Origin of the sequence: Streptomyces sp. ITFR-21, from assembly GCF_031844685.1 — a bacterium.
Taxonomy (GTDB): domain Bacteria; phylum Actinomycetota; class Actinomycetes; order Streptomycetales; family Streptomycetaceae; genus Actinacidiphila.
The window spans coordinates 3,284,657-3,341,629 of sequence record NZ_CP134605.1; the positions used below are offsets into that span (position 1 = coordinate 3,284,657).

General features: G+C 71.1%; 46 protein-coding genes and 3 pseudogenes (1 of these 49 running past the window's edge). 23 read left to right on the forward strand and 26 right to left on the reverse strand.

Translation table 11 applies throughout. The annotated features are described in order from the left end of the window. Positions 1–192: the 3' portion of a TetR/AcrR family transcriptional regulator gene (locus tag RLT57_RS14270; RefSeq protein WP_311297763.1), read on the forward strand. It extends 426 nt beyond the left edge of the window; the window shows 192 of its 618 coding nt (coding positions 427–618); its start codon lies beyond the left edge, outside the window; the stop codon is at positions 190–192. Between the two features lie 371 nt (positions 193–563). On the opposite strand, the gene RLT57_RS14275 is transcribed toward RLT57_RS14270, so the two are convergent. Together RLT57_RS14275 and RLT57_RS14280 are read right to left on the reverse strand one after the other, a co-directional pair. After that, positions 564–1,127: an EF-hand domain-containing protein gene (locus RLT57_RS14275; protein ID WP_311297764.1), complete on the reverse strand. Its 564-nt coding sequence runs from the start codon at positions 1,125–1,127 to the stop codon at positions 564–566. Continuing rightward, positions 1,124–2,857 (reverse strand): aldehyde dehydrogenase family protein, encoded by a 1,734-nt coding sequence (locus tag RLT57_RS14280; protein ID WP_311297765.1) that lies wholly within the window; start codon positions 2,855–2,857, stop codon positions 1,124–1,126. The genes RLT57_RS14275 and RLT57_RS14280 overlap by 4 nt, the downstream gene beginning before the upstream one ends. An 861-nt stretch (positions 2,858–3,718) precedes the next feature. Between RLT57_RS14280 and RLT57_RS14285 the strand changes: the two genes are divergently transcribed. Both RLT57_RS14285 and RLT57_RS14290 read left to right on the forward strand, forming a co-directional pair. Then, the gene (locus tag RLT57_RS14285; RefSeq protein WP_311297766.1) at positions 3,719–4,048 is read left to right on the forward strand and encodes a hypothetical protein; all 330 of its coding nucleotides are present in this window, start codon (positions 3,719–3,721) and stop codon (positions 4,046–4,048) included. 230 nt (positions 4,049–4,278) lie between these two features. Further along, positions 4,279–6,483, forward strand: coding sequence for a tetratricopeptide repeat protein (locus RLT57_RS14290; RefSeq protein ID WP_311297767.1), 2,205 nt, complete (start codon positions 4,279–4,281; stop codon positions 6,481–6,483). A 97-nt stretch (positions 6,484–6,580) separates the two neighbouring features. Here the strand turns inward: RLT57_RS14290 and RLT57_RS14295 are convergent, their stop codons facing one another. From RLT57_RS14295 to RLT57_RS14305, 3 genes and pseudogenes are all read right to left on the reverse strand, one after another. Then, entirely contained in the window at positions 6,581–6,739 is a 159-nt protein-coding gene (locus tag RLT57_RS14295) for a hypothetical protein (RefSeq protein WP_311297768.1), read from the reverse strand. A gap of 247 nt (positions 6,740–6,986) precedes the next feature. After that, positions 6,987–7,241 carry a hypothetical protein gene (locus tag RLT57_RS14300; RefSeq protein WP_311297769.1) on the reverse strand — a complete coding sequence of 85 codons (255 nt, stop codon included), beginning with the start codon at positions 7,239–7,241 and terminating at the stop codon, positions 6,987–6,989. Positions 7,242–7,431: 190 nt separating this feature from the next. Beyond that, positions 7,432–8,197: pseudogene (locus RLT57_RS14305) on the reverse strand (DUF72 domain-containing protein). A 444-nt stretch (positions 8,198–8,641) separates the two neighbouring features. Here RLT57_RS14305 and mptB point away from each other — a divergent pair. Then, on the forward strand, positions 8,642–9,331 hold the full coding sequence (mptB, locus tag RLT57_RS14310) for a polyprenol phosphomannose-dependent alpha 1,6 mannosyltransferase MptB (protein WP_311300713.1): 690 nt from the start codon (positions 8,642–8,644) through the stop codon (positions 9,329–9,331). Between the two features lie 161 nt (positions 9,332–9,492). Here the strand turns inward: mptB and RLT57_RS14315 are convergent, their stop codons facing one another. Beyond that, entirely contained in the window at positions 9,493–9,981 is a 489-nt protein-coding gene (locus RLT57_RS14315; RefSeq protein WP_311297770.1) for a hypothetical protein, read from the reverse strand. A gap of 345 nt (positions 9,982–10,326) precedes the next feature. On the opposite strand from RLT57_RS14315, the gene RLT57_RS14320 reads away from it, so the two are divergent. Beyond that, positions 10,327–10,992, forward strand: coding sequence for a DUF6344 domain-containing protein (locus RLT57_RS14320; protein ID WP_311297771.1), 666 nt, complete (start codon positions 10,327–10,329; stop codon positions 10,990–10,992). A gap of 915 nt (positions 10,993–11,907) precedes the next feature. Continuing rightward, complete coding sequence (locus RLT57_RS14325; RefSeq protein WP_399128655.1) at positions 11,908–12,807, forward strand: HAD family hydrolase; 900 nt, start codon at positions 11,908–11,910, stop codon at positions 12,805–12,807. Between the two features lie 222 nt (positions 12,808–13,029). Here RLT57_RS14325 and cydD read toward each other — a convergent pair whose 3' ends face one another. The 4 genes from cydD to hisC all read right to left on the reverse strand — a co-directional run bounded on the left by cydD (position 13,030) and on the right by hisC (position 20,441). Further along, positions 13,030–16,515: a thiol reductant ABC exporter subunit CydD gene (gene cydD / locus RLT57_RS14330; protein WP_311297772.1), complete on the reverse strand. Its 3,486-nt coding sequence runs from the start codon at positions 16,513–16,515 to the stop codon at positions 13,030–13,032. A 166-nt stretch (positions 16,516–16,681) separates the two neighbouring features. After that, positions 16,682–17,686: a cytochrome d ubiquinol oxidase subunit II gene (gene cydB, locus RLT57_RS14335; RefSeq protein ID WP_311297773.1), complete on the reverse strand. Its 1,005-nt coding sequence runs from the start codon at positions 17,684–17,686 to the stop codon at positions 16,682–16,684. 28 nt (positions 17,687–17,714) lie between these two features. Beyond that, a complete protein-coding gene (locus RLT57_RS14340) occupies positions 17,715–19,232 on the reverse strand; it encodes a cytochrome ubiquinol oxidase subunit I (RefSeq protein ID WP_311297774.1) in 1,518 nt (505 codons plus the stop codon). A 132-nt stretch (positions 19,233–19,364) separates the two neighbouring features. After that, positions 19,365–20,441, reverse strand: a complete 1,077-nt coding sequence (gene hisC / locus RLT57_RS14345; protein WP_399128658.1) for a histidinol-phosphate transaminase — start codon at positions 20,439–20,441, stop codon at positions 19,365–19,367. A 323-nt stretch (positions 20,442–20,764) separates the two neighbouring features. Here hisC and RLT57_RS14350 point away from each other — a divergent pair, with 323 nt between their 5' ends. The 4 genes from RLT57_RS14350 to RLT57_RS14365 all read left to right on the forward strand — a co-directional run bounded on the left by RLT57_RS14350 (position 20,765) and on the right by RLT57_RS14365 (position 24,593). Beyond that, entirely contained in the window at positions 20,765–21,871 is a 1,107-nt protein-coding gene (locus tag RLT57_RS14350; protein ID WP_311297776.1) for a LacI family DNA-binding transcriptional regulator, read from the forward strand. Between the two features lie 163 nt (positions 21,872–22,034). Beyond that, positions 22,035–23,096: a metallophosphoesterase gene (locus RLT57_RS14355; RefSeq protein WP_311297777.1), complete on the forward strand. Its 1,062-nt coding sequence runs from the start codon at positions 22,035–22,037 to the stop codon at positions 23,094–23,096. Positions 23,097–23,284: 188 nt separating this feature from the next. Beyond that, positions 23,285–24,139, forward strand: coding sequence for a hypothetical protein (locus tag RLT57_RS14360; protein WP_311297778.1), 855 nt, complete (start codon positions 23,285–23,287; stop codon positions 24,137–24,139). A 91-nt stretch (positions 24,140–24,230) separates the two neighbouring features. Further along, the gene (locus RLT57_RS14365) at positions 24,231–24,593 is read left to right on the forward strand and encodes a hypothetical protein (protein WP_311297779.1); all 363 of its coding nucleotides are present in this window, start codon (positions 24,231–24,233) and stop codon (positions 24,591–24,593) included. A 79-nt stretch (positions 24,594–24,672) separates the two neighbouring features. On the opposite strand, the gene thiC is transcribed toward RLT57_RS14365, so the two are convergent. Next, positions 24,673–26,436, reverse strand: coding sequence for a phosphomethylpyrimidine synthase ThiC (gene thiC / locus RLT57_RS14370; protein ID WP_311297780.1), 1,764 nt, complete (start codon positions 26,434–26,436; stop codon positions 24,673–24,675). Positions 26,437–26,777: 341 nt separating this feature from the next. On the opposite strand from thiC, the pseudogene RLT57_RS14375 reads away from it, so the two are divergent. Further along, a pseudogene (locus RLT57_RS14375) lies at positions 26,778–27,562 on the forward strand (YibE/F family protein); the annotation flags it as partial. A gap of 48 nt (positions 27,563–27,610) precedes the next feature. Here the strand turns inward: RLT57_RS14375 and RLT57_RS14380 are convergent. Together RLT57_RS14380 and RLT57_RS14385 are read right to left on the reverse strand one after the other, a co-directional pair. Continuing rightward, complete coding sequence (locus tag RLT57_RS14380; RefSeq protein ID WP_311297781.1) at positions 27,611–27,832, reverse strand: DUF5326 family protein; 222 nt, start codon at positions 27,830–27,832, stop codon at positions 27,611–27,613. Positions 27,833–27,970: 138 nt separating this feature from the next. Beyond that, a complete protein-coding gene (locus tag RLT57_RS14385; RefSeq protein ID WP_311297782.1) occupies positions 27,971–28,288 on the reverse strand; it encodes a cupin domain-containing protein in 318 nt (105 codons plus the stop codon). Between the two features lie 111 nt (positions 28,289–28,399). On the opposite strand from RLT57_RS14385, the gene RLT57_RS14390 reads away from it, so the two are divergent. From RLT57_RS14390 to RLT57_RS14400, 3 genes are all read left to right on the forward strand, one after another. Then, positions 28,400–28,777 (forward strand): phage holin family protein, encoded by a 378-nt coding sequence (locus RLT57_RS14390; RefSeq protein WP_311300715.1) that lies wholly within the window; start codon positions 28,400–28,402, stop codon positions 28,775–28,777. Beyond that, positions 28,774–29,931, forward strand: coding sequence for a cystathionine gamma-lyase (locus RLT57_RS14395; protein ID WP_311297783.1), 1,158 nt, complete (start codon positions 28,774–28,776; stop codon positions 29,929–29,931). The genes RLT57_RS14390 and RLT57_RS14395 overlap by 4 nt, the downstream gene beginning before the upstream one ends. 183 nt (positions 29,932–30,114) lie before the next feature. Next, complete coding sequence (locus tag RLT57_RS14400; protein WP_311297784.1) at positions 30,115–30,618, forward strand: NUDIX hydrolase; 504 nt, start codon at positions 30,115–30,117, stop codon at positions 30,616–30,618. Positions 30,619–30,661: 43 nt separating this feature from the next. Here RLT57_RS14400 and RLT57_RS14405 read toward each other — a convergent pair whose 3' ends face one another. Next, the gene (locus tag RLT57_RS14405) at positions 30,662–31,903 is read right to left on the reverse strand and encodes a globin domain-containing protein (protein ID WP_399128663.1); all 1,242 of its coding nucleotides are present in this window, start codon (positions 31,901–31,903) and stop codon (positions 30,662–30,664) included. Between the two features lie 178 nt (positions 31,904–32,081). Then, the gene (locus tag RLT57_RS14410) at positions 32,082–33,464 is read right to left on the reverse strand and encodes a serine hydrolase domain-containing protein (protein WP_311297786.1); all 1,383 of its coding nucleotides are present in this window, start codon (positions 33,462–33,464) and stop codon (positions 32,082–32,084) included. 444 nt (positions 33,465–33,908) lie between these two features. Here RLT57_RS14410 and RLT57_RS14415 point away from each other — a divergent pair, with 444 nt between their 5' ends. Both RLT57_RS14415 and RLT57_RS14420 read left to right on the forward strand, forming a co-directional pair. Further along, positions 33,909–37,220 carry a discoidin domain-containing protein gene (locus tag RLT57_RS14415; RefSeq protein WP_311297787.1) on the forward strand — a complete coding sequence of 1,104 codons (3,312 nt, stop codon included), beginning with the start codon at positions 33,909–33,911 and terminating at the stop codon, positions 37,218–37,220. Positions 37,221–37,340: 120 nt separating this feature from the next. Further along, positions 37,341–37,748: pseudogene (locus RLT57_RS14420) on the forward strand (SDR family NAD(P)-dependent oxidoreductase); the annotation flags it as partial. A gap of 75 nt (positions 37,749–37,823) precedes the next feature. On the opposite strand, the gene dnaB reads toward RLT57_RS14420, so the two are convergent. Further along, positions 37,824–39,284 carry a replicative DNA helicase gene (gene dnaB / locus RLT57_RS14425; RefSeq protein WP_311297789.1) on the reverse strand — a complete coding sequence of 487 codons (1,461 nt, stop codon included), beginning with the start codon at positions 39,282–39,284 and terminating at the stop codon, positions 37,824–37,826. A gap of 447 nt (positions 39,285–39,731) precedes the next feature. On the opposite strand from dnaB, the gene RLT57_RS14430 reads away from it, so the two are divergent. Then, a complete protein-coding gene (locus tag RLT57_RS14430; RefSeq protein ID WP_399128666.1) occupies positions 39,732–41,144 on the forward strand; it encodes an MATE family efflux transporter in 1,413 nt (470 codons plus the stop codon). A 123-nt stretch (positions 41,145–41,267) separates the two neighbouring features. Here the strand turns inward: RLT57_RS14430 and rplI are convergent, their stop codons facing one another. The 4 genes from rplI to rpsF all read right to left on the reverse strand — a co-directional run bounded on the left by rplI (position 41,268) and on the right by rpsF (position 42,982). Next, positions 41,268–41,717 (reverse strand): 50S ribosomal protein L9, encoded by a 450-nt coding sequence (gene rplI / locus RLT57_RS14435; protein ID WP_311297790.1) that lies wholly within the window; start codon positions 41,715–41,717, stop codon positions 41,268–41,270. A 17-nt stretch (positions 41,718–41,734) separates the two neighbouring features. Then, positions 41,735–41,971, reverse strand: a complete 237-nt coding sequence (gene rpsR, locus RLT57_RS14440) for a 30S ribosomal protein S18 (protein ID WP_311297791.1) — start codon at positions 41,969–41,971, stop codon at positions 41,735–41,737. A 39-nt stretch (positions 41,972–42,010) separates the two neighbouring features. Then, positions 42,011–42,601 carry a single-stranded DNA-binding protein gene (locus RLT57_RS14445; RefSeq protein WP_311297792.1) on the reverse strand — a complete coding sequence of 197 codons (591 nt, stop codon included), beginning with the start codon at positions 42,599–42,601 and terminating at the stop codon, positions 42,011–42,013. Positions 42,602–42,691: 90 nt separating this feature from the next. Beyond that, positions 42,692–42,982, reverse strand: a complete 291-nt coding sequence (rpsF, locus tag RLT57_RS14450) for a 30S ribosomal protein S6 (protein WP_311297793.1) — start codon at positions 42,980–42,982, stop codon at positions 42,692–42,694. Between the two features lie 248 nt (positions 42,983–43,230). Here rpsF and RLT57_RS14455 point away from each other — a divergent pair, with 248 nt between their 5' ends. The 3 genes from RLT57_RS14455 to RLT57_RS14465 all read left to right on the forward strand — a co-directional run bounded on the left by RLT57_RS14455 (position 43,231) and on the right by RLT57_RS14465 (position 45,848). Further along, positions 43,231–43,530, forward strand: a complete 300-nt coding sequence (locus RLT57_RS14455) for a hypothetical protein (RefSeq protein WP_311297794.1) — start codon at positions 43,231–43,233, stop codon at positions 43,528–43,530. 119 nt (positions 43,531–43,649) lie between these two features. Beyond that, positions 43,650–44,771: a lipid II:glycine glycyltransferase FemX gene (locus RLT57_RS14460; RefSeq protein WP_311297795.1), complete on the forward strand. Its 1,122-nt coding sequence runs from the start codon at positions 43,650–43,652 to the stop codon at positions 44,769–44,771. 36 nt (positions 44,772–44,807) lie between these two features. Continuing rightward, a complete protein-coding gene (locus tag RLT57_RS14465) occupies positions 44,808–45,848 on the forward strand; it encodes an alanine racemase (RefSeq protein ID WP_311297796.1) in 1,041 nt (346 codons plus the stop codon). 65 nt (positions 45,849–45,913) lie between these two features. Here RLT57_RS14465 and RLT57_RS14470 read toward each other — a convergent pair whose 3' ends face one another. Together RLT57_RS14470 and RLT57_RS14475 are read right to left on the reverse strand one after the other, a co-directional pair. Then, positions 45,914–47,377 carry a glycosyltransferase family 87 protein gene (locus tag RLT57_RS14470; RefSeq protein ID WP_311297797.1) on the reverse strand — a complete coding sequence of 488 codons (1,464 nt, stop codon included), beginning with the start codon at positions 47,375–47,377 and terminating at the stop codon, positions 45,914–45,916. 57 nt (positions 47,378–47,434) lie between these two features. Continuing rightward, the gene (locus tag RLT57_RS14475) at positions 47,435–50,197 is read right to left on the reverse strand and encodes a transglycosylase domain-containing protein (protein WP_311297798.1); all 2,763 of its coding nucleotides are present in this window, start codon (positions 50,195–50,197) and stop codon (positions 47,435–47,437) included. 397 nt (positions 50,198–50,594) lie between these two features. On the opposite strand from RLT57_RS14475, the gene RLT57_RS14480 reads away from it, so the two are divergent. The 3 genes from RLT57_RS14480 to RLT57_RS14490 all read left to right on the forward strand — a co-directional run bounded on the left by RLT57_RS14480 (position 50,595) and on the right by RLT57_RS14490 (position 53,247). Further along, positions 50,595–51,242 carry a PadR family transcriptional regulator gene (locus tag RLT57_RS14480; RefSeq protein WP_311297799.1) on the forward strand — a complete coding sequence of 216 codons (648 nt, stop codon included), beginning with the start codon at positions 50,595–50,597 and terminating at the stop codon, positions 51,240–51,242. A gap of 23 nt (positions 51,243–51,265) precedes the next feature. Beyond that, positions 51,266–52,348: an inositol-3-phosphate synthase gene (locus RLT57_RS14485; protein WP_311297800.1), complete on the forward strand. Its 1,083-nt coding sequence runs from the start codon at positions 51,266–51,268 to the stop codon at positions 52,346–52,348. Positions 52,349–52,989: 641 nt separating this feature from the next. After that, a complete protein-coding gene (locus tag RLT57_RS14490; RefSeq protein WP_311297801.1) occupies positions 52,990–53,247 on the forward strand; it encodes a helix-turn-helix transcriptional regulator in 258 nt (85 codons plus the stop codon). A gap of 429 nt (positions 53,248–53,676) precedes the next feature. Here RLT57_RS14490 and RLT57_RS14495 read toward each other — a convergent pair whose 3' ends face one another. The 4 genes from RLT57_RS14495 to RLT57_RS14510 form a co-directional block, all read right to left on the reverse strand. Beyond that, a complete protein-coding gene (locus RLT57_RS14495) occupies positions 53,677–54,243 on the reverse strand; it encodes a hypothetical protein (RefSeq protein ID WP_311297802.1) in 567 nt (188 codons plus the stop codon). Continuing rightward, the gene (locus RLT57_RS14500; protein ID WP_311297803.1) at positions 54,240–54,917 is read right to left on the reverse strand and encodes a hypothetical protein; all 678 of its coding nucleotides are present in this window, start codon (positions 54,915–54,917) and stop codon (positions 54,240–54,242) included. Before RLT57_RS14500 ends, RLT57_RS14495 begins: the two co-directional genes overlap by 4 nt. A 91-nt stretch (positions 54,918–55,008) precedes the next feature. Next, positions 55,009–56,190, reverse strand: coding sequence for a helix-turn-helix domain-containing protein (locus RLT57_RS14505; protein ID WP_311300717.1), 1,182 nt, complete (start codon positions 56,188–56,190; stop codon positions 55,009–55,011). A 112-nt stretch (positions 56,191–56,302) separates the two neighbouring features. Continuing rightward, positions 56,303–56,944: an HAD family hydrolase gene (locus RLT57_RS14510; RefSeq protein ID WP_311297804.1), complete on the reverse strand. Its 642-nt coding sequence runs from the start codon at positions 56,942–56,944 to the stop codon at positions 56,303–56,305. Positions 56,945–56,973: the final 29 nt, after the last annotated feature.

Below are 56,973 nucleotides of genomic sequence, written 5' to 3' on the forward strand. Positions count from 1 at the left end.
CAGCCGGAACTGCGCGCCGAACTCATCTCCGCCGCCTTCATCGGCGTCGTCCTGGCCCGCGGTTCCGGTGCCTTCGACCACCTCTCCGACGCATCGGACGAGCGATTGGGCGCGCTGCTCCTGGAAATGCTGTCTCCTGGACCCCCACGGCCGAAGCGAGCGGGCGGCCGGAAGTCCGGTACCGCCGACTGAGTGGCCGCAGCGGTGGCCGTGGCTGCGGGGGATCGCCCCGAACCACGTCCGGTCCTGGAGATTCCGTCAGCACAGGTGGTCGTGTGTGCGCGCCGAGAGCCGGGTGGGGCCGCCGTCGGCGAGCAGCCGCAGGGCGAGGAGGGCGCCGCTCGCAACGGGTGTCCCGAGGTCCGCACGCCGGCTTCGCGGTTCCGCCGGTCAGGGCGCGTAACCCTGGTGGAGGCGACGGCGGTGCGCGTCCTGCCGCCGGAGCAGGCGCCGCGTCCGCGCTGGACCAGGCATCGCCTCCGCGCTGGACCAGCCATCGTGTGGAGGCGATGCGCGCGTCAACGCGTCCGGCGGCTGGCTCGGCCCGGCGTGCGGTCAGGCGTTCAGGCCACGGGTCCGTAGAGCCAGTTGCCCGCCGCCTCGGGCTCGGGGCTGATGTAGTACTGGCGGATGGCGACGAGGAGCTCGTCGACGCTCAACTTGCCGTCCCCGTCCGCGTCCAGTTTCCGGAACGCGGTGGCCCGACCGGCGGGCGCGGTGCCGAACACCTCCTGCCATGCCTGGAACTCGCTCTCGTCGACCTCCCCGTCGCCGTCGGTGTCGAGCAGCGCGCAGATCGCCTTGGCCAGGGGGAGCAGGGACTCGTCGAAGCCCCCGGAGGGAGTGACGAACGCGCCGGTCATACCGGTGCGGTACTCCTCGGGGGAGATCTTCTGGTCGCCGTCCAGGTCGGTGGCGACCACCAGGGCGTCCCAGAAGCGGGCCAACCCGTCCATCAGAGCGGTGCCTTTGGGGGAGGTGGCGGGCTCACCGAACTTCGCCAGGAGCTGGGAGCCGAGCGTGAGCAGGTCCTCGTGGTCGATCGAGCCGCTGCCGTCCGTGTCGAAATGCCCGAAGCAGACGTCGATCTTGCGGTGGAGCAGCGGGGTGCCGGAAAACGTGGTCACAGGGCAGGCCTACTTTCCTGTTCGGGTTTCGTGGTGCAGGGCTTGCGCGTTCCGGGTGGGGAGACGGCTTCTTCCGGGTGCGGGGAAGGCCGCTGGAGGCCGGCCGCGCCGAGGTGATCGAAGTGGTCCGCGGCGCCGGTGCCGATGCTGACGCCCTGGAGCCGGGTGGTGCGCAGCAGCGGGATGTTGGCCTCGCCGAACACTCCGCCGGACAGGCCGGTGCCGCCGATGATGGGAAGGACCGGCAGGGTGCCGATGTGGCTGTCGTTGACCTTCAGCACACCTCCGTTGGTCACCTCGTCGGTGAACCGGTGGATGACGTCCGGGTCCCGGGCCCACAAGGAGTTGCGCAGTCCGTACCGGTTGGCGTTGACGAACGCGAGGAACGTGTCCAGCAGTGCGGCGTCCTCCCGATCCCCGGGGCCGGCAGGACCTCCGCCTTCTGTTCCGTGCCCAAGATCCGCCGGCCGCGACGCGTCCGGAGCGCTCTCGGGCACGATGAGGCACATCAACGGGTAGAACGTCTCCTCGGCCACCGCCCGCATCGTCGCGGCCTTCCGCAGCCCGCGTACCCGCAACAGAACCGGTGTGATGAACGGTCCCCGAGGAGTCGGTCTGCCGTCCACGTCGACGAGTTCGCCCCCGCAGAGCAGTTCGGCGCCCTTGGACACGGCGTCGTCGAGCACGTCCCTGCACTCGGCACGCTTGACCACGGGGGTGAGGACGACGTCGGGGTCCTCCGGCGGGCCCACGCGCAGCGCGGTCACCCGGCTGCGCAGCAGCGCGGTGAACTCGTCGGCCACCGCCGGGTGGACCAGGGCGAACTTCGGGGCGAGGCACAGCTGCCCGGATCCCTGGTACCGCTCCAGCGCGGCCTCGGCAGCCGGCAGGAGATCGGCGTCCCGCCACACCGTCAGGGCGTCGTTGCCGGCGAGTTCCATGATGGGCTTCTTGTCGTGTTCCAGGCAGGACCGGGTCAGCTCGGCGCCCTGCCGGGAGCCGCCGAAGAAGAAGATGTCGTCGCAGTCGGGCGAGTCGAGCCACATGCGCAGCATGGGCCGGGCCGGCGCGCAGAGCACGCTGAGCGTGCCGGGCGGCGCTCCGTGCTCCGCCAGCAGCGGATCGACCAGCTCGTGGAAGAGGTAGGCGACGCTGAGCGGAACCGACGGCGGGGCGTTGACGATCAGTGCGTTGCCGCCCGCCAGGACGGGAATTCCGGCGAGGGCCGTGGCCACCGGGGCGTTGCGCGCCGGGTCGAGGCACACCACCCCGTCCGGCTTGCGCACCAGCCGTATCCGCCGGCCCGCCTGCGAGCCCTCCCACACCAGGGCGGACCGCGCGTGGTCCAGCGAGTCCGGATGTGTCAGGTTCAGAACCGCCGAGAGGGTCCAGTGGGCCACGCGAACGGGCTGTCCCTCGGACACCAGGACCGCGACGAACTCCTCGGCCCGCTCCCGGAGAAGTCGGTGGACCGCGTGGACGAATTCCAGCCGCCGACCCAGTGGGACCCGCGCCCAGACGGGCTGTGCCTGACGGGCCAGCGCGAGCGCCGCGAGCGCCTGCGTCCCGGTGGACCGCGCGACCCTCCCGACGATCCGCGGGTCCGCCTGGTCCTCCGGTGTGGCGCGGCCATGGTCGAGACGCGCCTTGAGCGCCAGCACGTCGTACGGCTCCCGCAGCATCGCGCTGCTCCTCGGCCAGTGCACCCAGCTCTCACCGAGCTCAGGCACACCGCCGAGCAGGACGGGGTAGGTGGACGGGAGCACACCGGCGGAACCGGCGGAACCGGCGGAACCTGAGGAACCTGAGGAAGGGGAAGGGGCCACGTCCCGAATTCTCGGCAGTCCTCCGCGGTGCCATCCCCCGTACGCCCTGCACTTCATCTGATCGAGTGATATTAGCCCTTAGTACGGTTGATAACCGTACTAGGTGATTCAGGCCCGTCGGCGCCCCCACGGAGCCAGGGGCCGTACCACCCGTTCGCCCACCTCACCACCGAGAACCGCGGTCTCCACCGCCAGGTGACGGGGGTCTTCATCCGGGCCGAGCACGAGTGCACGTTCGCCGTCCATCGGCGACCGGAGTACGCCGGCAAAGGAGAACGGGAAGGGCATGGTGATCGCTCCACCGCACAGCCCCGCCGGCGGTCGAGAGGCAGCGGTCCGTCCACCACGCGATCCGTGAGTTCCGGGTGCGGGTGCACCGCCGTGCTTCGTCCGAGGAGCCGCCCACTTCGCTGAGTTGCGCACGGGCGCCCTATCCGTAGCACATCGGGCAGGCCCGAGCCGGGTGGTAGAGAGGCGAGGCGCAGAGCCGTCACGCGCCCAGCCCCGCTCCTGCCGCAACCGGGGACAGCGGCGTAGCGTGTCTGGTGGAGTGGGACGGCGAGGGTACTTGTGCGGGTGCATACCCGGTCCCGGGCTAGATTCTCGTGGGAAGAGGCGATGATGCTTTCGGAGGCAGTGTCCGCACTGGCGGCAGCGGGAGGCACCGCGGTCGTACAGGCCGCGGGCACGGACACGTGGACAGGAGTGCGCCGACAGGTAGCCCGTTGGTTCGGCCGAGGGGATCCGCAACGCGAACACGCCGAGATGGAGCGCCTCGACCGGACTGCGGCCGAACTGGCAGCGGCTCGGCCGGAGACAGCGGCGCTGGTACGCACCCGCCAGGAGGCGGCCTGGCAGGCCCGCATCGAAATCGTGCTGGAGGGCCTGGCGGACACAGAGCGCGCACGAGCCGCGGATGAGCTGCGGGCGATGCTGGGACGGCGGGTCTCCCACCGCGGCGTCTCGGCGGGCGCGAGCGGACTGGCCGTCGGCAGGGATCTGCACCTCCAAGCCGACGGCGGGTCAGCGGTCGCCGTGACCATGGGGAATGTGACACTGGAACACCCTCGCCAGCCGGGTCCGCACCAGGACTGAGCGCACCCGGCATCGCCTCGGCCACGCCTCTTCACGGCATCAGCGGTATCCTCGCCGATCACGGCGGCATCGCTGTCGGTTACGCCGAGCAAGTCCATCACCACGCTCCACCCCGCACCCCGGCGGCCTGGCCACACCAGGTCGGTGTGCTCCCGTCCCGCGCTCTGTCCTTCCAACACCGCGCCGAAATCGACCGATTACGGTCCACGGTCGGCCATGGGGGGAACGCGGTGTTCGCCCATGTACTGACCGGGACGGGCGGGGTGGGCAAGACACAACTCGCCGCCGACCACGCCCGAGCCACCTGGCAAAACGGCAACCTGGACGTGCTGCTCTGGGTCACCGCGAACACTCGCTCGGCGGTGGTGGCCGGGTACGCGCAAGCAGGCGTCGAACTGTGCTCGGCCGACCCCACGGATCCCGAGCAGGCAGCGCGGACCTTTCTGGCCTGGCTGGTCCCGAAGGCAGGGGCGCGCCCCTGCCGGTGGCTGATCGCCCTGGACGACGTCGCGGACCCCGGCGACCTCAACGGCCTGTGGCCGCCCTCCAGCCCGAGCGGCCAGACCGTCGTCACCACCCGCCGCCGTGACGCAGCCCTGACCGGAGGGGGCCGCCGCCGCGTGGAAGTCGGCCTGTTCACGGAGGCCGAGGCCGTCACCTATCTCACCACGTCGCTGACCGCCCATGGCCGCCACGAGCATTCGGATCAACTCCTCGGCCTGGCCCGCGACCTCGGCCTTCTGCCCCTGGCCCTCTCCCAGGGCGCCGCCTATCTCGTCGACTCCGGTGAGGAGGTGGCCGCTTACCGGACTCTGCTGGCCGGCCGTGCGACCGCACTGACCGACACCGCCCCCGACCTGCTTCCCGACGAGCAGACCCTTCCCCTCGCCACCGCCTGGTCCCTGTCCGTCGACCGCGCTGACGCACTCCGACCCGCCGGCCTGGCCGGTCCCATGCTCCGTCTGGCCGCCGTGCTCGACCCCAACGGCATCCCCGAGGCCGTTTTGACCAGTCAGCCCGCCCTCGCCCACCTGACCCGGCACCGGGCCCACGCCCACGCCCGACACGCTCGACCTCCGGTCGGCGATCCAGGACCGGTCTCCCCCCGGGACGCGGCGCGTGCCCTGCGCGCCCTGCACCGGCTCAGCCTCGTCGATCACACGCCGGCCGTGCCCCACCGGGCGGTACGCGTCCACCAGCTCGTCCAACGAGCCACCCGCGGCACCCTCACCCCCGATCAGCACAGCCGGCTGATCCTCACCGCCGCCGAGGCACTCGCCTCCGTCTGGCCCGCCGTCGAACGCGACACCGCCCTGGCCCAGGCCCTGCGCGCCAACGCCGCCGCCCTGATGCGTGCCGCCGCGGATGACGAGATCCTGTACCGGCCCGTCCCCCACCCGATGCTGCTCCGCATGGGCATCAGCCTCGGCGAGAGCGGTCAGTTCGCCGCCGCACACGACCACTTCGAGCGGATGGCCACGACCGCCCGTCGCCAATTGGGCGCGGACCACCCCGCGACCCTCACCACACGCAACCACCTTGCGCAATGGGCCGGGGTGTCGGGGGCCGTGGCCAGTGCGATCGCCGCGCTCGAGCAGCTACTGGCCGACCGTCAGCGGGTACAGGGCCCAAACCACGCCGACACCCTCACTACCCGCAGCCACCTCGCCTACTGGCGGTGGGAGGCCGGCGACGCGGCCGGCGCGGTGACGGCGATCGCCGAACTGATCGCCGACTGCGAACGGGTATTGGGCCCCGACCACCCCGACACTCTGACCGCCCGCAGCCACCTCGTGCTGTGGGGCGGGCTGATGGGGGATGCGGCTGGCGCGGCAACGGCGTTCGCCGAACTGCTCGGCGACTGCGTACGGGTACTGGGACCGGACCACCCCTATACCCTGGCCGCCCGCCAGTACCTCGCTCAGTGGCGGGGGGCGGCGGGAGATCCGGTCGGCGCGGCCGACGCGAGTGAGCAGGTCCTGGCCGACTGCGAGCGCGTACTGGGACCGGAGCACTTCTATACCCTGACCGCCCGCAGCCACCTCGCCTACTGGCAGGGAGAGGCCGGCGATGCCGACCGCTCGGCAACGGCGTTCGCCGAACTGATCGCCGACGTCGAGCGCGTACTGGGCCCGGAATACCTCTACGCCCTGGGCACCCGCGGCTATCTCGCCTACTGGCGGCGCGGAACCTCCCATATCAGCGGAGCGCTCGAACGGGTATGCGCCAATCATCAACGGGCATTGGGCCCGAGCCACCCCGACACCCTGACCGCCCGTAAGAACCGCGCCGCATTGCGCGGGCTGGTCGGCGACGCGGCCGGCGCGGCAACGGCATTCGCCGAACTGGCCGCCGACTGCGAACGGGTACTGGGCCCCGACCACCCCGACACTCTGACCGTCCGAAGCCACCTCGCCTGCCTGGCACGATCGTGAAAGCCTGTTCACCGGCGTAGTACACCGCCTCCCGCAGCCTCGGCCGGACTCGTTCCACCCGCGGGGACGTGGGCGGATGGTCGGCGCGGGAGGGCGGTCAGGCGAAGATCTTGACGACCTCACCGGGGGCGGAGCCGGTTCTGCGCCAGCTGCGCAGCAGGTGGGCGGCGGCCGCGGTGAAGTTCTCGGCTTCCCGCCCATTCTCGACGCAGTTCTCCAGATCACCGCTGCCGGCCCGCAGCACCATGTCGCCCACGGGATTGCCGTTCTCGTCGCCGACCCGAGCCTCTGCCGCCGATTCGTCGAGGAGGATGCAGGGCGGTCCCTCCTCACCGAAAATCGGTGTGGTAGACGTGGATATTCCCCGAGCTTTTGACGAGAAGCAGCCGCAATGAGTAGGGCATACGTCATTCCTCCGAGCTGGGACGTCGTCCGAAGCCGTCATGCGCGGCCACCGCCCCGACGTCATCGGCCGTGCGGATGGCGTCGTAGCCGTCCTCGGGTCACTCGGTGAAGAAGTCGACGTCACCGCGCACACGCCGCAGTTCCCCGCCGGTCTGCAGGACCCGGCCGATCTCCACCAGGCCGTTGCGACCTCCGCGCAGAGCCGACGGCAGCCCGCCGAGCGCCCGCAGCGTTTCCGCGGTGGTCCTGAGGCCGGCGACCGCGCCTTTAACGCCTTCGGCGCCGATCTTGAGGAGGCCGCCGGCTTTGTAGAGTTCGCCCAGCCGGCCGAGGGAGGTCAGGCCCTTGGTCATCGGGATGCAGTCGAGGGCGGCGAAGAGGACATCCCAGAGGGTGGCCTTACCCTGGATGTACTTCTATCACCGTGTCGGCCAGGACGATCATCGCCGCCGCGACGACGAGCCAGGCCAGCGGGCCGCCGACAATCATCACGATGATGCCGAGGACCGCCACGATCCACGTGCAGACCGTGACGATCTCGTTTCAGTGGTCGGCGACCCAGTGGACCGCCTTCTCCCACCAGTGCCGGTTCCTGATGCCGGCGTCGGACGCCTGGTGGAGCCTGGTCACCGTGCGGCGGGCCGCGTCCTCCCGCATGCCCCGGGCCTGCTCGGCCAGGCGCTTGGCCACGTCCAGCTCCGTCAGCAGCGCGGTGGTCGCGGCGGCGTGGTCCTCGCGCCACCAGCCGGGATGAAGGAACTCCACGGACACCGGCCACCCCGCGGCACGTTCGCGGCACCGGCGCGGGAACGCCGCGGCCGGCCTCCCCGGAGCGAGCCGCCGCGGGTACTGGAACAGCAGGCCGCCCAGCCAGCCGGCCCCGCGCAGCGGTTCGGGGGCGCCGCTGAAACGGTCCCACACTTCATCGAGCAGACCGGGATCGGTGCCGGCCGGGCCCGGCTGCCGGGCGAGGGCCGGGCTCAGTTCGGCCGGCAGCGCGCTCGGCGGCGTCGGATGCCCGGTCAGCAGGGAGAACGCCTTCACGTCGAAACGGAAGCCCGCGGGGGGTGCGTTCGGCCCACAGGAGGCTGTTGCGCGCGCTGGGCGGGCCGTAGTAGGTGGCGTCCGTCTCCACCACCGGGAACCGCGCGGCGTAGTACCGCAGCCGGCCCTCCGCGTCGCGGTGGCCCGCCGGGTATCAACCGCTCGACACCAGCGCCTTGTCCGTCCACGAACACGTACCAACCCGGATCTCTCCCCCTCCGCCCGCCTTCCCGGCGGCGCGGCCGACGCCCCCGCGCGGGCCCACAAGGACGAGTTCCCCGGCCTGCCACGGGATCTTCGGCTGGTGTTCCCGTGGTGGACCGGTCGTACCAGTGTGCTCAAGGGACCCTAAGACGCGACACGGCGAAGGAGCGCGGCTCCGGCGCGCACCGGAGCCGAGAACCAGTCGAGGACGTACTCCGCCGTTCGGTCGCAAGGACATCGATGGGTGATACGCCGGAGATACGCGGCGCCGAGGCACTCCGGGCGGCGTCCCGCGAGGCGCTCCGACACCGGTGGCCCGGCACCGCCGGTTCCGCGGCGCTGAGCGTCGCCAGCGGGTGGGCGGGGGCGCTGCCGGTGTTCCACCCGCTGGCGCGCCGGTTCCGGCCGCGGTCGGCGGCGACCCTCGCGGCGGCGGCGGTCGGCTACGCCGGCCTGATCGTCCTGGTGACCTCCTGGTGGCAGCTCGGGCGGCTGGCCGCCTCGGATTCGGCCGTCAGCCCACGCGACATGGTGGTCACCCTGTGGTGGTGGGCGGCGCCCCTGGCGCTCGGCACGCCCATGTTCAGCCGGGACCGTCTACGGCTACGTCGCCCAGGGCGCGATGGCCGCCCGCGGCTGGGACGTCTACGCCGACGGGCCCTCGCGGCTGCCCGGACCGCTCACGGCGGGGGTGGACCGGCTGTGGCGGGACACCCCGGCGCCGTACGGCCCGGTGTTCGTGTGGCTGGCCGCGCACGTGGTCCGGGTGACCGGGGAGCACGTGCTCCCCGGGGTGATGGGCATGCGGATGCTGGCGGTCGGCGGCTTCGCCCTGGTGGCGTGGGCGGTACGGCGGCTGGCGGTGATGGCCGAGGTGTGCAAGAGCAACGCCCTGTGGCTGGCCGTGCTCAACCCGCTGACGCCGGTGCACCTGGTGGGCGGCGCGCACAACGACGCGGTGATGCTCGGGCTGATGGCGTCCGGCCTGGTGATCGCGCGCCGGGGGTGGCTGGCCCTGTGGGGCCGTCGTGATCACGCTGGCCCTGCTCGTCAAAGTGCCGGCCGGCCGCGCGCTGCTCTTCCTGATCTTCGAGCGGAACGCCGGCCGCACCGTGCTGCTCCGCCGGGCGGCCGTCGGCGGTACGCAACTCCACGGTGTGACGCGCCCACGTCATGGGCGCTCACCGGGACCTAACGGATTGCGCCCCGACGGCGACCCGTCCGGGCGCTGCCGGTTCTTCTTCCGGCTCGTCCGGCTCTTCTCACCCGGTGCTGTGCCCACGGCCCCCCCGATCGGCAGTGAGACCGGGCCCCGGACGGCCATGGAGCAGGGATCATACCCGGCATTCCGCCGCTCTACCCCGATCCGCCCGTTCTTCGGTGCCACACCGGCGTTCGTCGGCGCCGTAGCCGGCCCGGCCCGTCCGCGTGGACGTCCGACCGCACGACACGGGTGAACTCCTGCTCCACCGCCCGCGCCTCGTCGTCGCGCCGGACCACCTCGGGCCACAGCGGATCGGTCGGCGCGGGCCGCGGACCGCGGCCCAGAGCGGCCTGCTCCTGCCAGGCGGAGAAGGCGGCGGCCCAGGTCTGCATGGCCCGCGCGGTCTTCACGTGGGCGGCGATCAGTTCCGCCGGCCCGTAGATCTCCAGCTGGGCCAGCACCACGTCCGCCTCCACCTCGCGGCTGCGCCGCTCGCGCGCCTCGGGGAGCCGGCCGGTGACCAGGGCCTCCGCGCGGAAGCACTGGCCGCGCTTGACCGAGGTGAGGGCCTCCTCATAGACCGCCGCGCGGCGCTCCCACAGCCGGCTTTCCCGCTCCCGTGCCCAGGTGGCGCGCTGCACAAGCCAGGCGCTGGCCAGGGAGGCGGTGGTACCGACCGCGGTGCCGATGATCGTGGCTGCGACGGTGGTCAGGTGTACGCCCTCATCATGGCGAACGGGTCGCCGCCGGGCACAGCCCCCGGCCGACGGGCACCTTCTCCGGGTTCTGCGGGCGGCGCGCGGGGGACCCGTGTACGCCGCCGAGGTGCCGCTGAAGTGCCGCCGGGGCCCCGATTAGTATGAATGGGTGGCGTTGATGTGTATATCGGCGAACTCGGGGTGCGGCTCCGTGAAATCTGTGCTCGCTTCCGCATGATCGGACTTGTCGGTTCACCGCATCATGGGAAAGCGAGAGGTCGTCAGGTCATGAACGCTGCTGTAGAGGCCAGGACGTTCTGGAGCGCGCTGCTCGGCGTGCTCCTCAAGTGCATCGCCGCGCTGGGGTTCACCACTCCGGCCGCCCGCAGGACCGCGCGGGGGCCCGTCGCCCTCCCGGCCGCCACCACCGCGACGGACGTGCGGCTGCCGAGGATTCCGGCGCCGCGCGGATGCGAGCCGGTCCGCCGGAGGAGGGAGCGCACGCTCCCGCCCACCATGAAGCAGCGGATCCGCGCCGAGGCCCACGGCTCGTCACCGAGCGCCCGCAGCGTGCGGCACGGGGACCCGGCGGAGCAGACCGGCACGGCGCTCGCGCTGGCCGACGCCGCCGCGCACCCGGGCGCCGCGTCGAGTGGGGGCCGGGCCGCCGCGGTGGGCGCCGGGCCGGGCGACAAGCGCCCCTTCGTGTCGATCCCGCGGCCGAACACCCCCCGGCCGGACGGGTTCGACGCCGGCACGGCCGCCGGTCCTGCTCGCGGCGCCGGGAACCGGGTCGTCGGACCGCGCACCGGCGCCGCCACCGCCCCGGCCGCTCCTTCCGCTCGGCGCCCGCGCACCGTCCCGGCCGCTCCTTCCGCTCGGCGCCCGCGCACCGCCCCGACCCCGCGCCCGCGCACCGCGTCGCCCGCGCACTCCGCCCTTGCAGGCCGCTGACCGGCGCCTCGGCATCCCCGCGGCACCCGCCCGACGGACGCACCGCCCGGACGGCCGGGATGCACCCGACGACATCCGAGGCGACTGCCGGCACCACCACAACGGACATCCGTGGCGCACCGGTCAACCGGTCGACCGCCGCACCGTCGCCGAATCCCGGCGAGCGGCGGCTCAAGGGCCACGCCGAACCGGCTCGACCCACCAGCGGCACCTTCCGTACCAGGACACCGACGGGGCGGAAGAAGCGGGAACGGCAGAAGAAGCAGAGGAAGCAGAAGAAGCAGGGGAACGGCCAGGACGGACCGGTCGGCCGCAGCGCCGGCGCCGCCCCGCCGGGCACACCGCGACCCGCGGCACCGTACCGGCCGTGCCGCCCGGCACCCACCGACACCAGTACCGGCAGCCGCCGTGGCGCCGCGCCCGGTAGGACGCGCAGCGCCCGCCGCACACCGGATTCCGGGCTGCGCCGCACAGCGCGGCACGGCCCAGCCGCACCGCGTACCCCGGCACGGGACCGCCGTCAGGAGCAGGACCAGCCCCGCGCGCCGCGCGGTGGCCGACGCGTGAACATTCCGCGTCCGCTCCCTGAGGCCGCGGGCTGCCGGCCATGTCCGGGCGGCCCGCCCGGCCGCCCGGCGGCGCGCGTGTCCGGCGCCCGGCACCGGGAGACCGGAGGCCGCGAAGTGCCCGCGCCGCGGCGCCGCGTGGTGCGTCGACCCAGGTCGGCGCCGCAGTGCGCCCGGCCGCACCTCCGTACCGGTCCCCGCGCCCGCCCCCGCTCCCGCGTCGGCGCGCACGGGCCGCTTCCGCACGGCCGGGAGCCGTACCGCGGGCCGGGGGAGACATCCGGCGGGCGGGACTCCGACGCCCGCACCTTTGTACGGTCCGCGGGCGCCGTGCGGGAGGATAGGGGTCGTGACCTCAGCCAAGGAACGCGACACACAGCCCGCCGGACCGTACGGGGAGGGCTCCGAGAGCAGCCCCGGCAAGACCTTCGCGGAGCCCGCGACGCGGCTGATCGCCACCGACCTGGACGGGACCCTGCTGGGCGCCGACCGCGACCTGTCACCGCGTACGGTCGCCGCCCTGCGGGCGGCGGAGGCCGCCGGCATCGAGGTCTTCTTCGTCACCGGGCGCCCGGCACGCTGGATGGACGTGGTCGTGGGGCACCTCGCCCGGCACGGGACGGCCATCGTGGCCAACGGCGCCGCCGTGTACGACCTGCGGGCCGACCGGCTGGTCGAGGCGTTCCCGCTGGCCGAGCAGGAGGCGCTCGCCGCGGCGGTCGCGCTGCGCGAGGCGGTGCCAGGGACGGTCTTCGCGGTCGAGCGCGCCCACGGGTTCCGGCGCGAGCCGGGGTACCCGTGGTTCGAACCGGACGACCACGGCAGCCGGCAGCCGGTCGAGGTCCTGCTCGCCGAGGACCTGGCCCAGCCGGTGCTGAAGCTGCTGGCCAAGCACCCTTCCATGGACCCGGACGAGTTCCTGGCCGTCGCGCTCGCGGTCGCCGGCCACCACGGCGAGATCACCCGCTCCAGCATGTCCGCGCTGCTGGAGATCAGCGGGGTGGGTGTCAGCAAGGCCACCACCCTCGCCAAGTGCTGCGCCGAGCGCGGGGTGACCGCCGCCGAGGTGGTGGCCTTCGGGGACATGCCCAACGACCTGGCGATGCTGGAATGGGCGGGCACGTCGTACGCGGTCGCCAACGCGCACCCCCAGGTGCTCGCCGCCACCACCCGGCACACCGCCAGCAACGAGGACGACGGGGTGGCCCAGGTTATCGAGCAGATCGTCGCCGCCCGCCGGACGGGCTGAGCCGGCCGGCTCCGGCGGCTTCCCCGCCCCCGTGCCCGCCTTCTGCCGCCCGCACCGGTCAGCACCCGCACGCCGTCCCCCGGCTGCCCCCGTACCTGCGGGGTCCGGGGGTCCGGGGGGCGCCACCCCGCCGACGGCCCCCGCACCGCGTCGGCGCGGGCGGCCACGCCGGTGGGCTTCTGGAAGCGGCTGCCCCGGGCCCGGTAGGCACGGGCGCTCCTCTCAGGCGGCCAGTTCCGGCACCGCCGGATACCGGTCCGCCGCCTGTTCCCGTTCCAGCGTGCGGCGGAACGGGCCGTCGACGGCGGCCAGCTCGCCGTAGGTGCCGCGCTGGACGACCCGACCGGCCGCGAGCACCACGATCTCGTCCACCGCGCCGCCGGCCAGTCCGGCCAGGCGATGCGTGACGATCAGCGTGGTACGGCCCCGGGTGGCGGTCAGCAGATCGGCGGTCAGCGCGTCGGCGGTCGCGAGGTCCAGGTGCTCGGCGGGCTCGTCCAGCACCAGCACCGGGAAGCGGGCGAGCAGCGCGCGGGCCAGCGCCAGGCGCTGCCGCATACCGCCGGACAGCCGGGCACCGTGCTCACCGACCGCGAGGTCCAGGTCGGCGTCGAGCCGGGCGGCGGCGAGCGCGGCCCGCAGTTCGCCGTCGTCGGCGCCGGGCCGGGCGAGCCGCAGGTTCTCCCGGACGGTGCTGTCGAAGACGTGCGCGTCCTGCGCGCACAGGCCCACCAGGCGGCGTACGTCGTCGCCGTCGAGTGCCGCCGCGTCCTGTCCGGCCAGCGTGTACGAGCCCGCGGCAGCGTCCAGGAACCGCAGCATGACCTGCGCCAGCGTGGTCTTGCCCGCGCCGGACGGGCCGACCACGGCGACCCGGCGCCCAGGCGTCAGCGTCAGGTCAACGCCGTCCAGCGCCAGCCGTTCCTGACCCGGGTAGCGGGCTGTCAGCCCCTTGATCACCAGGGGATACGGTGTCGCGGGCGGCTCCCGCGGCGCGTCCGGCTCGGTCACGGGCACGGGCGCGTCCAGCACCTCCTGTACGCGGGCGGCGGCCTGCCGGCTGCGCTGGCGCTGTTGCGCGGCGAGCGGCACACCGGTGACCGACTCGAAGGCGGCCAACGGCAGCAGCACCAGTACCGCCAGCAGCACGCCCCGCACATCGTGTCCCGCCACCGCCCGCACTCCCGCCCAGGCGCAGGCCGTCACGGTGAGACCGCTGATGAGCGCGGTGAGCCCGGCGCCCAGCGCGGTGACCGCGGCCGAACGGGCGGCGATCGCCTTGAGCGTACGGTCGGCGCGCGCGGCTTCGTCGCGGCGGCCGGTCAGCGCGCCCGCCACGATCAGTTCCGCGGTGCCGGTGAACAGGCCGAGCACCCGGGTGGACAGCTCGCCCCTGGCCGGGGCGACCCGGCTCTCGGTGCGGCGGGCCGCCGCCACGGCCAGCGCGGGCACGCCGGCGCCCGCGGCCAGCAGCCCGGCGCCGAGGATCAGTCCGGCGGCGGGCAGCAGCCACCCGGTGAGGACCGCCGCCGCCACGGCGGTGACACCCGCGGTCAGCGCGGGCAGCAGCCAGCGCAGGAAGTGGTCCTGTACACCGTCCACGTCGGCGACCAGCCGCGACAGCAGATCCCCGCGGCGTACCGTCCGCAGCCCGGCCGGGGCCAGCCGCTCCAGCCGCCGGAACACCCCGACGCGGATCTCGGCGAGCGCCCGCAGCACCGCGTCGTGGCCCACCAGCCGCTCCCCGTACCGGAACACGGCCCGTCCGATGCCGAAGGTCCTGGTCGCGGTGACGGCCACCAGCAGATACAGCACCGGCGGCTGCTGCGCGGCCCGGCTGATCAGCCACCCGGAGGTGCCCATCAGTCCGACCGCGCAGCACAGCGCCAGCACGCCCAGCGCTACCGCCAGGGCGAACCGCCGCCGGAATCCGGCGCCCGGGACCAGTCCGAGCACGCCCCGACGGGTCCGTACCGCGGCGGCGGGCCGCTCCGGGCGGAGCGGCGGCCCGTCGGCGGCGTCCGGCGCGCCGGCACCGTCCGGCCCCACCGCGTCCCCGGGGAGGGTCCGGACCGGCCGGGGCGCCGCCACGGGAGCGGGGGAAAGGGGCAGCACCCGGTCGGCGAGGGGCAGCAGGGCCGGGCGGTGGGCGGTCACGACGACCGTGCGGGTCGCGGCGAGGCTGCTCAGCGCGGCGATGACCGCTGCCTCGGTCTCCCCGTCGAGGTTGGCGGTCGGCTCGTCCAGCAGCAGAAGGGGGCGGTCGGCGAGGAAGGCACGGGCCAGCACGAGGCGCTGCCGCTGGCCCGCCGACAGACCGGTGCCGTCCTCGCCGATCAGGTCGCCGGGGGCGGTGAAGGAGGCGGCCCCCGCGGCGGCGAGCGCGGCGGCGACCTCGGCGTCGGTCGCCGCGGGCCGGGCGAGGCGCACGTTGTCCGCGACCGTGCCCGCGAAGAGGTGCGGACGCTGCGGCACCCAGGCGATCTGGCGGTGCCAGGAGGCCGGGTCGAGGTCGGCGAGATCGGTCCCGTCGACCAGGATCCGTCCGGCGGACGGCGTCGCGAAGCCCAGCAGCGCGCTCAGCAGCGTGGACTTGCCGATGCCGCTGGGGCCGGTGACGGCGACCGTCTCGCCGGGCGCCAGCGTGAAGGTGGTCGCGCCCAGCAGGCCGTCCCGCCGTATCTCCAGACCTTCGACGCGGATGGTGGCCGTCCGCAGGTCGGGCGCGGGCAGGCCGCCGACCGCCGACCGCGGCGCCGTCTCCAGTACCTCGAAGACCTGCTCGGCGGCAGCCAGCCCCTCCGCCGCCGCGTGGTACTGCGCTCCGACCTGGCGCAGCGGCAGATACGCCTCGGGCGCCAGGATGAGCACCATCAGCCCGGTCCGCAGGTCCAGTTCGCCGTGCACCAGCCGCATGCCGATTCCGACCGCCACCAGGGCCACCGAGAGGGTCGCCAGCAACTCCAGCACGAAGGAGGACAGGAACGCGATCCGCAGCGTGCGCAGGGTGGCCCGCCGGTAGTCGCCGGTGATCTCCCGGATCTTCTCCGCCTGGACTTTCGCCCGGCCGAACACCTTCAACGTGGGCAGTCCGGCGACCACGTCCAGGAAGTGTCCGGACAGCCGGCCGAGCAGCCGCCACTGGCGGTCCATCCGGTCCCGGGCGGCCCAGCCGACCAGCGCCATGAACAGCGGGATCAGCGGGAGGGTCACGATGATGATCGCCGCCGACACCCAGTCCGCGGTGCCTATCCGGGCCAGTACCACCGCGGGCACCACGACGGCGAGCCCCAACTGCGGCAGATAGCGGGCGAAGTAGTCGTCCAGCGCGTCCACCCCGCGGGTCGCCAGCGTGGTAAGTTCGCCGCTGCGCCGGCCGGTCAGCCAGCCGGGCCCCAGCGTGGTGGCATGCGCCAGCAGCCGCTGCCTGAGCTGGGACTTCACCGCCGCTCCGGCCCGATACGCGCACAGCTCGGTCAGCCAGCCGACCAGCGCGCGGCCCACCGCGACCCCGGCCAGTGCGAACAGATCGCCGCACAACGGACCGGATCCGTAGCCGTGCTGAAAGCCGCCCACCACGACATCGGCCATCAGCACCGCCTGGGCGACGATCAGACCGGCGCCGACCAGCCCCAGCAGGACGGAGCCGGCGAGGAAGACTCGGGTGGTGCGGGCGTAGCGCAGCAACCGCGGGTCGACAGGTTTCACGTGAAACATCCCCTTTCGCGGTGAACGCGTTCCACGTGGAACATCGACTGCCGGAAGGCCGGCGGAGCAGGGGCGGGCCGGAGCGCCACGGTCGGCACGGCCAGCGCGGATGACGCGGATGACGCGGACAGCACGGACAGCACGGACAGCACGGACGGTCGCAGCATCAGTGGGCGGCTTCCGCGATGTGCTGCGTGCCGATCCGCTTGCGGAACACCCAGTAGGTCCAGCCCTGGTAGAGCAGCACCAGCGGAGTGGCGATGCCCGCGCACCAGGTCATGATCCGCAGCGTGTACGGGGTCGCCGAGGCGTTGCCGACCGTCAGGCTCCAGGCCGGGTTGAGCGAGGACGGCATCACGTCGGGGAACAGGGCGAGGAAGAACATCGCCACGGTGGCCGCGATCGTCACCCCGGAGAAGGCGAACGACCAGCCCTCGCGCCCGGCCAGGTTGGCACCGAGTGCGACCAGCAGGGCGAGCACCGCCACCACCAGCGCGGGCAGGCTGCGTCCGTTGCCCGTGTGGATCTGGGTCCAGACCAGGAAGACCACCGCGAGCACGGCGGCGGCCAGCCCCACCCGGGTGGCCATGGCGCGGGCCCGCTCCCGGATCGGGCCGAGCGTCTTGAGCGAGGCGAACACCGCGCCGTGGAAGGTGAACAGCGCGAGGGTGACCGCGCCGCCGAGCAGGGCGTAGCCGTTCAGCAGGTCGAAGAACCCGCCGGCGTACTCCTTGTCCGCGCCGATCTTCACGCCCCGGACGATGTCGGCGAACGCCACCCCCCACAGCACGGCGGGCAGCAGCGAGGCCCAGAAGATGGCGTGCTCCCAGTTGCGCTGCCAGCGCTCGTCGTCCCGCTTGGCGCGGTACTCGAAGGCGACCCCGCGCACGATCAGGCAGGTCAGGATGATCAGCAGCGGCAGGTAGAAGCCGGAGAAGAGGGTGGCGTACCACTCGGGGAAGGCGGCGAAGGTGGCACCGCCCGCGGTGAGCAGCCACACCTCGTTGCCGTCCCACACCGGGCCGATGGTGTTGATCAGCACCCGCCGCTCGGTGCGGTCGCGGGCCAGCAGCTTGGTCAGCACACCGACCCCGAAGTCGAACCCTTCGAGGAAGAAGTACCCCGTCCACAGGACGGCGATCAGGACGAACCAGACGTCGTGCAGATGCATCTCGCGCTCCTCGCGATCTCAGCGGCGATCAGTAGGAGAAGGCCATCGGCCGGTCGGCGTCGGTGTCGTCGTCCCGGTCGCCGCCGATCCGGGTGGGAGACCGGCGGTCGTCGTCGGTCAGCTCCGGCGGCCCGGCCTTGGCGTACTTCGCCAGCAGCCGCACCTCGATCACGGCGAGCAGACCGTAGAGCAGGGTGAAGACGGTCAGCGAGGCGATGACGTCGCCGGTGGAGACCCCGGGGGAGACCGCGTCCCTGGTCCGCAGCACCCCGTAGACCACCCACGGCTGGCGGCCGGTCTCGGTGAAGATCCAGCCCCAGGAGTTGGCGAGCAGCGGGAAGACCATGGTCAGCAGGGCGATTCGCCAGTACCAGCGGGCCAGCCCGTCGCCGATCCGGATGCCTCGGGTGAGCATCAGGTGCGGTACCTCGTCGTCGCCCGTACGGTGCTCGGGCGCGATCCAGAACCTGCGGCGGGTGAGCCACAGTCCGGCCGCGCCGACCCCGACGGAGACCATGCCGAAGCCGATCATCCAGCGGAAGCCCCAGTAGGCGACCGGGATGTCGGGCCGGTAGTCGCCGGGGCCGTACTTCGCCTGCTCGGCCTTGTTGACGTCGTTGATACCGCCCACGTAGCTGGTGAAGGAGTCGTCGGCGAGGAAGGACAGCAGGTCGGGGATGTCGATCGCGACCTCGTTGTGGCCCTTGTTGACGTCGCCGACCGCGAAGATCGAGAAGGGCGCGCCCTTCTGACCGTCCCACAGCGCCTCGGCGGCGGCCATCTTCATCGGCTGCTGCTTGAACATGACCTTGCCGAGGGTGTCGCCGCTGATCGCGGTGAGCGCGCCGGCCACCACCGCGACCACCAGCGCCAGCCGCAGCGAGGACCGCATCACGTGGATGTGCTGCTTGCGGGCCAGGTGGTACGCCGCGATGCCGATCATGAACGCCGCGCCGGTCAGGAAGGACGCGGACAGGGTGTGGAAGAACTGGGTTAGCGCGGTGTTCTGCGTCAGCACGTGCCAGAAGTCGGTGAGTTCGGCCCGCTTGGTCTTCGGGTTGTAGCGGTAGCCGACCGGGTGCTGCATCCAGGAGTTGGCGGCCAGGATGAAGTACGCGGACAGCACGGTGCCGACCGAGACCATCCAGATGCAGGCGAGGTGGATGCGCCGGGGCAGCCTGTCCCAGCCGAAGATCCACAGGCCGATGAAGGTCGACTCGAAGAAGAAGGCGATCAGTGCCTCGAAGGCGAGTGGCGCGCCGAAGACGTCGCCGACGAAGCGCGAGTAGTCGGACCAGTTCATGCCGAACTGGAACTCCTGGACGATGCCGGTGACCACGCCCATGGCGATGTTGATCAGGAACAGTTTGCCCCAGAATTTGGTGGCCCTGAGGTAGGTGTCCTTGCCGGTGCGCACCCAGGCGGTCTGCATCCCTGCGGTCAGCGCCGACAGCGAGATCGTCAGCGGGATGAAGAGGAAGTGATAGACGGTCGTCACGCCGAACTGCCACCTGGCGACGTTCAGCGGCTCCAACGCGAGCTGCACGGTACGTCTCCTTTACGGTGTTACGGGGTCCGCTTGTGAACGTGAATACATTCACAAGGTAGTATCGCGCACACGACTGTGCCCCCTCGCACCGGGGGTGGGCCAGGGGGCACATGGGCAGGTCAGAGGGGCTTACAGCGCCTTGCGGAAACTCTCCGCCGCCGCTAGCAGCAGATCGTTCGCCGGGGTCTCGCCGATGGTGATCCGAACCCCCTCGCCGGCGAACGGGCGGACCGTCGTACCGGCCCGCTCGCACGCCACGGCGAAGTCCGCGGTGCGCTCCCCCAGCCGCAGCCAGACGAAGTTGGCCTGGGTCTCCGGCACCGTCCAGCCCTGGCCGGCCAGTGCCTCCACCACCCGGGTGCGCTCGGCCACCAGCGCCGCCACCCGCTCCAGCAGGGCCGGTTCCGCCCGCAGGCTGGCCACGGCCGCGTCCTGGCCGAGCTGGCTCACCCCGAAAGGCACCGCCGTCTTGCGCAGCGCCGCGGCCACCGGCTCGTGCGCCACCGCGAAGCCGACCCGCAGCCCGGCCAGGCCGTACGCCTTGGAGAAGGTCCGCAGCACGGCGACGTTGGGTCGCTCCCGGTACAGGTCGATGCCGTCGGGGACCTCCGGATCGGTGCCGAACTCCCGGTACGCCTCGTCCAGCACCACCAGCACATCGGCCGGTACCCGGTCCAGGAACCGCTCCAGCGCGGCCCGCCGGACCACCGTGCCGGTCGGGTTGTTGGGGTTGCAGACGAAGATCAGCCGGGTCCGGCCGGTGATCGCGTCCGCCATCGCGTCCAGGTCGTGCCTCTCGTCCGCGTCCAGCGGCACCTGGACCGCCCTCGCGCCGCTGATCCGCGTGATGATGGGGTACGCCTCGAAGGAGCGCCAGGCGTAGACCACCTCGTCGCCGGGCCCCGAGGTGGACTGCACCAGCTGCTGGGCCACGCCGACCGAGCCGGTGCCGGTCGCGACATGGGCGGTGGGCACCTCGAAGCGCTTCGCCAGCTCCTCGGTCAGCGCCGAGCAGGCCAGGTCCGGGTAGCGGTTGAACTCAGCCGCGGCGGCGACGGCCGCCTCCAGCACACCGGGCAGCGGGGGGTACGGGTTCTCGTTGGACGACAGCTTGAAAGCGGGCCCGTCCGCATCGGCCGCCGGGGGTCGTCCGGGCTTGTAGGTCGGGATGCCGTCCAGTTCCGCGCGCAGCTTCGGGGTGCTCATGGCCACACCCTACGAGCGGCGGCACAGGGAGGGGAGAGGCGGTACGTCACCCCCGCGCGTGACCACCGGCGACGCCGCTCCTGCGTGCCCGGGTGGCGCGCGCGGTGGCGCGCGTCCCCCGTAGGGGTGAGTTGGCGACACCCACCGCACGGAACCAATGGCCGGGTGATCCCGGCAGCCGGGCGCGTATCGTCCGACCGCTGGGGTCTGCCGCCTGCATATTCCACTTTGCATAGCAGTTTCGATCTTGCAGAAACCGTTCTGCACAGGGGTTGCGTCGGCGGAGGCTGGATGGACCAGCACCGCCCTACTATCGGCACGCCATGACTGCAGCAGGGAAACACCAGGCGAGCCGGCCCGTCGGACGCCGGCTGGAGCGGGCGGGGATCAGGGACGTCGCCGCTGCCGCCGGAGTCTCGATCACGACTGTCTCCGACGCGCTCAACGGCAAGGGCCGACTGCCCGATGCCACCCGTCGCCATGTCCGGGAGGTCGCCGACCGGCTCGGCTACCGGCCGTCCGCCGCGGCCCGCACACTACGCACGGGCAGATCCGGCCTGATCGGACTGACGGTGACCACCTACGGCGAAGAACCGTTCACGTTCACCGAGTTCGCCTACTTCGCCGAGATGGCCAGAGCCGCCACCTCCGCCGCGCTCGCCCGCGGCTACGCCCTGGTCATCCTGCCCGCCTCCTCTCGGCACGACGTGTGGGGGAACGTGGCACTGGACGGCACCGTCGTCATCGACCCCTCCGACCAGGACCCGGTGGTCACCGAACTGGTCCGGCAGGGTGTGCCGGTGGTCAGCGACGGCCGCCCGGCCGGCAGCCTGCCGGTGCACGCCTGGGTCGACAACGACCACGAGGAGGCCGTCCTCGGCATCCTCGACCACCTCGCCGCGGCCGGCGCCCGCCGGATCGGCCTGCTCACCGGTACCAGTACGGACACCTACACCCGGCTGTCCACCACGGCGTACCTGGAGTGGTGCGAACGCGTCGGTCAGGAGCCGGTCTACGAGGCGTATCCCGCCCACGACCCCTGCGCGGGCGCGGTCGCCGCCGACCGCCTGCTCGCCCGCCCGGACCGGCCGGACGCGGTGTACGGCCTGTTCGACCCCAACGGCACCGATCTGCTCGCCGCCGCCCGGCGCTACGGCCTGCGGGTTCCCGACGACCTGCTGCTGGTCTGCTGCAGCGAGAGCGGCGGCTACGCGGGCACCGACCCGCCCATCACCACGCTCTCCCTGCAACCGCGCCGGATCGGCACCGCGGTGGTGCAGTTGCTCATCGACGCCATCGAGGGCATCGGACCGGCGCACCCCGTCCAGCAGGTGATGCCCACCGAGCTGATCGTCCGGGCGTCCTCGCAGCGCCGGGCGCACCGCACGATGGTCAGCCCGCCGCGCGGCCCCACCCGCGGGGCGGGATGACACCGTCCCGCGACACCGCGATCGGCGGGGCCCGCGGTGTCGACACGCGGGGGCTAAAGGATGGTTTGTCTGAACCTTCTGAAAACCAGGTGCCTGGGTATGTCACAACGCGCCAGCGTCATTCCTATGATGGGCGGATGGCGGCGCGATCGTGGAGGGGTCGATGACTCAGGGGGCAGATCAGGGGTTCGACCCCGGATCCGGGTACGAGCCCGGTTACGAGCCCGCGCCCGGCTACGGGGCGGCGCCGGAGTTCGACCGGGTGCCCGGCGACTACCGGCCGCCGGCCGCCGAGTACGAGCCGACCAGACTGGACATCCCGGTGATGTCGGAGGACTACACGCCGACCGAGCACGATCTGCCGGTGCTCACCCTGCCGGCCGAGAGCGGCGACCGTCCCGGTCCGCTCTACGTGGTCGGCGATGTGCACGGCTATCTGGCGGAGTTGCTGGGAGCGCTGCACAAGACCGGACTGGTCGACGAGGAAGGCCACTGGTCGGCGGGCAGCGCCCGGCTGTGGTTCCTGGGCGATTTCACCGACCGCGGCCCTGACGGCATCGGCGTCATCGAACTGGTGATGCAACTGTCCGCCGAGGCCGCCGCGGCGGGCGGCTACTGCCGGGCGCTGATGGGCAATCACGAACTCCTGCTGCTCGGCGCCCACCGGTTCGGCGACGCCCCCGTCAACTCCACCGGCGGCACCGCTTCCTTCCTGGCCGCCTGGCGGCTCAACGGCGGCCAGCCCTCCGACATGGAGCGGTTGGAGGACCGCCATCTGACCTGGATCTCCCGGCTGGACGCGGCCCACCTCACCGACGGCCACCTCCTGCTGCACTCGGACACCACCGCGTATCTGGAGTACGGCGGCAGCATCGAGGAGATGAACGACGCGGTCACCGGCGTGCTCCAGCGCGGTGACGCCGACGAATGCTGGGATCTGTTCCGCAAGTTCACCAGGCGGTTCGCCTTCCGCGGCGACGACGGGCCCAAGGCCGCCCGGGAACTGCTGGGCGCCTACGGAGGTGTCCGGGTCGTGCACGGCCACAGCCCGATCCCGTACCTGCTCGGCGAGGTCGGCGGCGAATACGTGGCGGTGGACGGCGAAGAGCCCGCGCACGGCGTACGGGGGCCAATGGTCTACGCGGATAACCTGGCGGTCGCCATGGACGGCGGCGTCACCATGGACGGCCGGCTGCTGGTGGCCCAACTCCCGCTCGTCGGTTAGCGGCCGTCCCGGAAGCAGCGGCCTCCACCGCGCCGTCTTTACTGATCGCACCCTGTCACGGCCTCCCGTACCGCCTTACCATCGGCAGTATCCGTAGGCCCACCGCTCTTCGGGCATCCGGCCGGCCGAGCCGGTTCCACGTGGAACATCCGGCCGAGCCCGGCGAGTCGGAGCATCGGGGGACGCACATGACCAGCGCTTCACACCTACTCAACGAAGACCGCCAGGACTTCGAGCATGTCCTCGATGAGGCGCTGCGCGTCATCCTCGAGGGGCTGGAACCGGACGGCAACGGTTCCGGGCCGGCTTCCGGCGATGTCGGCCTGCCGCTCAACGCCGAGCAGCTGCGTACTCTGGCGCTCGCCGCCACCGAGCAGATCAACGCCCCCGCGGCGGCCGAGTACGCGGCGTATCTCGCGCTCCGGGGCGAGACCCGCGAAGCGGTACGGGAGGCGGCGCGGGCCCGCGACAACCGCGCGTTCGGCTACGCGGCCATGGGGGTCGCGGACCGGAGGGGATCCGGCGCGGGCATCATCCCGGTACTGGCCGTGCTCACGCCGCTGCTCGCCGGCGCCGCGGCGGTCATCTTCCTGCTGATCGGCTACGCGATGAGCGCCGTCGCGCCGGAACCGGCCATCGCGTCACCGCTGCGGACGGCGGGCTGGTTCTTCGCGGCCGTCACCGCGGCGTCCATCCTGGCTGGCGCGATCGGGCTGCTGCTGACCGCGCTGCGCGACGGCTCCCGGGCGATCCACGACGGCCCCGACTCGCTGTCGCCCGAGGTCACCCGGGCCCGGACGGCCTGGCGGGAGGCGCTGCTGTCGCTGGGGATGCTGCCGTTCCTGGAGGACGCGCTCAACGGCACCGCGGCGCCCGGTCCGCAAGCCCCCGCGCCCACTGCCCCGGCGCCGAAAATGCCGCACCTCGGCTACTCGCGGCCGGCCTTCTCCTCCCCGCAGGAGCCCCGGCCGACCACACCGCACTTCAGCTCTCCCGACTACAGCAGCCCCGACTGGGGAGGTCCGGAGCACGCCCCGGAGTAGTCCGGATGGCCGCGCCGGGTCGCCCCGGACGCGGGGCCTTGCTTGACTGCTTCCGTATCCGGTCGGAACGGGGTCAGAAAGGGAGAGGCCCATGCGCCTGAGCCGCCCGCTCGCCGCCCTGTGCGCGATCGCCCCGCTCCTCCTCACCACCACGGCCTGCTCCGACTCCTCCGCCGGGCTGGTGACGGGCATCAACGACGACGCGGCCGTCAGCCAGTCGATCGCCGACCCGGTCCAGGGCAAGTGCAGCCGCTTCGCGAGCCGCGGAGTCACCTCGGTCATCAACAACACCGGCGTCGACATCGTGCTGCACCGCTCCCGCGACTGCTCCGACCCGGCGCACCAGCACGGCACGTACCTGGGCACCATGCTCTCGATCGTCGCCACCTCCGGGCAGGGGCCGTGGCGCAGCTTCACCACCGTCGGCTGGCCCCCGCCGGTCCCGCCGAACTGAACCGCGGACGGCGCCGTCCCGGGGGATGCCGGTCCCCTGGGACGGCGCTGCGGCGCCGTACGGTCAGTCGGTCAGTCGGTCAGTCGGTCAGCGGCAGATAGACCCGGTTGCCCGCGGCGGCGAACTCACGGGACTTCTCGGCCATGCCGGCCTCGATGTCGACGTCGGTCCCGGTTCCGGCGGCCTCCCCGCCGTGGTCGCGGCGGATGTCGTGGGAGATCTTCATGCTGCAGAACCTGGGCCCGCACATGGAGCAGAAGTGCGCGGTCTTGGCGGGCTCGGCGGGAAGCGTCTCGTCGTGGAAGGCCCGGGCGGTGTCCGGGTCGAGGGCCAGGTTGAACTGGTCCTCCCAGCGGAACTCGAAGCGGGCGTCCGAGAGCGCGTCGTCCCGGTCCTGCGCGCCGGGGTGGCCCTTGGCGAGGTCGGCGGCATGCGCGGCGATCTTGTAGGTGATCACCCCGGTCTTGACGTCGTCCCGGTCGGGCAGCCCCAGGTGCTCCTTGGGGGTGACGTAGCAGAGCATCGCGGTGCCCCACCAGGCGATCATCGCGGCGCCGATGCCCGAGGTGATGTGGTCGTAGCCGGGCGCGATATCGGTGGTGAGGGGGCCGAGCGTGTAGAAGGGGGCCTCCTCGCAGATCTCCTGCTGGAGGTCGATGTTCTCCTTGATCTTGTGCAGGGGCACATGGCCCGGCCCCTCGATCATGGTCTGCACCTGGTGCCGCTTGGCGACGGTGTTGAGCTCCCCGAGGGTGCGCAGCTCGGCGAACTGGGCCTCGTCGTTGGCGTCCGCGACGGAGCCGGGGCGCAGGCCGTCGCCGAGCGAGTAGGTGACGTCGTAGGCGGCGAGGATGTCGCAGAGTTCCTCGAAGTTCTCGTAGAGGAAGTTCTCCCGGTGATGGGCCAGGCACCAGGCCGCCATGATGGAGCCGCCGCGCGAGACGATGCCGGTCTTGCGGCGGGCGGTCAGCGGGACGTACCGCAGCAGCACCCCGGCGTGCACGGTCATGTAGTCGACGCCCTGCTCGGCCTGCTCGACGACGGTGTCCTTGTAGACCTCCCAGCTCAGCTCCTCGGCGCGGCCGTCCACCTTCTCCAGGGCCTGGTAGAGCGGGACGGTGCCGATCGGGACGGGTGAGTTGCGCAGCACCCACTCCCGGGTGGTGTGGATGTTCCGCCCGGTGGACAGGTCCATCACCGTGTCGGCACCCCAGCGGGTCGCCCAGGTCATCTTGTCCACCTCCTCCTCGATCGAGGAGGTGACCGCGGAGTTGCCGATGTTCGCGTTGACCTTGACCAGGAACCGCTTGCCGATGATCATCGGCTCGGTCTCGGGGTGGTTGACGTTCGCCGGGAGCACGGCGCGGCCCGCGGCGATCTCGTCGCGGACGACCTCCGGCGGCACGTCCTCCCGCAGCGCGACGTACTCCATCTCCGGGGTGATCTCGCCGCGCCGCGCGTACGCCAGCTGGGTGACCGGCGCTCCGGCCCGGCCGCGGCGGGGGCGCCGCGGCCGACCGGGGAAGACCGCGTCGAGATTGCGGAGGCCGCCCCGGGGCGAGGTGTGCCGGACACCGTCGTCCTCGGGACGGACCGGGCGGCCGGGATACTCCTCAGTGTCGCCGCGGCCGATGATCCAGTCCGCCCGGACCGGGGCGAGGCCCCGCCGGACGTCGGTGCGCACCGACGGATCGGTGTACGGACCCGACGTGTCGTACAGCGTCACGTCGCGCCCGTCGGTGAGATGTACCCGGCGGACCGGCACCCGAAGGTCCGGTCGTGAGCCGGTGAGATACGACTTGTGCCAGCCGATGTCACGCGTGCGGGCATCCTGCACGGTCATGAGACCCACTCCCTACGCCGGCATTACCCGGTAACAGGTTCAGCGGTCGGCGCAGCGTGCGCGGTGCGGCCGTGTCAGCCGCTCCGACGGTTCAGCGCCCTCTCAGCCCGGTGCTCCGAGCTCCCGCGTTTGCAAAGGTGAGCCCACGGTACCGGCTGGGTGCGGACACACACCAGGGCGGCTTGCGGTGATCGGACGGTGGACTCACCCCAGGCGGACCCGCGCGGCCACACCCACGGCCACGCCCACGGACCAGTACCCCCGGTCTCCCGGTCTCCCGGCGGCTGCGGACGGTCATCGCCGCGATGCTGCTGCCCTTCGCCGCCGCTGTGGTGGCCGGACTGCGCTACTCGGTCACCGACGTGGACCGGGGCCTGCCGCTGGCGCTGCTCGCCGGCGTCTTCGCGCTCGCCGTCGTCGTGGTCGGGAGGCCACGCGGGCTGATGGCGCTGATCGCGCTGGCGATCTCCTTCGGAGATCCTGACGCTGTTCATCCTCCCGGCGATCCTGCACGGCGACAGTCCGCTGCTGGTCGCGGTGGTGGGCGGCAGCGCCGTCATGCTCATCGCGCTCTACCTCTGACACAGGCTCAACGCGCACACCTCGGTGGCGGGCCTGGGCACCCTGTGCTCGCTGTTCCTGATCGGGGCGCCGGGCTCGGTCGTCATCGCCCGGGCCCATCTGACCGGCACCACCTCGGACGAGACCGGGCTCATCCACATTCTCCACCCGGACATCCAGATCAAGGGCGTCCTGCTCGCCGGCGTGATCATCGGTTCACTGGGTGTACTGGACGACGTGACGGTCACCCAGACCGCCGCCGTGTGGGAGCTGAAGGACGCCGACCCGGGCGCGAACTGGCGCACGCGCTACGGGGCCGGTACGCGGATCTCGCCGCGACCACATCGCCTCGGTGGTCAACACCCTGGTGATGGCGTACGCGGGTGCAGCGTTCCCGCTGCTGCTGCTCTTCTCGATCGCGCGCGGCGGGGTGCCGAGGGTGGCGGACAGCGGACTCGTCGCCGAGGAGATCGTCCGCACCCTGGTGGGGAGCATCGGGCTGGTGGCGTCGGTACCGCTGACCACCGTGCCGACGGCGCTGGTGGTCAGCGCCGACCGGCGCCCGCACGTATACCGGCGGCGCGGGACACCGGTTCCACCGGTCCGGTCGGCCCTACCAGTCCCGTCCCGACCCGGACGAGCCACCGCCGCCGGTGAACCGCTTGACCACCAGGACCAGCGCGCCCACCAGGATGAGGAACACGATCACCTTGAAGAGCAGGCCGACCACGACGCTGATCACGCTGGCGATCAGCGAGCCGAAGACGACGAGCGCGATGACCGGGACGGCCACCCACTTCACCCACCACGGCAGGCTCTTGAACAGCTTCTCCATGACCGTCTCAACACTCCTAGGTCACCGGGCGTTCCCGGACGGCCTTCCGCCGCTTCTCCGACTGTAGGGCCGCCCACTGCCTCGCCGGAGCGCTCCGGGACCGGATACGACCCTGAGCCGCCCCCTAGTACTACAGGGCTAGGGCTCCGGGGGCGAGAAGACCACCAGGACCCGGAGGTCCTCGCTGATGTGGTGGAAGCGGTGGGGGGTGCCGGCCGGCACGTACACCACGCTGCCGCGGGCGACGCCCGTGGTCTCCTCCCCCACGGTGATCGCCGCCCGGCCGCTGACCACCAAATAGATCTCGTCCTGGGCGTGCGGCCCCTGCGGATCGCTCTCGCCCGCCTTGAGCGCGTACAGCCCGGCGGACATGTTCCGTTCCTTGAGGAATTGCAGGTAGGCGCCGTCGTTGGCCGCCCGCTCCGCGTCCAGGTCGTCCAGCCGGAACACCTTCATCGCCACTCCTCAAGCTGCCGCGGTCCCGACCGGGGCCGCTCCCGATCCCGATCCCGCTACGGTTCTGTCCGGTCTCTTGTCCCGGTGGTCGCTTCTGCGACGATCACACCCATGATGAATTTCCTCGTCAAGACCCTGGCCAACGCCGGGGCCCTGGGTGTCGCGATCTGGCTGATCCCGGACATCACCCTGACCGGAGGCTCGTTCTGGGGCGAGTTTCTCGCGCTGATACTCGTCGCCCTGGTCTTCGGCCTGGTGAACTGGCTGGTGAAGCCGGTGGTCAAGCTGCTGTCCTTCCCGCTGTTCATCCTCACCCTGGGGCTGATCACCCTGGTGGTGAACGCCCTGATGCTGCTGCTGACGTCGTGGGTGGCGGGCAAAATCAGCCTGGACTTCCACGTGCACGGCTTGTGGACCGCGGTGCTCGGCGGCCTGATCGTGAGCATCGTCTCGTGGGCGCTGCACGTGGTACTCCCGGACGACGAGTGAGCGCTGCGGCCGGGGGCGCACAGCACGGGGGGCCGGCGGGCGACAGCACACGCAGCGTGCACGCGGGACGGCCGCCGGCGACCGCGTACCAGCCGTCGTTGCCGGGGCCGGTCTTTGTCTCGCACTACCACCTGCCGGGCGAGGCCGCCGGCCCGTACACGTACGGCCGCGACGAGAACCCGACCTGGGAGCGGCTGGAGCAGGCGATTTCCGAGCTGGAGGCGCCCGGCGACCCAGCGGCCCGCACGCTGGCGTTCGCCTCCGGGATGGGCGCGATCGCCGCGGTCCTCCTGTCGCAGGTACGGGCCGGGCAGGTCGTCGTCCTGCCCTCGGACAGCTACCAGGCGACCCGTTCGCTCCAGGAGCGGCTGGAGTCGTACGGCGTCCGGGTACGGCTCGCGCCGACCGCCGGGGACGCGCAGCTCGCGGCGCTGCAAGGGGCCCGGCTGCTGTGGCTGGAGACCCCGTCCAACCCCCGACTGGAGGTGTGCGACATCCGCCGACTGGCCGACGCCGCCCACGCGGCGGGCGCCCTGGTCGCCGTCGACAACACCCTCGCCACCCCGCTCGGGCAGCGCCCGCTCGGCCTCGGCGCCGACTTCTCGGTGGCCAGCGGCACCAAGGCGCTCACCGGCCACGGCGACCTGCTGATCGGATACGTCACCGCCCGCGACGGCGAGCTCACCGCGGGAGTGCGGAAGTGGCGCAAGACGGTGGGCGCGATCCCGGGACCGATGGAGGCGTGGCTGGCGCACCGCTCGCTGGCGACCCTCGCACTGCGGGTGGACCGGCAGGCGGCCAACGCGCTGGCACTCGCGGGCGCGCTGCTGGCCCGGCCGGAGGTGACGGGCGTACGGCATCCGGGGCTGCCGACCGACCCCGCCTATCCGGTGGCGGCGACCCAGATGTGGCGATTCGGGAGCGTGGTGTCGTTCGTGCTGCCGGACCGGTCGCACGCCGAACGCTTCCTGGCGGCGTTGCGGCTGACCGGTGAGGCCACCAGCTTCGGCAGCGTCCAGTCCACGGCCGAACGCCGGGCCCGCTGGGGCGGCGACGCGGTGGCGCCGGGCTTCATCCGCTTCTCGGTCGGCGTCGAGGACGCCGCCGACATCCTGGCCGACGTCCTGCGGGCGCTCGACGAGGCCCTTTCCTGAGCGGCGCGCGGAGCACCGCCCCGCGGGCGCGTGCCGAACGGTCCTGGTCCTGCCTCGGCCGATGCGCGCCGGTCGCGCCGCGCCGAGCTGAGCCCTGACCGGTGCCGGCCGAGCGCAGGCGCCTGCTCCGATTCGCCGCCACGGGCATGTTTGCCCCCGGCTTCGCCGCGGCAGATCTCCGGCATGCACACGGATCCACTCTCCCGGGCCACCACTCGCCCGGTGGTCAAGCGCACCGCCCGCGCCATCATCATCGACGGTGACCGGCTCGTCCTGATCAAACGCACCAAGCCCGGCATCGCCCCGTACTGGGTCACCCCCGGCGGCGGCGTCGAGGACGACGACCCGGGAATCCTGGCCGCGCTCCACCGGGAGATCGACGAGGAGCTCGGCGGCAAGATCACCGACCCGGTCCCGGCCTTCGTCGACACCACCGAGCACGTCGCTGGGGACGGTTCGCACGGGGTGAAGGTGCAGTTCTTCTTCGTGTGCCGGCTGGCGTCGATGGACCTCTCGCGGCGGCACGGTCCGGAGGTCGACCAGCCTCGCGGCGACTACGAAGTGGTGCGGGTGCCATTCAGCCGGATGGGCCTGGCCTCGGTGGACATCGTCCCGCTGACGCTGCGCCACTATCTGGACGCGAACATCGAGGGCGTGCTCGGACTGCTCGGCCCCGACCTGACCTGATTCCGGGATTCCGGGCCGGCCGTCGCCCGCGCTGCGGCCGTCCTCACAGCCCGGCCGCCACCAGCGGCCCCGGCTCCACGTCGTCGTGCCGTATCCGGTGCGCCGGCATCCCGATCCCGACCAGGGTGTCCACGCCGCTGCGGACCATCCCGGGCGGTCCGGACACATACGCGTCGTACTTCTCCCAGGGCCCGTACTCCCGTACGGCGTCCGGCAGCGGCCCGGTCAGCGCGTCCGGCGGGGTGTCGGAGACCACGGTCCGGACCGACAGCCAGGAGTGCTCGCGCTGCAGGGCGAGCATGGTGTCCAGGTCGTAGAAGTCGTACCGGTGCCGGGCGCCGTAGAAGACCTCGACATCGCGGCTGCGGCCGTGCCGGACCACGTCCTCGACCAGGGCCTTGATCGGGGCGATCCCGGTACCGCCGCCCAGGCAGAGCAGACCGTCGTCGCTGTCGTGGTCCACCGTCATCGAGCCGGCCGGCGGCCCGAGCCTGATCACGTCGCCGGGTACCGCCCGGTTGACCAGCGCGCTGCTGACCCAGCCGGCGGGTATCGCCCTGATGTGGAAGGTGAGCAGGCCGTCGTCGCGCGGCGCGGAGGCGAACGAGTACTGCCGCCACACCCGGGGCCACCAGGGCGTCTCGACGCTGGTGTACTGCCCGGCGAGGAACGGGTACGCCTGATCCGGCCGTACGGTGATCACCGCCACGTCCGCGGTACGGCGCTCGTGGCCGACCACCTCCGCGAGCCACCAGGGCGGGGCGGTCCGCTCGTCGGCCGCCGCCGCGTCGGTCATGATCCGCGAGATCGCGGTGTACGTACGCGCCCATGCGGCCGCGGTCTGCGGGGTCCACACCGGCGCGGCATAGCGGGCCAGCGCGCCGAGCAGCGCTTCGCCGACGGCCGGATAGTGCTCGGCCCGGGTGCCGTACCTGCGGTGACCGCGGCCCAGCCCCGACAGGTACTCGGTGAGGGTCCGCGGGTCGTCCAGATGCTCGGCCGCTGTGAGCAGCGCCCTCAGCAGGCGGTCCCGTTGGGCGTCCATCGCGACGGGGAACATGTCGCGCAGTTCCGGGTGCCGCACGAAGAGCAGCGCGTAGAAGTATGACGTCGCCTTGTCCGCGACCGGCTCGATCTCCTGCAAGGTGCGCCGGATCAGAAAGGCGTCCGGCGACGGGGGCGTGTCGTCCATAGTGGGGCCGAGCGTGGCACGTCCGGCAGCCGCATCGGACGAATAGCCGGAAGGACCCTTTTCGGGGCGGGTCGGTCGCGTACCATCCGCCATCACTACATGATGTTCCACGTGGAACACTCAGCGTAATGATTCGGAAGGCAGGGTGTCGGCTGGCCACCGGGCGTCTCTCTCGCCAGTCCGGCGGACGCCCCCGACGGCCGTCAGGGTGGTCGGGCGCCCCGGCCGGCCGGCGGGCAGACCGCCGACCGGCCCGAACCGTGGCGCGGGGTCAGTGGTCCGGCCAGCCCCGGAAGCCGCCCGGCACCGGATCCGACGGATCGTAGGGACGGCGGGTGAACACGAAGGAGCCGAGGTCGAGATGGCTGACCGAGCCGTCCCGATCGCGGACCACCCGCAGTGTCTCGCCCGCGTAGTACCCCTCACGACCGGTCCACGTACCGTCGTGTTCCACGTGGAACCGTGATCCACGGCCCTGGCCGGTCAGCGGCGCGAGTTCCAGTTCGCCGCCGGCGCGTACCCGTAGCGCGAAGGCGGCGGTCCCCCAGTACCAGGGTCCGGCGAGATCCAGCAGCCCGGGATCGACGGTGTCGGCGGGCCGCCAGGGCTGCGGGAAGCCGGGTTCGGCGTCGGCGGTGATGGCCAGCAGGTCGGCGGCGACCGTACTGACCGCGGGCCCGGAGGTGCAGTTGGCCAACGCCACGGCGCTCACGCCGTCCTGGACGCTGACCCACAGCGCGGCGAGGAAGCCCGGCATCGAGCCGGTGTGCCCGGCCAGGGCTCGGCCCTCCCGGCGCAGCAGTTGCACACCAAGGCCGTAGCCGCCGTCCGGTTCGCCGGACTCGGGTGGCGCGGCCGGCAGCCGCATCCGCTCCACGGTCGCCGGGGCCAGCACCCGCTCGTCCCCCGCCGCCAGGAATGCGGCCCACCGCGCCAGGTCGGCGGCGGTGGACCACAACTGACCGGCCGGCGCCATCCGCCCGGTCTCCTGTACGGTCTCGGGTCGCATCACATCGGCCCACGGATGGACGGCGAAGCCGTCGGCGGCCGGAGCCTGCGGCAACGGCGTCGTCCGGTCCATGCCGAGCGGGGCGAGCACCTCCGCTCGGAGCGCCTCCCCCCAGGGCTCCCCGCGGCGCCGTTCCACCAGGGCGCCGAGCAGGGCGAATCCGGGGTTCGAGTAGTGGTAGCGGCTGCCAGCCGGATGCTTGACCGGCGCCGGGCCCAGCACGTCGGTGAGTTCGGGCCGCAGTCCGCCCGGCGTCCGCTCCCACCAGGGGCCCGGGGTCTCGGAGGCCAGGCCCGAGGTGTGCGCGAGCAGTTGACCGACTGTCAGCGCGCCTACCTCGGCCTCCAGTGCGGGCAGATGCGCGCTCAGCGGGTCGGTGAGTTCCAGCACCCCCTCGTCGCGCAGCCGCATCACCAGTACGGCGACGAAGGTCTTGGTCAGGGAGCCGATCCGGTACTGCGTGTCGACGTCCGGTTCACGGCCCCCGATCACGCCGCGCGCACCGGCCCACACCAGCCTGCCGCCACGTACCACCGCCCCGACGAGCGAGGGCGCACGCCCCTGCGACTGCCCGACCGCCACCCGGTGCGACAGCGCGCGCCGGGTGCTCGGCAGCAACTGCTCCTTCTCCTGCTCAACCGTCACTCGTCGTATGCCTCTCTGTTCCGTCGGCGGGCGCTGTACCGATTCCCATGCCGGATCCGCTGTCCCGATCAGCTGCGCGGTGGCGTACCGACCGCGCGTACCGCGGAAGCAGACCGTGTCCCCGGCGACAGGGCAAGGGGCGGCAATGTTCGGCGCGGTAAGGACCGGTGCCGGACGCGGTGTCACCCATGCTTTCAGGCTTTCATCAGGGCGGCGTGGCACGCCCGTTGTGCGACGGACCGTGCCGGGTACCGGGCCCGTCGAACCCTGCCGGTCCAAACGGTTGACACCCCTCTGGGGCGGGCGTAGACATCCCCTCGGCCAGAGAGCGCTCTCAATCAGGGCTCCTCACTGGCTGCCGCCTTGCCGCACGGGCCGCGACGCCATCTGTCGCGGTGTCGGTCCCCCCACCTCTACGAGCCGTCCCGACCTGTAGGAGCACACATGAGGGTCACCCCACTTGGGCTCTCCATTGTCCGTAAACGTTTCCGATCCCCTCAGGGCATCGTGCTGCTCGCCCTGATCCTGATCGCCTCGGCCTACCTCTCCTTGGTGCCGACCTCGTCCCATGCGGCCACGCCCGTGCTGCTCTCGCAGGGCAAGCCGGCCACCGCGTCCTCCGTTCAGGACGCGTTCGTCGCCGGCGCGGCGGTGGACGGCGACACCGGTACCCGCTGGTCCAGCGCCGCGTCCGACCCGCAATGGATCCAGGTCGACCTCGGGTCGAGCCAGCCGATCACCCAGGTGGTGCTCAACTGGGAGACCGCTTACGGCAAAGCGTTCAAGATCCAGACCTCGGCCGACGGTTCCACGTGGAACGACATCTACTCCACGACGACCGGCACCGGCGGCACCCAGACGCTGAACGTCACCGGCACCGGCCGCTACGTGCGGATGTACGGCACGGTCCGGGGCACCCAATGGGGCTACTCGCTCTGGGAGTTCCAGGTCTACGGCGGCTCCGGAGATACCACCCCGCCGGCCACGTGCGGTACCACCACGGCCGCACTCGGCAAGCCCGCCACCGCGTCCTCCACCGAAAACGCCGCCTTCCCCGCCTCGGCCGCCTTCGACGGCAACGCGGGCACCCGCTGGTCCAGCGCCGCGTCCGACCCCCAGTGGCTCCAGGTCGACCTCGGGACCTCGCAGGCCGTCTGCGGTGCACAGCTGACGTGGGAGACCGCGTACGCGAAGTCGTACCAGATCCAGACCTCGGACAACGGTTCCACGTGGAACACGGTCTACTCGACGACCACCGGTGCGGGCGGGGTGGAGAACCTCTCCTTCACCGGCACCGGTCGCTACATCCGGCTCTACGGCACCGTCCGGGCCACGCCGTACGGCTACTCGCTCTGGGAGTTCACCGTCCTGACGGCGGGCAGCACCAGCACCACCAGCCCGCCGCCCAGCGGCGGCAACGGCAGTTGCCCGTGGGTCGGTTCGACGGCACCGGTCGCGACCCGGGTCAGCCAGGTCCTGGCGCAGATGACCACCGCCCAGAAGGTGTCGATCCTGCACGGCAACAACAGCGCGACCCCGTACATCGGCAACATCACTGGCATACCGTCGCTGTGCATCCCCGACATCGGGCTGCAGGACGGCCCGGCGGGCGTCGGTGACGGCGTCGGCGGCGTCACCCAGATGCCGTCCGGCAACGCGTCCGCGGCTACCTGGGACGACGCTCTGGAGCAGCAGTACGGTGCCGCGATCGGCGCCGAGTTCGCCGGGAAGGGCGTGCAGGTGGCGCTCGGCCCGACGCTGAACATCGTGCGTGACCCGCGCTGGGGCCGCTCCTTCGAGAGCTTCAGCGAGGACCCGTACCTCAACGGCCGGCTGGCCGCCGCGGACATCCGCGGTATCCAGAGCCAGGGCGTGATGGCCGAGATGAAGCACGTGGCCGTCTACAACATCGAGAACCCGGCCGGTACGGTCATCGTCGACAAGCGGACCATGCAGGAGCTGTATCTGCCGGCCTTCCAGGCCGCGATCCAGCAGGGCTCGCCTGCCGCGGCGATGTGCGCCTACAGCATCGTCAACAGCGTGCCGGCCTGCCAGAACCCGGACCTGCTCAACACCGGTCTGTACCAGCAGGCGAACTTCGGCGGCTTCGTCACCAGCGACTGGGGCGGCACCCACTCCACAGTGGAGTCGGCGAACACGGGTCTGACGGTCGAGATGCCCAACGGGTACTTCTTCGCGGACTTCCTCGCCCAGGCGGTGGCCAACGGCACGGTCAGCCAGACCACGCTGAACACGATGGTGAGCCGGCTGCTCACCCAGTTCTTCGCGTTCGGCCTGTTCGACAAGGCGCCCAGCGGCTCGCACGACGCGAGCGTCACCACCCCCGCGCACGTCCAGGTCGCCCTCCAGGGAGCCGAGGAAGGCGCGGTCCTGCTGAAGAACAACGGCGTCCTGCCGCTGTCCACCTCCACCACCCACTCGATCGCGGTGATCGGCTGGGACGGCGGGGCCGGTGTGCAGAGCATCGGCGGCGGCAGCGCCACGGTGACCAGTTCCGGGACGGTGTGGCCGATCACCGGCATCCAGAACCGGGTGGCGGGCACCGGTACGACCGTGCAGTACAACGACGCGACGAACCTCGCGTCGGCGGTCACGCTGGCCCGCAGCTCCGATGTGGCGATCGTCTACGCATCCGACAACTACGGCAACGAGGAGCACGACACCACCACCCTCGACCTGCCCAACAACGGCGGCAGCACGGTCAGCCAGAACGACATGATCGCCCAGGTGGCCGCGGCCAACCCGCGCACGATCGTGGTGCTCAACAACAACTCGGCGATCAACATGCCGTGGCTGAACCAGGTCGCGGGGGTCTTCGAGGCCTTCTACCCGGGCCAGCAGATCGGCACGGCGATGGCGGCGCTGATCTTCGGCGACGTCACCCCGTCGGGCAAGCTGCCGGTCACCTTCCCGAAGTCGCTGGCGGACGTGCCCGCGAACACCCCGGCGCAGTGGCCGGGCACCAACGGGCAGGTGCAGTACAGCGAGGGCCTCAAGGTCGGCTACAAGTGGTACGACGCGCAAAATATCACTCCGCTGTTCCCATTCGGCTTCGGCCTGTCGTACACCAGCTTCGCCTTCAGCAACCTGCAGGTCGGGGCGCTGAACGGCGGCAACGCGACGGTCACGGCCACGGTGACCAACACCGGCTCGCGGACCGGTGCCGAAATCGCCCAGCTGTATGTCGGCGACCCGGCGTCCACCGGTGAGCCCGTGCACCAGCTGCGCGGCTACCAGCGGGTGACGCTCAACCCGGGCCAGGCGCAGACCGTGTCCTTCACGGTCAGCACCCACGACCTCGCCTACTGGAACACCGGCACCAACAACTGGACGACTACGGCGGGCAGCTACCAGATCCTGGTGGGCGACTCCTCGCGGAACCTCCCGCTGACCGGCAACCTCAACGTGCCGACCACCGTCAACGCCGCCAAGGCCGCGACGGACGGCGCGAAGGCGTCCGCCGCCACGACGGCCGCGACCGCGGCGCCGCTCACCGTACCCAACCCGTCCGGCATGAGCGGCCCTGTCCACTCCCCGATCAACTGGACCTTCGACCCCGCCTCCACCGGCCTGACCTACACCGCGGCCGGCCTTCCGCCGGGCATCAGCCTCAGCTCCGCCGGCCGCTTCACCGGGGCGGCCACCAAGTCCGGTACGTACACCGTGACGGTCACCGCGAGGAACGCGGCGGGTGCCACCGGCTCCGCCACCTTCGTCTGGACCGCCACCTCGTAACTCCTCCCCCTGCCCGACAGGCGCCCCCGGCCCCCTTCCAGGACCGGGGGCGCCCCTGTGCGGGCCACAGCGGTACTCGGACACCGCCCCGGTGCCTGAAGAAGGATGAAACCTGTCGACGGGGCGGCCCCGGACAACGCGACCAAGGCCGCGCTGGAGCAGCTGTCGGAGGGCTTGGCCGACGAGGTGGCGCCTTTCGGCATCAAGGTGCTGATCGTTGAGCCCGGCGCGTTCCGTACCGACCTGTTCGGCAAGGGCGCGGTGTACTTCTCCGCGGAGAACCCGGCGTACGCGGAGAAGGTCGGCGTTACCCGGAAGATGGAGCAGGGCGGCGACGGCAGCCAGCCCGGCGACCCGGCGAAGGCCGCCGCGGTGATCCTGCTGGCCCCGGACGCCGAGAAGACCCCGCTCCGGCTCGCCCTCGGCCACGACGCGGTCGACTTCCTGACCGCACCCCTGGACTCCGTCCGGGCCGAACTCACCGGGTGGGACAAGATCTCCCGCGGTACGGACTTCGACACGGAATGAGAGCCGGAGGGACCCGGTACCCGGTGAACCCGTGGTCGGCGGCCCCATCCCCGGCCGCGCCGCCACGGCGATCCCTCAGGTCTGGGCCATGTCGACGAAGCGGCTGTAGTGGCCCTGGAAGGCGACGGTGATGGTGGCGGTGGGGCCGTTGCGGTGTTTGGCGACGATGAGGTCGGCTTCGCCGGCGCGAGGGGATTCCTTCTCGTAGGCGTCCTCGCGGTGGAGGAGGATCACCATGTCGGCGTCCTGCTCGATGGAGCCGGACTCGCGCAGGTCGGAGACCATCGGCTTCTTGTCGGTGCGCTGTTCGGGGCCGCGGTTGAGCTGGGAGAGGGCGATGACCGGGACCTCGAGCTCCTTGGCGAGGAGCTTGAGGTTGCGGGACATGTCGGAGACCTCCTGCTGGCGGCTCTCCGGGCGGCGGGAGCCGCCGGACTGCATCAGCTGGAGGTAGTCGATGACGACCAGCCGGAGGTCGTTGCGCTGCTTGAGGCGGCGGCACTTGGCGCGGATCTCCATCATCGACAGGTTCGGGGAGTCGTCGATGTAGAGGGGCGCCTCGGTGACGTCGGACATCCGGCGGGCGACCTTGGTCCAGTCGTCGTCGGTCATGGTGCCGGAGCGCATGTGGTGGAGGGCCACGCGGGCCTCGGCGGACAGCAGGCGCATCGCGATCTCGTTGCGGCCCATCTCCAGGGAGAAGATGACGCTGGGCATCTTGTTGGCGATGGAGCAGGTGCGGGCGAAGTCCAGCGCCAGCGTCGACTTGCCCATGGCGGGACGGGCCGCGATGACGATCATCTGGCCGGGGTGCAGCCCGTTGGTGAGGGAGTCCAGGTCGGTGAAGCCGGTCGGGACGCCGGACATCTGGCCGCTGCGGGAGCCGATCGCCTCGATCTCGTCGAGCGCGCCCTCCATGATGTCGCCGAGCGGCAGGTAGTCCTCGGATGTGCGCTGTTCGGTGACCGCGTAGATCTCGGCCTGGGCGTTGTTGACGATCTCGTCGACGTCGCCGTCGGCCGCGTATCCCATCTGGGTGATGCGGGTGCCGGCCTCGACCAGGCGGCGCAGTACGGCCCGTTCGTGGACGATCTCGGCGTAGTACTCGGCGTTGGCGGCGGTGGGCACCGCGTTGACGAGGGTGTGCAGGTAGGGGGTGCCGCCGACGCGGGCGATCTCGCCGCGCTTGGTGAGTTCGGCGGCGGCGGTGATCGGGTCGGCGGGCTCGCCCTTGGCGTAGAGGTCGAGGATCGCGTTGTAGATGGTCTCGTGCGCCGGGCGGTAGAAGTCGGCGCCTTTGAGCACCTCCACCACGTCGGCGATGGCGTCCTTGGAGAGCAGCATGCCGCCGAGCACGGACTGTTCGGCGTCCAGGTCCTGCGGTGGGACCCGCTCGAATCCGCCACCGCCCTCGGAGTAGCGGCCGACGCCCTGACCGTCGTCCTGGCTGCTCCTCTTGCGGAAGGGGCTGACGGCGGCCGGTTCGTCGGGCGGAAGCTCCGCCCAGCTGTCGTCGGAGGGCTCGGGCTGGCTCATCCGGGGTTGGCTCATTCCCGTCCCCTCCCTCCCCTCCGACCGGTCCTCCCGGACCCGCGCGTGCGTGCCACTCTTTCACGGCACAGCTCTCATGAACGCGCCACCCGGCCTTCGCACGCGGTCGCGTCGTGAACGCCGGGAAGGCTCCACGGTAGGGCCCCGGAGCACCCGGACCAACCCCGTTATCCACAGGGGATGTGGACGACGGCCGCATAGCTGTGGAGAACTACCCCGAACCTGTGTACAGCCCTTGGGACGGCGCTGTGGACAAGCTGAGCATCAGCCAGCGAAACCCACCCTGACCTGATCTTTCTTCATCCATAGCCTGTGCAGGAGAAAAACTTTTCCGGGCGGTTCAAGATCGCCACGAACAACACGGAGGAGATCACTCTACGCAGTCACCCGTAATGATCGTTCACCGTATTCACCTCTTACTTGTGGATGATTATGCTGTCCCCTGTGAACCCGGTCGTCGAACCCCCCGAGCAGCAGGACCCCGCCCGCCTCCCCGGACCGGTACGGGGCCGGCACGACCGGGAGATCATCGCCCTGGCGCTGCCCGCGTTCGGCGCGCTGGTCGCCGAACCGCTGTTCGTGATGGTGGACAGCGCGGTTGTCGGCCATCTCGGCACCGCTGAACTCGCCGGCCTCGGCGTCTCCGCCGCCCTGCTGACCACCGCGGTCAACATCTTCGTCTTCCTGGCCTATGCCACCACCTCGGCCGTCGCCCGCCGGGTCGGCGCGGGTGACCTGCCGGCGGCTCTGCGGCAGGGGGTGGACGGCGTCTGGCTCGCCCTGCTGATCGGCGCCGCGGTGATCGCCGGAGTGCTGCCCGCCGCGCCCGCCCTGGTGGACTTCTTCGGCGCCTCCGGCACGGCGGCGCCGTACGCCACCACCTATCTGCGGATCAGTTCGCTCGGCATCCCCGCGATGCTGGTGGTGCTCGCCGCCACCGGAGTACTACGCGGCCTCCAGGACACCCGCACACCGCTCTATGTGGCCGTCGGCGGCTTCACCGCCAACGCCACCCTCAACGCCGCCCTCGTCTACGGCGCCGGGCTCGGCATCGCGGGTTCCGCGTGGGGCACGGTCATCACCCAGAACGGCATGGCCGCGGTCTACCTCACGGTGGTGGTACGCGGGATCCGTCGGCAGACCCGGCAGGCGCCGGGACGTGACAGCGCCGGCTGGTGGGCCGTGCTGCGCCCGGACGCCGCCGGCATCCGCGCCGGTGCCCGCGCCGGCACCCCCCTGCTGGTGCGTACGGTCACCCTGCGCGCGGTACTGATGATCGCCACCGCCGTGGCCGCCCGGCTCGGCGACAGCCAGATAGCGGCCCACCAGATCACCCTCACCGTCTGGTCGCTGCTGGCCTTCGCGCTGGACGCCATCGCCATCGCCGGGCAGGCCGTCATCGGCCGCTCTCTGGGCGCGGGCGATACCGAAGGTGCGCGGGCCGCCTGCCGCCGGATGATCGAGTGGGGGGCGGCCTGCGGGGTCGTCCTGGGACTGCTGGTGCTGGCGGCCCGGCCGCTGGTCGGGCCGCTGTACACCGCCGATCCGGCAGTACGGCATGCGCTCATGGCCGCGCTGCTGGTGGTGGCTGCGGCGCAACCGGTGTGCGGGGTGGTCTTCGTCCTGGACGGGGTGCTCATGGGCGCCGGGGACGGACCGTACCTCGCCTGGTCGATGCTGGTGACGCTGGCGGTCTTCGCCCCCGCGGCGTTCGCCGTGCCGGCCCTCGACTGGGGTCTGACGGCCCTGTGGTGGGCGATGGCGCTGATGATGGTCACCCGGCTCGCCGCCCTCTGGTTGCGGGCCCGTTCGGGCCGTTGGATCGTCGTCGGCGCGGTCCGCTGAGACAGGTCGCAACACCACAAAGGCCGGACGCCCGAGAACGGGACGTCCGGCCCTCTGTGTTCCACGTGGAACATCCCACCCGAATCAGCTCCGAGCGGGATGTTCCACGTGGAACATCGACCGCTACGCGGCCACGATCTCCAGGTCGACCACAACCGCGACCTCGGGGTGCAGCCGCACCGAGACCTTGTGCGCGCCGAGCGTCTTGATCGGCGCGGCGACCTCGACCCGGCGCTTGTCCACCACGGGACCGCCCGCGGCCTTGATCGCCGTGGCGATGTCGGCGGGGGTGATGGACCCGAAGAGGCGGCCGGTGTCGCCGGCCCTGGTGCTCAGCTTGACCTTGACGGACTGCAGCTGGGCCTTGACGGCGTTCGCGTCCTCCAGCGAGTGGATCTCGCGGATACGACGGGCGCGGCGGATCTGCTCGACGTCCTTCTCGCCACCCTTGGTCCACGCGATGGCGAAGCCCCGCGGGATCAGGTAGTTACGGGCGTAGCCCGGCTTGACGTCGACGATGTCGCCCGCGGCACCCAGGCCGCTGACCTCGTTGGTAAGGATGATCTTGGACATGCTTCGGTCACCCTTCCTTATCGAGCGGTCGACGTATACGGCAGCAGTGCCATCTCGCGGCTGTTCTTGACTGCCGTCGCGACGTCACGCTGGTGCTGGGTGCAGTTGCCGGTGACGCGGCGGGCACGGATCTTGCCGCGGTCGGAAATGAACTTCCGCAGCAGGTTCGTGTCCTTGTAGTCCACGTACACGGTCTTGTCCTTGCAGAACGCGCAGACCTTCTTCTTCGGCTTGCGCGGAGGCGGCTTCGCCATGGTGATTCTCCTATGCGATCAAGAAGTTGTGGATCCGCCCTAGAAGGGCGGCTCGTCCGAGTAGCCGCCGCCGGAGGAACCGGAGCCGCCGCCCCAGCCGCCACCGGGCGCGCCGCCGCCCGCCTGGCCGCCGCCGGCCGGTGCGCTGGTCGCCCAGGGGTCGTCGACGGGAGCGCCGCCGCCCTGGCCACCCCAGGAGCCACCGCCCTGGCCACCGGCCGGTGCGCCACCGCCGTAGCCACCCGGCTGACCGCTGCGGCTGCCGCCGCTGGTCTTGGTGACCTTGGCGGTCGCGCTCCGCAGGCTGGCGCCGACCTCGTCGACGTCCAGTTCGTAGACCGTCCGCTTGACGCCCTCACGGTCCTCGTACGACCGCTGCTTCAGGCGGCCCTGCACGATGACGCGCATGCCGCGCTGGAGCGACTCGGCGACGTTCTCAGCCGCCTGCCGCCAGACCGAGCAGGTCAGGAACAGGCTCTCGCCGTCCTTCCACTCGTTGGTCTGCCGGTCGAAGGTGCGGGGAGTGGACGCGACGCGGAACTTCGCGACCGCCGCACCGGACGGGGTGAAGCGCAGCTCGGGGTCGTCGACGAGATTGCCGACGACCGTGATGACGGTCTCGCCTGCCATGGGATGACCTCTCGACTGGCTATGGCTGTGCTGGCTGTGCTGACTGCTGCTCGGACTCCGGACCGGCGACCAGGTCACCGGAGGAAGTGACTAGTGCAGTTCCGGACGGAGGACCTTGGTCCGCAGCACCGACTCGTTCAGGTTGAGCTGACGGTCGAGCTCCTTGACGACCTCGGGCGTGGCCTTGAGGTCGACGACCGAGTAGATGCCCTCGGGCTTCTTGTTGATCTCGTAGGCGAGACGGCGACGGCCCCAGGTGTCGACCTTCTCCACGTTGCCGCCACCGGTGCGGACGACGGAGAGGAAGGACTCGATCAGCGGGGAGACAGCGCGCTCCTCAAGATCGGGGTCGAGAATGAGCATGAGCTCGTAGTGACGCATAGTGGAACCCACCTCCTTTGGACTCAGGCGGCCACGGCGTTTCCGTGGCAGGAGGGTTTGGCTTGCGTCGCAACGGTAGCGCGGGCCACCGACAGTGACCGGGCCCGCGGAGGATTACCGGTGCAGACCGTACAGACTACCCGGGTACGTCGCCCGGGTTGAAATCCGGCCCCTAATGACCGCAATCTGTACACATCGGGTGTGTACGGCGCCGTCTGGCGCCGGCTACTCCGTCACGGAGGTGCCCCATGGCACAACAGCACGCGGCACGGACCCACCACCTCACCTTCAACACCGACGGCCGGCCCCATCCGCTGGAGAACACGCTCCTCGCGGTCACGTTCGTACTCGGCGTCGCCGCCGTCGCCACCGCCGGCTTCCACGGCCTGCACGCGGTCAGCACCTGGACCGGACTGGCCGGCATCCTCACCGGCGGCTGGGGCCAGTACATCTCGGTGACCACCGCCGAGCGTTACGCCCTGATCATCGGCCTGGGCATGTCCGGACTCGGCTTCTACCTGGGCATGGCGCACGGAGGCTTCTGGTAGCCGTCCCGGCCGCGCCGTTCCCTACCACGCGGCGCCCAGGTAGTAGCGGCGGCGCTTCCCCCCTCACAGTAGGCTTCTGGCCAGTAAAGCCCGCAGTCTGAGCATGGGGAGCGCCCCGTATGAGCCTGACCCTGAGGACCATCAGCCGCGAGCAGCACCTGGCGTACATCCAGAGCCTGCCGTCGGCGAGCCACTGCCAGGTGCCGGCATGGGCTGATGTGAAAAACGAGTGGCGGTCGGAGAACCTCGGCTGGTTCGACGACAAGTCCGGCCAGATGGTCGGCGCCGGCCTCGTCCTCTACCGGCAGCTCCCCAAGGTCAAGCGGTACCTGGCGTACCTGCCCGAGGGCCCGGTCATCAACTGGTACGCGCCCAACCTCGACGACTGGCTCCAGCCGATGCTGGCCCACCTCAAGTCGCAGGGCGCCTTCACCGTGAAGATGGGCCCGCCGGTGATCATCCGCCGCTGGGACGCCACCGCGATCAAGACCGGTATCGCCGATCCGGACGTCAAGCGGCTGCGCGACGTGGAGGCGACCTTCATCGAGCCGCGCGCCTTCGAGGTGGCCGAGCGGCTGCGCCGGATGGGCTGGCAGCAGGGCGAGGACGGCGGCGCGGGCTTCGGCGACGTCCAGCCGCGCTACGTCTACCAGGTGCCGCTGGAGAACCGCTCACTGGACGACATCCTGAAGAACTTCAACCAGCTGTGGCGCCGCAACATCAAGAAGGCCGAGAAGGCCGGCGTCCAGGTGGTCCAGGGCGGCTACGACGACCTGCCGGTCTGGCAGCAGCTGTACGAGATCACCGCGGAGCGCGACCACTTCCGGCCGCGCCCGCTGTCGTACTTCCAGCGGATGTGGACCAAGCTCAACTCCGAGGACCCCAACCGGATGCGGCTCTACCTGGCGGTGCACGAGGGCGAGGCGGTCGCCGCGGCCACCATGCTGACCGTCGGCCGCCACGTCTGGTACTCCTACGGCGCCTCCGCCAACCACAAGCGCGAGGTGCGTCCGTCCAACGCGATGCAGTGGCGGATGCTGCGCGACGCGTACGCGATGGGCGCCAGCGTCTACGATCTGCGCGGCATCAGCGACTCCCTGGACGAGAACGACCACTTGTTCGGCCTGATCCAGTTCAAGGTGGGCACCGGCGGCCAGGCTGCCGAATACTTGGGCGAGTGGGATTTCCCGCTCAACAAGCTGCTCCACAAGGCACTCGACATCTACATGTCGCGCCGCTGACCGGCCGACTACCACAAGGAAGGTCCTGACCAGGCCATGGCGCTCACCCTGTACGTCGACACAGCACGCTGGCGTGCTCACCAGCAGTCCGTGGTGGACCAGTTCCCCGGCATCGTGCCCGTCTGCAAGGGGAACGGCTACGGCTTCGGCCACGAGCGCCTCGCCGACGAGGCGACCCGGCTGCGCGCCGGCATGCTCGCCGTCGGCACGACGTACGAGGCGGCCCGGATCAAGGACTTCTTCGGCGGCGACCTGCTGGTGCTGACCCCCTACCGGCTCGGCGAGGAGCCGGTGCCGCTGCCGGACCGGGCGATCCGCTCGGTGTCCTCGGTGGAGGGGGTACGCGGGCTGGTCGGCGCCCGGGTCGTGGTGGAGGTGATGAGCTCCATGCGGCGGCACGGCGTCGCCGAGGACGACCTGCCGAAGCTGCACACCGCGATCGACGACGTACGCCTCGAGGGCTTCGCCATCCACCTGCCGCTGGACCGTACCGACGGCAGCGACGCGGTGGAGGAGGTCTTCGCCTGGATGGAGCGACTGCGGGCCGCGCGGCTGCCGCTGCACACCATGTTCGTCAGCCACCTCAAGGCCACCGAGCTGGCCACGCTCCAGCAGCAGTTCCCGCAGACCCGGTTCCGGGCCCGGATCGGCACCCGGCTGTGGCTGGGCGACCACGACGCCACCGAGTACCGGGGCGCGGTGCTGGACGTCACCCGGATCGCCAAGAACGAGCGCTACGGCTACCGGCAGGAGAAGTCCGCCGCGGACGGCCATCTGGTCGTGGTGGCGGGCGGCACCTCGCACGGCGTCGGTCTGGAGGCGCCCAAGGCGCTGCACGGGCTGATGCCGCGGGCCAAGGGGGTGGCGCGGGCCGGGCTGGCCACCGTCAACCGCAACCTGTCGCCCTTCGTGTGGGCGGGCAAGCAGCGGTGGTTCGCCGAGCCGCCGCACATGCAGGTGTCGATCCTGTTCCTGCCGAGCGACGTGGCGCCACCCGCCGTCGGCGACGAGCTGGTGGCGCACCTGCGGCACACCACGACCCAGTTCGACCGGGTCGTGGACCGGGCCCCCGCGTAGGAGCGAGGGGCCCGCACCGGCTCCGCGCGGAGCCGTCAGGGTCCGTCAGGGTCCGTCAGGGTCCGTCAGGGTCCGTCAGGGGCGGCGTACTGAGGCTCCTGCGGGAACGTACCCAGCACGAAGACGTCCTCCGCGCCGTCCAGTACGCCGCCCGTCGGATCGTCCTCGCCGCCCTGCCGCAGCACGTCGTGCTCCGGCAGGAGGATGTCCCGTACCACCAGGCCGCACAGGTAGAGCAGACCCAGCAGGTGGACGGCGATGGCCAGGTGGTAGGCGTCCGCGGTCAGGCCGTGGTGCTTGGTCCCGGTGACGTACGCCAGCCGCATCCAGATACCGATGAGATAGAGCACCTCCGCGCCCTGCCAGATCAGCAGGTCGCGCCAGCGCGGCCGGGCCAGTACCGCCAGAGGCAGCAGCCAGAGCACGTACTGCGGTGAGTAGACCTTGTCGCTGATCACCAGCGCGGCCACCAGCAGGAAGGCGAGCTGCCCGAGCCGGGGGCGGCGCGAGGCGTAGAGCGCGATGGCCGCGATGCCGGCGGACAGCAGCAGCATCAGGGCGGTGGCGTACGCGTTCACGCCGGTCAGCGGGTTGCCCGAGCGCTCCATGATGATCAGCCAGAAGGAGCCGTAGTCCGTGTGGCGGTTCTGGCTGAAGGTGTAGAACTGCGCCCAGCCGTCCGGTGCGAGCAGCATCACCGGCAGGTTGACCAGGATCCAGGCGACGGCGGCGCCGCCGAGCGCGACCACCCACTGCCGCATCCGCCCGGCCCGCAGGCACAGGATGAACAGCGCGGCCAGCAGCAGTACCGGGTAGATCTTGGCGCAGGCGGCCAGGCCGATCAGCACGCCGGCCGCGGCCGGGTGGCGCCGCGACCACAGCAGCGTCGCGGCGGCGACCAGCGCGACCGCGAACAGGTCCCAGTTGATGGTGGCGGTCAGTGCCAGCGCGGGGGACAAGGCGATGAGCAGGCCGTCCCAGGGGCGCCGCCGGTTGGTCCGCGCCACGCACACCACCAGCGCCACCGCGCAGATCATCAGCATCGCGGAGTTCGCGATCCAGAAGATCTGCGCGCTGTGCTGCGGCGAGCCGTGCGGGGTCAGCCAGGACGCGACCTCCATGAACAGGCCGGTCAGCACCGGGTACTCCAGGTAGTGGATGTCCGGCGAGCTGCTGACCGCGTCGGGGATGCGGTCGAAGTACGGCACCAGGTCGGTGGCGAAGCCGCGCTGCGCGTACAGATGCGGGATGTCGGAGTAGCAGGCGTGGATGTACTGCGCGTCCCCGCCCTGGAACCAGCCGCTGGAGTAGCAGGACGCCTTCTGCGCCATGCCGAGCGCGAACATGCCGATCACGACCAGGACCATCACCCGCAGCGGGTTCCACCAGCGGTGTCCGCCGATCATGGCCCAGCGGCCGGCCGGGCCGCCGATGAGGTCGCTGGCCCTGGCGGCCAGCGGGTCCTCATCGGTCGGGCGCACGGGAAGCTCTCGCCGGTCGTCCTCTGCACGGTCGCGCACGCTCGTCATGGCGACATCCTGCCGTACGGAACGGTGTGAGCGAGAGCCCCCGTGGCCGTCGGACCGTCACCCCCCGGGATTGCCCGGTCCGCGCCCCGGCGCCGTGCTCGGTGTGCTGCTCGGCGTCTCGGTCGGGTCGGCCGGCGGTGTGGTGGTCGCGTTGCAGCCGTCGTTCCAAGGGAAGCACGGCTGGGTGGGCGTGTCCGAGGGGGTGGGCTGGGTCGGCGGCGTCCAGGTCGGGCTGGGCGGGGTGGTCATGGGCGGCGTCGTCGTCGGCGGCGGCGTCGTGGGCGGCGGGGTCGTCGCCGTCGGCGACGGCGTCGGGCTCGGCACGTTGCCGTAGATGACCTCGCCGACCTTCCCGCTCGGTTCGTCGAAGCTGAGCTTCGGCTGCCCCTGGAGCACCGTGCCCATGTAGTCCTTCCAGATCTGCGCCGGGAAGGAGTTGCCGTGGATGGTGAGCTCGCCGGCCGTGCCGTACATCGACTGGAAGGGGTTGGTGAGCGTCTTGCCGGTCCGCTTGTCGGTGTGCACCTGGTCGTCGCGCCGGAACATCACGATCGAGGTGGACAGCTGCGGGGTGAAGCCGTCGAACCACGCCGACTTGTTGTCGTCGGTGGTACCGGTCTTGCCCGCGGCGGGCCGGCCGCCGGGCAGCTGGGCGGTGGTACCGGTGCCCTTCTTGATCACGTCGGTGAGCATGCCGGTGATGGTGTCGGCGACCTGGGCGGGGAACGCGATCTTGGTCTTGGTCTGGTGCTTCCAGGTCTGCTCACCCTGGTGGACCAGGTACTTCACCGAGTACGGGTCGTTCTGCTCACCGTGGTTGTCGAAGGTCGCGTAGGCGTCGGCCATCCGGATCGCGCTGGGCGAGGAGGTACCGATGGAGTACGTCACGCTGTTCTTGTAGTCCAGCAGGCCGTTGTTGGAGTTCGCGACCAGGCCGGCCGCGATGGCGGCGTCGTGCACCTTGTCGGTGCCGACGTCCTGGCCGAGCTGGACATAAGGCGAGTTCAGCGACTTGTCCAGCGCGGTGCGCAGCGTGACCCGGGGGAAGTTGTCGCCGTCGTCGTTGGGCTGGTGCCACTGGAACGGCTGGTTGTTCTTGTCGTAGCCGATCCAGGGCTTGCCGGTGTAGTCGTTGATGAGCTGGTTGTCCTTGCCGCTGAACCAGCTGTCCGGCGAGACCTGCGTCCGTTCGTCGTCGCTCTGCACCGGCGGCAGCTTCGGATCACGTATGCCGTGCGTCATGGCCGCGGCCAGCACGAAGGGCTTGAAGGTCGAACCGACCTGGGCGCCGGTCTCGTCGGCGTTGTTGGTGAAGTGCTGGGTGAAGTCCGTGCCGCCGTAGATGGCCAGGATCGCCCCGTCCTTGGGATTCACCGAGGCGCCGCCGAACTGGACGAACTTGTCGGCGTCCTCGCCCTTGGAGTTCTTGTGGCTGCCGCCGGGCTTGATGTTGGCCGCCTGGACCTTCTTCACCGCCGCTTCCAGGGCGTCCACCTTCGGCTTCTGGAAGGTGGTGTGGATTTCGTAGCCGCCTTGGGCGAGCTGGTCGGCGGTGAGGACGTTGTTGTTGATCAGATAGCTCTTGGCGAGGTCCACCAGGTAGCCGATCTGGCCGGCCATCTGCGCGTCGGTCTTCAGCGGCAGCGGCGTCGGGTACTTGGTGTACGTCGCACGCTCGGCCGCGGGCAACCGGCCGTCCTTGACCTCCTGGTCGAGGATCCAGGACCAGCGCTCCTCGGAGCGGTGCTGGTTGTTCGCCGCGGTGGCGCTGGGGTCGATGCCGGGGTTGCCCGCCGGGTCGAAGTACGTGGGGCCCTTGAGCAGCGCGGCCAGCAGGGCGCACTGGCTGGGGTTGAGCTTGTCGGCGTCGACGCCGTAGTAGGTGCGGGCCGCCGCCTGGATGCCGTACGCGCCGCGCCCGAAGTAGGAGGTGTTGAGGTACCCCGCCATGATCTCGGACTTCTTCATGGTCGCGCCGACCTTGATGGAGATGAAGAGTTCCTTGAACTTGCGGGTGAAGGTCTGCTCCTGGTTGAGCCGGGTGTTCTTCACGTACTGCTGGGTGATGGTCGAGCCGCCCTGCGTCTCGCCGCCCCTGGCCATGTTGAACAGGGCGCGCCCGATACCCATGGGGTCGACGCCCTTGTCGGTCTCGAAGGTCTTGTTCTCCGCCGAGATCACCGCGTTCTGCATGCCCTTGGGGATGGCGTCGATCCCGATGATCTGGCGGTTGACCTCGCCGCCGGTGGCGATCATCTGGTCGCCGTTGTCCCAGAAGTAGACGTTGTTCTGCGCCTTGGCCGCGAGGTTGACGTCCGGGACGCCGACCATGGCGTAGGCGATGCCGACCAGGCCGATGAGCGCGCCGACGGAGCCGATGACCACAGCCGTCACCTGGCGCCAGGACGGCACCCAGTGGCGCCAGCCCTCCTTGCCGAAACGCGGGTAGTCGATGAAGTGCTTCTTGGCCGGGCGGCGGCCGGGTCCGCGCCCGCCGCGACCCCCCGGGCCGCCGGGGCCGCCCGGCCCGCCGCCAGGCCCCGCCTTGCGCCGGGAGCCGCCGCGGCCCTGGGCGGCGCGGCGGGCGGCGGCGCGGCCCTGGTACGGCTGCTCTTCGCGGCCCGGGTAACCGCCGGCCGGGTCCGGCCGGCCGTCCGGGGCGGGCCCTGGGGACACCTGCCCGTTCGGCCCGGGGCCGCCCGCGGCTCGCCGCCCGCCGGACGGCGGGGGCGCCGGCTGCTGCCCTCCGCGCCGGGCGGCAGCGCGACCGCCGCCGGGCGGCGGCGTCGACTGCGGCAGCTTGCGACGGTGCTCGCTCATGAACAGCTACTCCTCGACAGGCGGGATGGCCTGAAGGCAACGATGACATTCGGGTCGGTCCCCCTGCGTGCGACTGTGTCAGGTCGCACCGCACCGTGGATCAAGACGTGTACAGGCGTCCCAGGGTTCCCGGTGCTTCGCATGCCGAACAGAGTACGCACGGTCAAAAGACGCGGGACGCGAACCTTCGGCGTATACCGGACGGTTGACCGCCCGCAGGTTTGCCGATGTGACACCGGTCACCGCGGTGCGCCTTGCATGATGTGTCGGCTCGTTCTATCGTCACGATGTATCGACTCGATACATCGGGTTGAGACAGTGTGACAACGGTGGCCGGAACGGCGGGTGGCAGCGGAGCCACCCGGCACGTGAACCGGGGGGACGAGGGGACGAGGGATTGAGCAAGCGCTCCGGAATCCTCGAATTCGCGATTCTCGGACTGCTTCGGGAGTCCCCGATGCACGGCTACGAGCTGCGCAAGCGGCTCAACACCTCGCTCGGGGTGTTCCGCGCCTTCAGCTACGGGACTCTGTACCCCTGCCTGAAGACACTGGTCACCCAGGGATGGCTGATCGAGGAAACGGCGGCGGACGGCGATCCGCTCACCGCGCCCCTCGCCGGCCGCCGGGCGAAGATCGTCTACCGGCTGACGGCCGCGGGCAAGGAGCACTTCGAGGAGCTGCTCGCCCTCTCCGGCCCCGACGCCTGGGAGGACGAGCACTTCGCCACCCGCTTCGCCTTCTTCGGCCAGACGTCGAAGGACGTCAGGATGCGCGTTCTGGAAGGTCGGCGCAGCCGGCTGGAGGAACGACTGGAGAAGATGCGTGCCTCCTTGGTACGCACCCGTGAACGGCTCGACGACTACACGCTCGAACTTCAGCGGCACGGTATGGAGTCGGTGGAGCGCGAGGTCCGCTGGCTCAACGAGCTGATCGAGACCGAGCGGGCCGGACGTGTCGAGCGACCGGCCGCCGAGCGGGACCACAACAACGACCACAACAGCCAAGAGAACGGCGGACGACCCGGGGACCGGGGAACCGCGTGACGATTACACAGGGAGCAACCGGTATGGGTTCGGTTCGCGTAGCCATCGTTGGCGTAGGCAACTGCGCCACGTCGCTGGTGCAGGGTGTCGAGTACTACAAGGACGCCGACCCGGACGGCAGGGTGCCTGGTCTCATGCACGTGCAGTTCGGCGAATACCACGTGCGTGACGTCGAGTTCGTCGCCGCCTTCGATGTGGACGCGAAGAAGGTCGGACTCGACCTCGCGGACGCCATCGGCGCCAGCGAGAACAACACCATCAAGATCGCCGACGTGCCGCAGACCGGTGTGACCGTGCAGCGCGGCCACACCCTGGACGGCCTCGGCAAGTACTACCGCGAGACGATCGAGGAGTCCGACGAGACCCCGGTCGACATCGTGGAGGTGCTCAAGGACCGCAAGGTCGACGTGCTGGTCTGCTACCTGCCGGTCGGCTCCGAGAACGCCGCCAAGTTCTACGCCCAGGCCGCCATCGACGCCAAGGTCGCCTTCGTCAACGCGCTCCCGGTCTTCATCGCCGGCACCAAGGAGTGGGCGGACAAGTTCACCGAGGCCGGTGTGCCGATCGTCGGTGACGACATCAAGTCCCAGGTCGGCGCGACCATCACGCACCGCGTGCTGGCGAAGCTCTTCGAGGACCGCGGTGTCGTCCTGGAGCGCACCATGCAGCTGAACGTCGGCGGCAACATGGACTTCAAGAACATGCTGGAGCGCGAGCGCCTGGAGTCCAAGAAGATCTCCAAGACGCAGGCCGTCACCTCGCAGATCCCGGACCGCGACCTGGGCAAGAAGAACGTCCACATCGGCCCGTCGGACTACGTCCAGTGGCTCGACGACCGCAAGTGGGCCTACGTCCGCCTTGAGGGCCGCGCCTTCGGCGACGTCCCGCTGAACCTGGAGTACAAGCTCGAGGTCTGGGACTCCCCGAACTCCGCGGGCGTCATCATCGACGCGGTGCGTGCCGCGAAGATCGCCAAGGACCGCGGCATCGGCGGCCCGATCCTGTCCGCGTCCTCGTACTTCATGAAGTCCCCGCCGGTGCAGTACTTCGACGACGAGGCCCGCGACAACGTGGAGAAGTTCATCCGCGGCGAGGTCGAGCGCTGACCCGATAGCCGCCTGACCTGCAAGGAAAGGCCACCCTCAGCCTGACCGGCCGTCAAGCAGTGCCCTGCCGCACACCCGTGCGCGGCAGGGCACTGGACATCTCACCATCGGTCAGCGACGGGATTTCGCGGGCAGGCATCCATGATCGTCTCCCAGATCTCTCCCAGGGAGACACTCAGACAGACCTGGCTCACCGGGCCGACCTATCCGGCCGGGCCAATACCGCGCCGACCGAGCATGCGCAGCCGTCCGCCGCCGATCTTCCTCTCGGAGGATGCAGCCGCCGCACATCGCCATCGTGTAAAGGCAGCCAGGGCCAGGGACTCGCGCTACCGTGGTAACCCAGCGATCCTCATCACCGCAGCGGAAACACACCCCCCGAGCCCAGTCGTACAGGGCCAGAATCGCAGGGGGCTGACTACCCGTATCCGGAAGCCAGGCTGGGCGGGACTCGGGTTTCCCGGCGAGCGGGTCCGGATCGGCGGCTCCGATCCAATCGGACAGACTCATACGAAGCGTCGGCCTTCAATCGTGCGGTCATAGGAGCGTAACCGTCAGCAGTGAGTTAGTCGCCCGTCCGTAACCTCAAATGTAGGCTGAGGCCTACAGACATCGAATCACCGGGTCGGGAATGTGGGTGCGTGCCATCCATCCCGCCCGACCCCGTCATCGCTCGGCGCGTGGAAATCGGCGATCAGCTGCGGCTCGCCCGTTTCTCCGCAGGACTGACTCAGGAGCAACTGGCCCTGCGATGTGGGCTGGACCGGCCGAGCGTGGTCCGCATTGAAAAAGGACAGCAGGACCCCCACCTCAGCACGCTCATTCGGATCGAGGGGGTCATCGGTGCCCGCCTGACTCTCTCTGTCGATGGCGACTCAGAAGTCAACGGACGGCAATAGCGACTGAATGGCTCGGCCCTGCGACGGCAGGCCCGGCGCTGCTGCCGCAGGGCCGGGCCTGCCCTTCCCGTACCGCCCGCGGGGGCACGCGGCACGGGGATGGGTGGGCCGCCGGCGGGTCCATAGCGCACCCCCTGTATGTAGGTCAGGTGGTGTGGCAGGTGCATCCGCGCTATCTGGAGAGGTTGCGGCTCACGTCATCGAGCGGACGCCGCAGTTCGTAGGAGTGTGCGCCGGGGTGTTCGGCGAACTCGGTGCACGGCTCCCTGCTGACGGGCCCGGCGGCCGGGCAGTCGGGCAGGGCGATCACGGTGGCCGGGACCGCGCCCGTGGCCGGTCCGTGTAGATCGAGGACCAGGCCGAAGTGGTCTCCGTTAGCGTGTGACTCCAGCAGGCAGATCAGGTCTTCCCGGACGTGCTGGGGTTCTGCTACGTCACCCGCCAGCCGACGAACTTCCCCCTCGCGCGCGTGATTTCGCCGACGTATGCCTGCCTCAGCCCCGATGCGTCCGGGCATCGGTAGTGGCCGGTGCTGTGGCAGGTGTCGCAGCCGCGGAGGTGGGCGGCGAAGGCGCGCTGGGCGGCGGCTACCGCGGGGTCCACGGGCTCGGCGGCGGCTACCGCGAAGTCCTCGGGCTCGGGCTCGGGCTCGGCGTCAGCGGCGACCGCGGGGTCCGGGCCGGTGCCGGCGTCGGGTCGGCCGCTACTGGCGGGGGGGTCCCGGTCGGCCGTCAGCGCCATCGTGAGCAGTGGAGCCGTGGCTGTGCGCTGCTGCGTCTCGGGGTCCACCGGGTAGAACCGCAGCAGCAGGCGCTGGTCCGGAGCAATTGTCGTACCGTCCGTGTCGCCTGCGTTGTCGCCTGCGTTGTGGCGGCGGATGCAGTCCAGGCACGCGTAGGAGGGGCGGCCCGGCCCGGATCCGGTCTCGGTGGCGCCCACGATCTGCGCCTCGGTGTCTGCGACGTTGCCTTGGTGGACGCCGCACCAGCGGGTCACGGCCGGCCCGCCGTCGGGACGGCGGCCAAGACCCGGTCGGCGTGCTCCTTCGTCGCGCACGGAGAGGGCGGCCGGTCATCCTCGCCGTCCGCAGTGACGGTGTAGCCGCCGACGGCAGCGATGCGGTAACGCATCACCGCCTGCCGGCTGGCGTCGCGGCTCAGGCGGTGCCAGCTGGCGATCAGGCACACCACCGTCCTCCCGGCGGTCGCGGCGGTGCGCATCGCACCCACCAGCTGGTCGAGCTGCGGCCGCACGTCGTCGCTCAGCGCATCGTCGCCGGTGTCGCACCAGCGCCCGGCCACTTCCATACCGGCCTCGGCGGCGTACTCCAGGCAGTGCTCCAGCCGGAGAGCACTGGGCCCCTCAGCGGGAGTGAAACGCCGATCGTAGATGAAGGCCAAGGGGATGGCCGCTTCTGACTGGCCCAGGTGGGCGTACTCGGCGCAATTCGGCATCGGTCCAAGGGCGCGGCCTTGGTCGGTCTTGCAGGCCACGACGGGCCAGATGCGGACTTCGCCTGCGGCCCGGGTGTAGACGCTGCCTGCGGTGGCCAGACCCCTGGTTACGGCGCCGCAGAACCAGCATGCCTCTCCATGGAGCCGCGCTGCACTGACATCCCCCCCTGCGAACACCGTGCCCGGTGGCGCCGCCTGCATCTCTTTCATGATCATTCGTCCCATCTGCCGGTTCTCTGCGGACAGATGGATAGTGCCGCCCTGCGGGCGGCCCAACGGATACAACCTGTATCCGTTTGCTCTCCTATCAGGTCGCGCCGATCCACTCGGCGAAGTGCGTGAGCGCGTCGCCGTTACCTCGGTCCAGGCGGCGCAGGGTCTCGATGTCCTCCCGCGCCCACGGGTGCTCGCGCGTGTGCTGTGGTGCAGCCCGGCGTGCCACCCGTAGGGACTCGAACGCATCACCGCGCCGACCGGCCCAGAGTTGAGCGCGCGCCAGTTCGATATAGAACCCGCTGCGGCGCTCGCTCGGCAGAGATCTGGGCGGCGCCCACTCGTGCGCCACGTCCAGGGCGCGCTGCACGTGCTCCTGACCCAGCGCCACAGCGACGCTCACCTCGTGGATACGGACGCTGTCCGGACCGCACGCCGTTCCTTCGTAGACGCCCTCCGGTACCCGCTCGGCCAGCCGTCGGGCCTCGGCGATGTGCACCCCGGCGGCACCTGAGTCACCGACACGTCCAGCCACCACAGCCGCGCGCATATGAAGTGCGCCTCTTGCGGCAGCCGTTGCCGTATCGGTGACCTGAGGCGCGCGGTCCAGGGCGATCTCAAGGGCGCGCAGTCCAGGCCCGTGGGCGCGCGCAGCGAAGAAGGTCTCCGTACGTACGTACGCCGCGGCGGCCGTCAGCAGAGGGTTCTCGGCCTGATCGGTCGCCCAGCGCATCAGGTCGACCAGGCGCGCGGAGAGGTCGCTCGCCCCGTGTTTGTACGCGACCGCATCCGCTGCCCGGTAGGCGGCCGCCAGCAGCCCGGCCACCTCCGTCCGCTCGCAATCGCGGCTGATCTCCAACGCGCGGGCTAGTTCTTCCAGCAGCGGCGGCATCGCCTGGGCGAGCCGGACGTACTGCGCACCCAGGCGCCAGTTCACTGCCTCGGCGACGGCAGCGTGCAGCTCCGACAGCGGTCGTACGGGCCCGTCGGCCGGGAGGTCGTATGCGGCAATCGCCGCCGAGAGCCTGGGCATTGCATCAGTGATCCGGGCAATGGCCCGTGTGCCACCGGTAGCAAGATGCGCCGGGTCCCGGCCCAGCGCTGCGGCCAGGGCGTCCAGCACGTCGTCGCTGGGCATCCGGGCCTCACGCTCGATGGCTTTGACGGTGCCATACGAGACCCTCGCGGCAAGCGCGAGATCCTCCTGGGTCATGTGGCGGGCACGACGGGCAGCGGCAATGCGAGGGCCTACGCCCCGCATCGGGTGTGCGGGCATAATGGTGTCTCCGTTCCAGCGTCCACCACGAACGTAACGGTGCGTCAGCGCGCTGTGCATGCGAACGGCCCCACTTGCACCCTGCAGGTAGGGCCGTTTTGCTGAAACCCGGTCAATGCCCGACGATCGGCAGCAACTCTTCCAGGGAGCCGATCCGCCAGTCTGCCGCCGCGACGACGGCAGGATCGTCTGCCCAGTAGTGGCCCCACGGCCCGCGCCGCAGATGCGCTGTCCGCAGCCCCGCGGCAACTGCGGGAAAGAGGTCGTTGGCCGGGTGGTCGCCGACGTACACGACCTGGTCGGGCGTGGCGTCGGCCTCCTGGACGAGCCGGTCGAAGAAGGCGGCCTCCGGCTTGGCGACACCCCACTCTCCCGACGTCGCGATCAAATCGACCGGCAGATCCAGGGCGCGCAACAGCCCCGCAGCCCGGATGGTCTGATTACCGGCGACCACCACGCGAAGGCCAGCCGCCCGAAGAGCGGCCAGCGCCGGCCGCACGTCCTCGTAGAGGTCCGTTTCGGTCAGCTCCTCACCGCGGCCGGCGGCCTCCCGCGCCTCATACGCGGCGGCGACATCGAGGCCGGGGCGGAGCTGGCGGAGGGCGTCGGCGTTGTCTCTGCCCTGGGCTACCACTGCGCCGACCAAGGCGGACACCGTGTGTCGACGGACGCCGAGCCAGTCGGCCCACCCCGCCCAGACCCGGTCATCGCTGATCAGGGTCTCGCCAACGTCTAGCGCCACGGTGGTAATCACGCCCGCAGCGTAGTCACACACCTGGCTGC

What these genes read in the sequence shown, in the direction of transcription:
- RLT57_RS14455 (WP_311297794.1), top strand. Translation starts at nt 43,231, where the DNA reads ATGGCACAACAGCACGCGGCACGGACCCACCACCTCACCTTCAACACC.
- thiC (WP_311297780.1), bottom strand. Translation starts at nt 26,436, where the DNA reads ATGACCGTGCAGGATGCCCGCACGCGTGACATCGGCTGGCACAAGTCG.
- RLT57_RS14355 (WP_311297777.1), top strand. Translation starts at nt 22,035, where the DNA reads ATGACTCAGGGGGCAGATCAGGGGTTCGACCCCGGATCCGGGTACGAG.
- rplI (WP_311297790.1), bottom strand. Translation starts at nt 41,717, where the DNA reads ATGTCCAAGATCATCCTTACCAACGAGGTCAGCGGCCTGGGTGCCGCG.
- RLT57_RS14360 (WP_311297778.1), top strand. Translation starts at nt 23,285, where the DNA reads ATGACCAGCGCTTCACACCTACTCAACGAAGACCGCCAGGACTTCGAG.
- RLT57_RS14320 (WP_311297771.1), top strand. Translation starts at nt 10,327, where the DNA reads ATGAACGCTGCTGTAGAGGCCAGGACGTTCTGGAGCGCGCTGCTCGGC.
- RLT57_RS14285 (WP_311297766.1), top strand. Translation starts at nt 3,719, where the DNA reads ATGGAGCGCCTCGACCGGACTGCGGCCGAACTGGCAGCGGCTCGGCCG.
- RLT57_RS14500 (WP_311297803.1), bottom strand. Translation starts at nt 54,917, where the DNA reads ATGATCATGAAAGAGATGCAGGCGGCGCCACCGGGCACGGTGTTCGCA.
- RLT57_RS14430 (WP_399128666.1), top strand. Translation starts at nt 39,732, where the DNA reads ATGCTGTCCCCTGTGAACCCGGTCGTCGAACCCCCCGAGCAGCAGGAC.
- RLT57_RS14390 (WP_311300715.1), top strand. Translation starts at nt 28,400, where the DNA reads ATGATGAATTTCCTCGTCAAGACCCTGGCCAACGCCGGGGCCCTGGGT.
- cydB (WP_311297773.1), bottom strand. Translation starts at nt 17,686, where the DNA reads ATGCATCTGCACGACGTCTGGTTCGTCCTGATCGCCGTCCTGTGGACG.
- RLT57_RS14505 (WP_311300717.1), bottom strand. Translation starts at nt 56,190, where the DNA reads ATGCCCGCACACCCGATGCGGGGCGTAGGCCCTCGCATTGCCGCTGCC.
- RLT57_RS14405 (WP_399128663.1), bottom strand. Translation starts at nt 31,903, where the DNA reads ATGGCGGATGGTACGCGACCGACCCGCCCCGAAAAGGGTCCTTCCGGC.
- RLT57_RS14380 (WP_311297781.1), bottom strand. Translation starts at nt 27,832, where the DNA reads ATGGAGAAGCTGTTCAAGAGCCTGCCGTGGTGGGTGAAGTGGGTGGCC.
- RLT57_RS14415 (WP_311297787.1), top strand. Translation starts at nt 33,909, where the DNA reads ATGAGGGTCACCCCACTTGGGCTCTCCATTGTCCGTAAACGTTTCCGA.
- hisC (WP_399128658.1), bottom strand. Translation starts at nt 20,441, where the DNA reads ATGAGCACCCCGAAGCTGCGCGCGGAACTGGACGGCATCCCGACCTAC.
- RLT57_RS14475 (WP_311297798.1), bottom strand. Translation starts at nt 50,197, where the DNA reads ATGAGCGAGCACCGTCGCAAGCTGCCGCAGTCGACGCCGCCGCCCGGC.
- rpsF (WP_311297793.1), bottom strand. Translation starts at nt 42,982, where the DNA reads ATGCGTCACTACGAGCTCATGCTCATTCTCGACCCCGATCTTGAGGAG.
- RLT57_RS14300 (WP_311297769.1), bottom strand. Translation starts at nt 7,241, where the DNA reads ATGACCAAGGGCCTGACCTCCCTCGGCCGGCTGGGCGAACTCTACAAA.
- RLT57_RS14445 (WP_311297792.1), bottom strand. Translation starts at nt 42,601, where the DNA reads ATGGCAGGCGAGACCGTCATCACGGTCGTCGGCAATCTCGTCGACGAC.
- RLT57_RS14460 (WP_311297795.1), top strand. Translation starts at nt 43,650, where the DNA reads ATGAGCCTGACCCTGAGGACCATCAGCCGCGAGCAGCACCTGGCGTAC.
- RLT57_RS14365 (WP_311297779.1), top strand. Translation starts at nt 24,231, where the DNA reads ATGCGCCTGAGCCGCCCGCTCGCCGCCCTGTGCGCGATCGCCCCGCTC.
- RLT57_RS14350 (WP_311297776.1), top strand. Translation starts at nt 20,765, where the DNA reads ATGACTGCAGCAGGGAAACACCAGGCGAGCCGGCCCGTCGGACGCCGG.
- RLT57_RS14465 (WP_311297796.1), top strand. Translation starts at nt 44,808, where the DNA reads ATGGCGCTCACCCTGTACGTCGACACAGCACGCTGGCGTGCTCACCAG.
- dnaB (WP_311297789.1), bottom strand. Translation starts at nt 39,284, where the DNA reads ATGAGCCAGCCCGAGCCCTCCGACGACAGCTGGGCGGAGCTTCCGCCC.
- RLT57_RS14470 (WP_311297797.1), bottom strand. Translation starts at nt 47,377, where the DNA reads ATGACGAGCGTGCGCGACCGTGCAGAGGACGACCGGCGAGAGCTTCCC.
- rpsR (WP_311297791.1), bottom strand. Translation starts at nt 41,971, where the DNA reads ATGGCGAAGCCGCCTCCGCGCAAGCCGAAGAAGAAGGTCTGCGCGTTC.
- RLT57_RS14485 (WP_311297800.1), top strand. Translation starts at nt 51,266, where the DNA reads ATGGGTTCGGTTCGCGTAGCCATCGTTGGCGTAGGCAACTGCGCCACG.
- RLT57_RS14400 (WP_311297784.1), top strand. Translation starts at nt 30,115, where the DNA reads ATGCACACGGATCCACTCTCCCGGGCCACCACTCGCCCGGTGGTCAAG.
- RLT57_RS14385 (WP_311297782.1), bottom strand. Translation starts at nt 28,288, where the DNA reads ATGAAGGTGTTCCGGCTGGACGACCTGGACGCGGAGCGGGCGGCCAAC.